The 57,671-nt window shown below is 62.2% G+C and carries 49 protein-coding genes and 2 pseudogenes (1 of these 51 cut by a window edge); 27 read left to right on the top strand and 24 right to left on the bottom strand.

The features are described 5' to 3' along the window. On the bottom strand, window positions 1-66 hold the beginning of the coding sequence (gene dgcA, locus GGI60_RS00545; RefSeq protein ID WP_183913491.1) for an N-acetyl-D-Glu racemase DgcA. 918 nt of this gene lie to the left of the window's left edge; 66 of the gene's 984 nt are visible here — the first part of the coding sequence; the start codon lies at window positions 64-66; the stop codon falls past the left edge of the window. Window positions 67-164: 98 nt separating this feature from the next. Between dgcA and GGI60_RS00540 the strand changes: the two genes are divergently transcribed. The 5 genes and pseudogenes from GGI60_RS00540 to GGI60_RS31785 all read left to right on the top strand — a co-directional run. Beyond that, window positions 165-1,334, top strand: a complete 1,170-nt coding sequence (locus tag GGI60_RS00540) for an ABC transporter permease (protein WP_183913492.1) — start codon at window positions 165-167, stop codon at window positions 1,332-1,334. Window position 1,335: 1 nt separating this feature from the next. Continuing rightward, window positions 1,336-2,175 (top strand): ABC transporter ATP-binding protein, encoded by an 840-nt coding sequence (locus GGI60_RS00535; RefSeq protein ID WP_183913494.1) that lies wholly within the window; start codon window positions 1,336-1,338, stop codon window positions 2,173-2,175. 9 nt (window positions 2,176-2,184) lie between these two features. Next, window positions 2,185-3,555: an MCE family protein gene (locus GGI60_RS00530; protein ID WP_183913496.1), complete on the top strand. Its 1,371-nt coding sequence runs from the start codon at window positions 2,185-2,187 to the stop codon at window positions 3,553-3,555. Between the two features lie 25 nt (window positions 3,556-3,580). Then, window positions 3,581-4,192 carry an ABC-type transport auxiliary lipoprotein family protein gene (locus tag GGI60_RS00525; protein WP_183913498.1) on the top strand — a complete coding sequence of 204 codons (612 nt, stop codon included), beginning with the start codon at window positions 3,581-3,583 and terminating at the stop codon, window positions 4,190-4,192. A gap of 75 nt (window positions 4,193-4,267) precedes the next feature. Then, window positions 4,268-4,455, top strand: a pseudogene (locus tag GGI60_RS31785) (sensor domain-containing diguanylate cyclase); the annotation flags it as partial. 9 nt (window positions 4,456-4,464) lie between these two features. On the opposite strand, the gene GGI60_RS00520 reads toward GGI60_RS31785, so the two are convergent. Next, window positions 4,465-5,334: a D-alanyl-D-alanine carboxypeptidase family protein gene (locus GGI60_RS00520; protein WP_183913500.1), complete on the bottom strand. Its 870-nt coding sequence runs from the start codon at window positions 5,332-5,334 to the stop codon at window positions 4,465-4,467. A 337-nt stretch (window positions 5,335-5,671) separates the two neighbouring features. Between GGI60_RS00520 and GGI60_RS00515 the strand changes: the two genes are divergently transcribed. Further along, on the top strand, window positions 5,672-6,190 hold the full coding sequence (locus tag GGI60_RS00515; protein WP_183913502.1) for an AAA family ATPase: 519 nt from the start codon (window positions 5,672-5,674) through the stop codon (window positions 6,188-6,190). 23 nt (window positions 6,191-6,213) lie between these two features. Here the strand turns inward: GGI60_RS00515 and GGI60_RS00510 are convergent, their stop codons facing one another. Together GGI60_RS00510 and GGI60_RS00505 are read right to left on the bottom strand one after the other, a co-directional pair. Further along, on the bottom strand, window positions 6,214-6,774 hold the full coding sequence (locus tag GGI60_RS00510) for a cysteine hydrolase family protein (protein WP_183913505.1): 561 nt from the start codon (window positions 6,772-6,774) through the stop codon (window positions 6,214-6,216). A 103-nt stretch (window positions 6,775-6,877) separates the two neighbouring features. Continuing rightward, the gene (locus GGI60_RS00505) at window positions 6,878-13,852 is read right to left on the bottom strand and encodes a hypothetical protein (RefSeq protein ID WP_183913507.1); all 6,975 of its coding nucleotides are present in this window, start codon (window positions 13,850-13,852) and stop codon (window positions 6,878-6,880) included. Window positions 13,853-14,316: 464 nt separating this feature from the next. On the opposite strand from GGI60_RS00505, the gene GGI60_RS00500 reads away from it, so the two are divergent. Both GGI60_RS00500 and GGI60_RS00495 read left to right on the top strand, forming a co-directional pair. Continuing rightward, on the top strand, window positions 14,317-14,700 hold the full coding sequence (locus GGI60_RS00500; protein ID WP_183913509.1) for an Hpt domain-containing protein: 384 nt from the start codon (window positions 14,317-14,319) through the stop codon (window positions 14,698-14,700). Between the two features lie 290 nt (window positions 14,701-14,990). Further along, a complete protein-coding gene (locus GGI60_RS00495; RefSeq protein WP_010029491.1) occupies window positions 14,991-15,311 on the top strand; it encodes a 2Fe-2S iron-sulfur cluster-binding protein in 321 nt (106 codons plus the stop codon). Between the two features lie 414 nt (window positions 15,312-15,725). Here the strand turns inward: GGI60_RS00495 and GGI60_RS00490 are convergent, their stop codons facing one another. Next, window positions 15,726-16,352 (bottom strand): DUF922 domain-containing Zn-dependent protease, encoded by a 627-nt coding sequence (locus tag GGI60_RS00490; RefSeq protein ID WP_183913511.1) that lies wholly within the window; start codon window positions 16,350-16,352, stop codon window positions 15,726-15,728. Between the two features lie 102 nt (window positions 16,353-16,454). On the opposite strand from GGI60_RS00490, the gene folP reads away from it, so the two are divergent. The 3 genes from folP to folK are packed head-to-tail and all read left to right on the top strand — an operon-like array spanning window position 16,455 to window position 18,197. Further along, complete coding sequence (gene folP / locus GGI60_RS00485) at window positions 16,455-17,324, top strand: dihydropteroate synthase (protein WP_183913513.1); 870 nt, start codon at window positions 16,455-16,457, stop codon at window positions 17,322-17,324. Further along, window positions 17,321-17,686 (top strand): dihydroneopterin aldolase, encoded by a 366-nt coding sequence (gene folB, locus GGI60_RS00480; RefSeq protein WP_183913515.1) that lies wholly within the window; start codon window positions 17,321-17,323, stop codon window positions 17,684-17,686. The genes folP and folB overlap by 4 nt, the downstream gene beginning before the upstream one ends. Then, on the top strand, window positions 17,679-18,197 hold the full coding sequence (gene folK / locus GGI60_RS00475) for a 2-amino-4-hydroxy-6-hydroxymethyldihydropteridine diphosphokinase (RefSeq protein WP_183913912.1): 519 nt from the start codon (window positions 17,679-17,681) through the stop codon (window positions 18,195-18,197). The genes folB and folK overlap by 8 nt, the downstream gene beginning before the upstream one ends. A gap of 68 nt (window positions 18,198-18,265) precedes the next feature. On the opposite strand, the gene GGI60_RS00470 is transcribed toward folK, so the two are convergent. From GGI60_RS00470 to GGI60_RS00455, 4 genes are all read right to left on the bottom strand, one after another. After that, window positions 18,266-18,817, bottom strand: a complete 552-nt coding sequence (locus tag GGI60_RS00470; RefSeq protein WP_183913517.1) for a hypothetical protein — start codon at window positions 18,815-18,817, stop codon at window positions 18,266-18,268. A 210-nt stretch (window positions 18,818-19,027) separates the two neighbouring features. Next, on the bottom strand, window positions 19,028-20,107 hold the full coding sequence (locus GGI60_RS00465; protein ID WP_183913519.1) for a YcjF family protein: 1,080 nt from the start codon (window positions 20,105-20,107) through the stop codon (window positions 19,028-19,030). Continuing rightward, complete coding sequence (locus tag GGI60_RS00460) at window positions 20,104-21,579, bottom strand: YcjX family protein (RefSeq protein WP_183913521.1); 1,476 nt, start codon at window positions 21,577-21,579, stop codon at window positions 20,104-20,106. Before GGI60_RS00460 ends, GGI60_RS00465 begins: the two co-directional genes overlap by 4 nt. A gap of 132 nt (window positions 21,580-21,711) precedes the next feature. Then, on the bottom strand, window positions 21,712-22,206 hold the full coding sequence (locus GGI60_RS00455) for a histidine phosphatase family protein (RefSeq protein ID WP_183913523.1): 495 nt from the start codon (window positions 22,204-22,206) through the stop codon (window positions 21,712-21,714). Between the two features lie 276 nt (window positions 22,207-22,482). On the opposite strand from GGI60_RS00455, the gene dksA reads away from it, so the two are divergent. Further along, a complete protein-coding gene (gene dksA / locus GGI60_RS00450) occupies window positions 22,483-22,902 on the top strand; it encodes an RNA polymerase-binding protein DksA (RefSeq protein ID WP_008525884.1) in 420 nt (139 codons plus the stop codon). 206 nt (window positions 22,903-23,108) lie between these two features. On the opposite strand, the gene GGI60_RS00445 is transcribed toward dksA, so the two are convergent. Both GGI60_RS00445 and GGI60_RS00440 read right to left on the bottom strand, forming a co-directional pair. Beyond that, window positions 23,109-23,744 carry a DUF1062 domain-containing protein gene (locus GGI60_RS00445; protein ID WP_183913914.1) on the bottom strand — a complete coding sequence of 212 codons (636 nt, stop codon included), beginning with the start codon at window positions 23,742-23,744 and terminating at the stop codon, window positions 23,109-23,111. A 403-nt stretch (window positions 23,745-24,147) separates the two neighbouring features. Continuing rightward, complete coding sequence (locus GGI60_RS00440) at window positions 24,148-25,176, bottom strand: flagellar biosynthetic protein FliO (protein WP_183913527.1); 1,029 nt, start codon at window positions 25,174-25,176, stop codon at window positions 24,148-24,150. 282 nt (window positions 25,177-25,458) lie between these two features. On the opposite strand from GGI60_RS00440, the gene cckA reads away from it, so the two are divergent. After that, window positions 25,459-28,062 (top strand): cell cycle histidine kinase CckA, encoded by a 2,604-nt coding sequence (gene cckA, locus GGI60_RS00435; RefSeq protein WP_183913529.1) that lies wholly within the window; start codon window positions 25,459-25,461, stop codon window positions 28,060-28,062. A 79-nt stretch (window positions 28,063-28,141) separates the two neighbouring features. Here the strand turns inward: cckA and GGI60_RS00430 are convergent, their stop codons facing one another. Both GGI60_RS00430 and GGI60_RS00425 read right to left on the bottom strand, forming a co-directional pair. Continuing rightward, window positions 28,142-29,068, bottom strand: a complete 927-nt coding sequence (locus GGI60_RS00430) for a pseudouridine-5'-phosphate glycosidase (protein ID WP_183913531.1) — start codon at window positions 29,066-29,068, stop codon at window positions 28,142-28,144. An 88-nt stretch (window positions 29,069-29,156) separates the two neighbouring features. Beyond that, window positions 29,157-30,101, bottom strand: coding sequence for a carbohydrate kinase family protein (locus tag GGI60_RS00425; protein ID WP_183913533.1), 945 nt, complete (start codon window positions 30,099-30,101; stop codon window positions 29,157-29,159). Window positions 30,102-30,330: 229 nt separating this feature from the next. On the opposite strand from GGI60_RS00425, the gene recA reads away from it, so the two are divergent. The 3 genes from recA (at window position 30,331) to GGI60_RS00410 (ending at window position 35,415) form a co-directional block, all read left to right on the top strand. Continuing rightward, window positions 30,331-31,419 carry a recombinase RecA gene (recA, locus tag GGI60_RS00420; protein WP_064685493.1) on the top strand — a complete coding sequence of 363 codons (1,089 nt, stop codon included), beginning with the start codon at window positions 30,331-30,333 and terminating at the stop codon, window positions 31,417-31,419. Between the two features lie 153 nt (window positions 31,420-31,572). Then, window positions 31,573-34,227, top strand: coding sequence for an alanine--tRNA ligase (gene alaS, locus GGI60_RS00415; protein ID WP_183913535.1), 2,655 nt, complete (start codon window positions 31,573-31,575; stop codon window positions 34,225-34,227). 336 nt (window positions 34,228-34,563) lie between these two features. Continuing rightward, the gene (locus tag GGI60_RS00410; protein WP_183913537.1) at window positions 34,564-35,415 is read left to right on the top strand and encodes a GyrI-like domain-containing protein; all 852 of its coding nucleotides are present in this window, start codon (window positions 34,564-34,566) and stop codon (window positions 35,413-35,415) included. Between the two features lie 73 nt (window positions 35,416-35,488). On the opposite strand, the gene GGI60_RS00405 is transcribed toward GGI60_RS00410, so the two are convergent. The 3 genes from GGI60_RS00405 to GGI60_RS00395 form a co-directional block, all read right to left on the bottom strand. Further along, complete coding sequence (locus GGI60_RS00405) at window positions 35,489-36,115, bottom strand: glutathione S-transferase family protein (protein ID WP_183913539.1); 627 nt, start codon at window positions 36,113-36,115, stop codon at window positions 35,489-35,491. Between the two features lie 86 nt (window positions 36,116-36,201). Next, window positions 36,202-36,648 carry a GNAT family N-acetyltransferase gene (locus GGI60_RS00400; RefSeq protein WP_183913541.1) on the bottom strand — a complete coding sequence of 149 codons (447 nt, stop codon included), beginning with the start codon at window positions 36,646-36,648 and terminating at the stop codon, window positions 36,202-36,204. Window positions 36,649-36,715: 67 nt separating this feature from the next. Continuing rightward, window positions 36,716-37,927, bottom strand: coding sequence for an NADP-dependent isocitrate dehydrogenase (locus GGI60_RS00395; RefSeq protein ID WP_183913543.1), 1,212 nt, complete (start codon window positions 37,925-37,927; stop codon window positions 36,716-36,718). Between the two features lie 297 nt (window positions 37,928-38,224). On the opposite strand from GGI60_RS00395, the gene GGI60_RS00390 reads away from it, so the two are divergent. The 10 genes from GGI60_RS00390 to GGI60_RS00345 all read left to right on the top strand — a co-directional run bounded on the left by GGI60_RS00390 (window position 38,225) and on the right by GGI60_RS00345 (window position 48,639). Further along, on the top strand, window positions 38,225-38,752 hold the full coding sequence (locus GGI60_RS00390; RefSeq protein ID WP_183913545.1) for a hypothetical protein: 528 nt from the start codon (window positions 38,225-38,227) through the stop codon (window positions 38,750-38,752). A 96-nt stretch (window positions 38,753-38,848) separates the two neighbouring features. Further along, entirely contained in the window at window positions 38,849-40,888 is a 2,040-nt protein-coding gene (locus tag GGI60_RS00385) for an FUSC family protein (protein ID WP_183913547.1), read from the top strand. Window positions 40,889-40,892: 4 nt separating this feature from the next. After that, window positions 40,893-41,723, top strand: coding sequence for an RNA methyltransferase (locus GGI60_RS00380; protein ID WP_183913549.1), 831 nt, complete (start codon window positions 40,893-40,895; stop codon window positions 41,721-41,723). Further along, complete coding sequence (gene murI, locus GGI60_RS00375) at window positions 41,704-42,504, top strand: glutamate racemase (RefSeq protein WP_183913550.1); 801 nt, start codon at window positions 41,704-41,706, stop codon at window positions 42,502-42,504. The genes GGI60_RS00380 and murI overlap by 20 nt, the downstream gene beginning before the upstream one ends. A gap of 128 nt (window positions 42,505-42,632) precedes the next feature. After that, the gene (locus GGI60_RS00370; protein ID WP_183913552.1) at window positions 42,633-44,144 is read left to right on the top strand and encodes an ATP-binding protein; all 1,512 of its coding nucleotides are present in this window, start codon (window positions 42,633-42,635) and stop codon (window positions 44,142-44,144) included. Window positions 44,145-44,369: 225 nt separating this feature from the next. Further along, window positions 44,370-44,987, top strand: coding sequence for a 30S ribosomal protein S4 (gene rpsD / locus GGI60_RS00365; protein ID WP_183913554.1), 618 nt, complete (start codon window positions 44,370-44,372; stop codon window positions 44,985-44,987). Window positions 44,988-45,059: 72 nt separating this feature from the next. Next, window positions 45,060-45,989, top strand: a complete 930-nt coding sequence (locus GGI60_RS00360) for a glutaminase (protein ID WP_183913556.1) — start codon at window positions 45,060-45,062, stop codon at window positions 45,987-45,989. A gap of 57 nt (window positions 45,990-46,046) precedes the next feature. After that, on the top strand, window positions 46,047-46,910 hold the full coding sequence (gene ttcA, locus GGI60_RS00355) for a tRNA 2-thiocytidine(32) synthetase TtcA (RefSeq protein ID WP_183913558.1): 864 nt from the start codon (window positions 46,047-46,049) through the stop codon (window positions 46,908-46,910). Between the two features lie 48 nt (window positions 46,911-46,958). Then, window positions 46,959-47,786, top strand: coding sequence for an inositol monophosphatase family protein (locus GGI60_RS00350; protein WP_183913560.1), 828 nt, complete (start codon window positions 46,959-46,961; stop codon window positions 47,784-47,786). Window positions 47,787-47,814: 28 nt separating this feature from the next. Further along, a complete protein-coding gene (locus GGI60_RS00345; RefSeq protein ID WP_183913562.1) occupies window positions 47,815-48,639 on the top strand; it encodes an inositol monophosphatase family protein in 825 nt (274 codons plus the stop codon). A 95-nt stretch (window positions 48,640-48,734) separates the two neighbouring features. Here GGI60_RS00345 and GGI60_RS00340 read toward each other — a convergent pair. The 5 genes and pseudogenes from GGI60_RS00340 to GGI60_RS00320 form a co-directional block, all read right to left on the bottom strand. Continuing rightward, window positions 48,735-49,198: pseudogene (locus GGI60_RS00340) on the bottom strand (GNAT family N-acetyltransferase). A gap of 41 nt (window positions 49,199-49,239) precedes the next feature. Beyond that, on the bottom strand, window positions 49,240-50,520 hold the full coding sequence (locus GGI60_RS00335; RefSeq protein ID WP_183913564.1) for a multidrug effflux MFS transporter: 1,281 nt from the start codon (window positions 50,518-50,520) through the stop codon (window positions 49,240-49,242). A 35-nt stretch (window positions 50,521-50,555) separates the two neighbouring features. Further along, window positions 50,556-51,761, bottom strand: a complete 1,206-nt coding sequence (locus GGI60_RS00330) for a multidrug effflux MFS transporter (RefSeq protein WP_183913916.1) — start codon at window positions 51,759-51,761, stop codon at window positions 50,556-50,558. 137 nt (window positions 51,762-51,898) lie between these two features. Then, window positions 51,899-52,234 carry a Grx4 family monothiol glutaredoxin gene (gene grxD / locus GGI60_RS00325; RefSeq protein ID WP_009994514.1) on the bottom strand — a complete coding sequence of 112 codons (336 nt, stop codon included), beginning with the start codon at window positions 52,232-52,234 and terminating at the stop codon, window positions 51,899-51,901. A gap of 237 nt (window positions 52,235-52,471) precedes the next feature. After that, window positions 52,472-52,702, bottom strand: a complete 231-nt coding sequence (locus tag GGI60_RS00320; protein ID WP_183913566.1) for a hypothetical protein — start codon at window positions 52,700-52,702, stop codon at window positions 52,472-52,474. Window positions 52,703-52,867: 165 nt separating this feature from the next. On the opposite strand from GGI60_RS00320, the gene GGI60_RS00315 reads away from it, so the two are divergent. Next, complete coding sequence (locus GGI60_RS00315; RefSeq protein WP_183913568.1) at window positions 52,868-54,061, top strand: hypothetical protein; 1,194 nt, start codon at window positions 52,868-52,870, stop codon at window positions 54,059-54,061. A gap of 366 nt (window positions 54,062-54,427) precedes the next feature. On the opposite strand, the gene GGI60_RS00310 is transcribed toward GGI60_RS00315, so the two are convergent. From GGI60_RS00310 to GGI60_RS00300, 3 genes are all read right to left on the bottom strand, one after another. Further along, window positions 54,428-54,661 (bottom strand): BolA/IbaG family iron-sulfur metabolism protein, encoded by a 234-nt coding sequence (locus GGI60_RS00310; protein WP_007826248.1) that lies wholly within the window; start codon window positions 54,659-54,661, stop codon window positions 54,428-54,430. A 19-nt stretch (window positions 54,662-54,680) separates the two neighbouring features. Further along, window positions 54,681-56,912 (bottom strand): phosphoribosylformylglycinamidine synthase subunit PurL, encoded by a 2,232-nt coding sequence (gene purL / locus GGI60_RS00305; RefSeq protein WP_183913570.1) that lies wholly within the window; start codon window positions 56,910-56,912, stop codon window positions 54,681-54,683. 121 nt (window positions 56,913-57,033) lie between these two features. Next, window positions 57,034-57,609, bottom strand: coding sequence for an acyloxyacyl hydrolase (locus GGI60_RS00300; protein WP_183913572.1), 576 nt, complete (start codon window positions 57,607-57,609; stop codon window positions 57,034-57,036). Between the last annotated feature and the right edge of the window lie 62 nt (window positions 57,610-57,671).

Genomic DNA, 57,671 nt, shown 5'->3' with positions numbered 1-57,671 from the left:
CCGCGCGATGATGAAGGTTCCGGCAATCGGAAAGGAATTCATCTGGATATCAAGGATGCGCGGCATTATTGCTGTCCTGCGAGCATGGAAATTGCACGTTGCTTCTGTATATTGACGCGCCGGGCGACGAACCGCTTCGCGAGTCGGCACTGTCGCTGTAAGCCTTGAAAGACACAAGTATCTTGAACGCCGAGAATCGCAACGCTGCCTCGCTTGCCGTGGACGACCAGTCCGATGGTTCGGGACAGCATGTGCGTCTGAGCGGCAACTGGCGCAGCGCCTATGTGCATCTTGTGCTGCGCGATTTCGAAAAACTCCTGCACCAGAAGTCCGGTAACCTGACGGTCGATCTGTCTGAGATCACCGATATCGATACGGCGGGCATCTGGCTGCTGTGCCGGCTGAAAAAGGAAGCGGAGGCGGCCGGGCGGACGGTCCGCTTCCAAGGCACCAATCCGCATATCGACGAAATGCTGGTGATGTTTTCCGAGGAGCGGGCCAAACCGGAGCCGGAGCCGAAGGAGAAGGTTTCCCTGGCCGCGCGTATTCTCGCGCCGATCGGCAAAATGACCTACGACGTCTGGGACAATCTCGCCGCCGCCATGTATATCCTCGGCTCGGCGGTGCGCGGCGCGCAGATGAAGTTCGGCCGCGGCAGCGGCGTTTCGCCGGCTTCGATCGTCAATCAGATCGACCATATGGGCGTTCGCGCCGTTCCGATCATCCTGCTGATGTCATTCCTGATCGGGGCGATCATCGCCCAGCAGGGCGCCTTCCAGCTGCGCTATTTCGGCGCGGAAGTCTTCGTCGTCGATCTCGTCGGCATCCTGCAATTGCGCGAAATCGGCGTGCTGCTGACCTCGATCATGATCGCCGGCCGTTCCGGCAGCGCGATCACCGCCGAAATTGGCTCGATGAAGATGCGCGAGGAGATCGACGCGCTGAAGGTGATGGGCCTGAACCCGATCGGCGTGCTGATCTTCCCGCGGCTGGTGGCGCTGACCATCGCGCTGCCGCTGCTGACGGTCTTGGCGAATTTCGCCTCGCTTGCCGGCGCGGCGGCCGTCGCCTGGGGCTATTCCGGCATCACCTTCGCCAACTTCCTGGCACGCCTGCACGAGGCGGTGACACTTTCGACCGTGCTGTCGGGCATGATCAAGGCGCCGTTCATGGCGCTCGTCATCGGTATCGTCGCCGCCGTCGAAGGGCTGAAGGTCGGCGGCAGCGCGGAATCACTCGGCCAGCACGTGACGGCCTCTGTCGTGAAGGCGATTTTCGTCGTTATCCTGATGGACGGGCTTTTTGCGATGTTTTATGCAGCGATCAACTTCTAGCATGGCGGACCGCGTGAACGAGCAAGCGATCGAAAGCGAAGGACAGGGCAGGGATGTCGTGCTTTCGGCGCGCGACGTCACCGTCGGGTTTGGCTCGAAAGTGGTGCTCGACAATCTCAACCTCGATATCTATCGCGGCGAAATCCTCGGCTTCGTCGGCGCGTCGGGTACCGGCAAATCGGTGCTGATGCGCACGGTGCTGAGGCTGCTGCCGCGCCGCTCCGGCACGATCAAGATCTTCGGTCAGGACTTCGACGAACTCGACGAACCGCAGCGCAACGCGCTCGACATGCGGCTCGGCGTGCTGTTCCAGCAGGGGGCGCTGTTCTCGTCGCTGACGGTCAAGGAAAACATCCAGGTGCCGATGCGCGAATATCTCGATCTGCCGCGCTCGCTGATGGATGAACTGGCGCATCTGAAGATCCGCATGGTGGGGCTCGCGGCCGATGCCGCCGACAAATATCCGTCCGAGCTTTCGGGCGGCATGATCAAGCGCGCCGCCCTTGCACGCGCCCTGGCGCTCGATCCTGAACTCGTCTTCCTGGACGAACCGACCTCAGGTCTCGATCCGATCGGGGCGGCCGAATTCGACGAACTGATCGCCAATCTGCGCGATAGTCTGGGACTGACCGTGTATATGGTGACGCACGATCTCGACAGCCTGTTTTCGGTCTGCGACCGTATTGCCGTGCTCGGAAAGAAGCGGGTAATGGTGGAAGGCACGATCGACGACATGCTGGCCTATGACGATCCGTGGGTACAGGCCTATTTTAGAGGTAAGCGGGCGCGGTCGATCGTGCCGCAGGACGAAGGCGCACGCCACGGCAGCAGCGGGAAGTGACCGGATAAGATGGAAACCAAAGCCAATTACACAATTGTCGGTTTTTTCACGGTGCTGGTGATCGCGGCGGCCTTCGGCTTCGTCTACTGGATGGCCGAATATGGCCGCGGCGGCCCGATGACCGAACTGATCGTGCGGATTCCCGGTTCGGCGAACGGCCTCAGCGTCGGCTCGCCGGTGCGATTCAACGGCATCCAGATCGGCTCGGTGCAGACATTGTCGATCGATGCCGACGATCCGCAATATTCGCTGGCTTTCACCCAGGTGCGCACCGATGCGCCGATCTATCCCTCGACCAAGGCCGCCCTTGAAATCCAGGGACTCACCGGGGCCGCCTATATCGAACTGTCGGGCGGCCGCAAGGGCGAGGAGAGCATCCTCAAACATGCGATCGAGAATAACAAGCGCGCCGTCATCGTCGCCGACCAGTCGAGCGTCACCAATCTTCTCGCCACTGCTGACAAGATCCTCGACCGTGCCAACGACGCCGTTGGCGAGCTCCAGGGTTTCATCGAGGATTCGCGCGCTCCTCTGACCCAGACCTTCAAGAATGCCGAGACCTTCTCGGATGCGCTTGCCAAGAATTCCGACAATATCGACGCCTTCCTGCAAAGCGTCGGCGAGCTCTCCGATACGGTGAAGGCGGTTTCGGGCCGGGTCGATTCGACGCTTCAAGCTGTGGAATCGCTGGTCAAGGCGGTCGACGCCCAGAAGATCGACCACATCGTCTCGAATGCCGAAAGGATCACGGCCAACGTTGCCGATGCCTCGGGCGATCTCAGCGGCGCGATCCAGAAGTTCGACGAGACGGCCACCACGTTCAACGATTTCGGCAAGCAGGCGCAGGACACACTCGACCGCGTCGATGTACTCGTCGCCCAGATCGATCCAGCCAAGCTCAAAGGGTCGGTCGACGACATCTCGCAGGCGACCAAGGATGCCCGCGCTGCCGTCGCCTCGATCCGTGATGTCGCCAACACGGTTTCGGGACGCCAGAAAGATATCGACCAGACGATCCAGGACGTATCGCAGCTGGCCAACAAGCTGAATTCAGCCTCGACCCGCATCGACGGCATTCTCATCAAGGTCGATGCGTTGCTCGGGACCGACAATACGCAATCGATGTTCGCGCAAGCGCGCGAAACGCTGGAATCTTTCAAGAAGGTCGCCGACAATCTGAATGCGCGAATCGGGCCGATCGCCGACAATCTGCAGAAATTCTCGAGCGGCGGCTTGCGCGACGTGCAGACTCTCGTCAACGACATGCGCGGGACAGTGAACAATCTGAACGAGACGATCACCAACTTCGACCGCAATCCGCAACGCCTGATCTTCGGTGGGGACACGGTCAAGCAGTATGACGGCCGGACGCGGCGCTAACAGGGGAAGTCAGGGGTAGCCTAATATGGTCGCATCGCATCTGTTGTCGCGCCGTTCATGGATCAGGGGAACGGTGATCGCGCTGCCGCTGACGGCGCTGATTCTTTCCGGGTGCGGCACCGCGGCCAAGAACGATACCTATGACCTGGCGGGTGCCGTCGACGGCGACGGACCCGCGGCCAAATCCCGCCAGATCCTGATTGCCGGCCCGACGGCGCTAAGGTCGCTCGACAGCGAGCAGATCGTCATCCGCGTCTCGCCTTCGGAGATCCAATATCTTTCACGAGCCCAGTGGGGCGACAAGCTGCCGCGCATCGTGCAGTCGAAACTGGTCGAGGCCTTCGAAAATTCGGGCAAGCTCGGCGGCGTCGGCTTGCCGGGGCAGGGGCTGGCGATCGACTACCAGGTCGTTACCGACATCCGCTCCTTCGAGATCGATGCGTCGAGCGGCAACCAGGCAGTGGTCGAAATCTCCGTCAAGCTCCTCAACGACCGCAACGGTTCGGTGCGCGCCCAGAAGGTGTTCCGCGCCACGGCGCCTGCCGGCGGGGACAATGTTGGCTTCGTCAAGGCTCTCGACCGCGCCTTTTCCACGGTCGTTTCCGAGATCGTCAGCTGGACGCTGCGCTTAATCTGAGATGGCGTTTGGCGGCCGCCGCGGGAGGCGCGGTTCTCAAGGCGGTGGCAATCTACGCTCGGCGAGGGCGCGGAGGGCCGGCTCCTGTTCAATGATCGGCGTTCGACCATCGACTGCACCGTTAAATCCGGCGCTGAGCGCCGGCACTTCGATATCCAATACGAAAGGCATTCCTTCGGAATTCGTCCTTGCCATCAAAGGAGAAGGCTTCGAAACGAAGGATGATTGCGTAAGACCGGCAACACCTCGAAATGGCGTTCAAATGGATTGGCCTATTTCGTCGGCTGCGCATCCGTCATCGTCGCTCCGGGTCGGCCGCCCGGTGTGGTGTACGCCGTGGCGGTTGACGACAGGGTGCTGTCCAGCAGGCCAGCCATCTTGTCGTCACGCAGGCCTGCAGTTTTTTCGCCCATGACGACGCCAACCACGCGGCGGCCACCCTTCAGCGCCGACGTCACGACATTATAGCCGGATGCGTCGGTATAGCCGGTCTTGATGCCGTCGACGCCGTCATAGCGATACATCAGGTTGTTGTGGCCGCGCAGTTTCATGCCTCGGAACTGGAAGCCGCGCATGGAAAAGAGTTTAAACTCGTCGGGGAAGTCCCGCATCAACGAGACGCCGAGGGTCGCCATATCACGTGCCGTGGTGACCTGCTCCGGGTCGGGAAGGCCCGAGGCATTCTTGAAGACCGTGTCCTTCATCCCAAGCTGGTGTGCCTTGTCGGTCATCGCTTTGGCGAAAGCCTGTTCCGAGCCGCCGAGCTGTTCGGCGATCGCAACGGCGGAGTCGTTGGCAGACAGTACGACGATGCTTTCGACTGCTTCACGCAGCGTCACCTGACGGCCGACGCCGACGGCAAGCTTGAAGGGCTCCTTGCTTTCGGCATTTTCCGACATGGTGAGCTTCTGTTCCCATGTGAGGCGTCCCTCATGCAAAGCCTCGAAAGCAAGATAGAGCGTCATCATTTTGGTCAATGACGCCGGATAGTTCAGATCGTCCTGATTGTAGGCTTCAAGGACCTGACCTGACTGCGCATCGACAACGAAACTTGCCTGGCCGGCCTCAGACTGGGCGAACGCTCCCATCAGCAAGGCGGACGAGAGCGCGGTGGCACGGAGGCGGGAGGTCGTCTTGGTCATCGGTTACTGTCTCTGTCTTTGGACGGTCGGGTGAGCTGCTGGCTGAACGCAAGCCGATCAAGAAAGTTTGTGACGAAATGAAGGACAGGCGGCAATAAAAAGGTCCTATCCACAGCGGATTGCTTTTCCTCTTCGCCATCGATCTCGATCGGTGCGTTTAAAATTGGGGATAGCAGCCGATCGGTAAGAGACGGAAACCGGGACCGTATGGCGCCGATTGCGCCGGACGGCTGCTTCTGCTTGTGTTGCCATACACCTCTTTTACACAGAAGGGGGTGGACGAACCGGACAAGTCGATCCGGTTTCGTTGCCGCATATTACAAATGGGTGAGAGAGCATGCTGATTATCTTGGCCGGACTGCCGGGTAGCGGGAAGACGACGATAGCGCGCGCTCTCGCGAGACGGCTCGGAGCCATACATGTGAGGGTCGATACGATCGAGCAGGCGATCAGAGCGTCGGCTGACTCTTCCAATGACATCGGCCCGGCGGGTTATGTTGTCGCCTACGGCATTGCGGAGGATAATCTGACGCTCGGTAGGATAGTGATTGCCGATTCGGTCAACCCGTTGACAATAACACGCGAGGCCTGGCTGGCGGTCGCTGCACGCTCCGGCGTGATCGCGGCCGAGGTCGAGGTGATCTGTTCCGACAAGACCGAACATCGCCGCCGGGTCGAGACGCGGAAAACGGATGTGGAAGGTCTGGTCAAACCGACGTGGCAGGAAGTCGTCGAGCGAATATACGACGACTGGGGGGAGACACCGATTATTGTCGATACGGCTGCGAGGGATGTGCCAGAGATTGTTGAGGCCCTGATCGTCAAGCTGAGGACCGAGCGCCTGCTTCCGATTTGATATCGGCTGTTGCTTCCGATGCTTTATGAAAAGGCGATGTCGGCCGCGGGGCGGATTTCTACCGCCGCCTTGCCCGCGTCGAACCCGTCAAGCGTTTCGTTGTGATGAGCGACAATTTCGGAGAAGGTGAGGGTCGGCGTATCGCCTGTGGTGTGGCCGTCCGCCACCAGCGTCACGTCATAGCCGAGGGAAACGGCGCGCCTGACGGTCGTGTCGACGCAGAATTGCGACATGCAGCCGCCGATCACGAGGTGCGTGACCTCCCGTTCGTTCAGGCGTTCGGCAAGATCGGTCTCGAAGAAGGAGTCGGCGCTTTGCTTGCGAACGACGACCTCGCCTTGTCTCGGCGCAATCTCCTGGCGTAGTTCCCATCCGGGCGTGCCGACGGCCAATCGATGGCCGTTGCAGCCGTCATGCTGCACCAGCACGACCGGCGCGCCGGCCTGTCGCGCCTTTTCCTGAAGCGATGCAAGCCGAGCGACGGTCTCATCCAGCGCAGAATCGACCTGAGACTGCCGCTCGGGCGTGGCCTTCCCGAAGAGAATTGCATTCTGCACGTCGATGATCAGCAGGGCCTTGGTCATTCGCTCGCGGTTCCGGGAATAGGGAGCAGATATTGGCGGCATCATAAGTGAAGGCCGCCTGACACAGGTTCAGGCGGCTCCAGATCCAAGGCGTCGGCCAGGCTTAGCGGAGCCTGCCCGCTGCGTGGGCGAGCATGGTGTAGACCTTGCCCGTATCCGAGGTGAGATAAGACTGGGTGATAGTCTGGTTCGGGTCGGTGCGGGCGACGTCGGCAAGCAGTTTTTCGAAATCGCCGATATAGCGATCGACGGCGGTGCGGAATTCCGGCTCGCGGTCGTATTTGCGCTTGATCTCGTCGAAGGTCTGCTGGCCCTTCAGCGTGTAGAGGCGGCGGGTGAAGACGTCGCGCTCGCCGCGCTGATAACGGCGCCAGAGGTCGACCGAGGCATCGTGGTCGATGGCGCGGGCGATATCGACGGAGAGCGAATTCAGCGATTCCACGACATGGCGCGGATTGCGGCTGTCGTTGCTGCGCGTGGCCGGTGCGGCGGTTTCCGCCGGGCGGGCCGGGGCCCGGGCAGGCGCCTCGTCGGCGGCTTCGTCGCGGGAGGCGCCGCGCAGAAGATCGCTGATCCAGCCGCCGCTTTCCCGCGCCGGTTCCTGGCGGCCTGAGTCCTGGCGGGTGGGGGCCGGCTGCGGGGCGGCGCGCTGAGCGGCCACAGCCGGAGCGGACGGGGCGATTGTTCCACGCAGACCAGTCGCTTCGATTGGCGGGGGTGCCGCCGGCTGCGGCGGCTGAGCCGTGACCGGCTGAACGGGGCGCGGCGCCGGCTGCACCTGGGCAAGCGAGCGGGCGACGGGCTCGGAGATTTCAAGCTGCTGGCTCGAGCGGCCGACGAGCTGGGAGATATCCTGAAGCGCCTTGATCTGCTCGGCGACGGCGCGGCGCATGGCCGAGGCGCTTTCCTTGGCTTCCTCGGGCAAGTCGAAGGCGCCGCGTTTCAGTTCGGCGCGGGTGGCGTCGAGCTCGCTGCGGATGTCGGCGGCGGAGCGGCGGATGTCCTCGGTGGCGCCGGAGAAGCGTCCGACGGCATCCTCGATCGCCTCGCGCAGCGATTCCCGCATGTGCTGAGCCGCACCGTCGGAGGCGCGGCCAGCCTCGCCGAGCATGCGCTCGACTTCCGACAACGAGGCGGTGAGGCCGCCGCGAATACGGTTGGAGAGGTCGCCGGAACGGCGCTCGACATTGGCGAAGGTGCCGTCGATCGTCGTGTTGGCTTCCTCGCCGGCGCGGGTGATCGCCTCGCGCATCGTCTCGGCCGCTTCCTGGGCGCGCTTCTCGGTTTCGGTGAGAATGCGGCCGATATCGGCGAAGGAGGACTGTACACCCTGGCGCAGATTGCCGGTGACCTGGTTGGAGCGCTGCTCGGCCCGCTCGAACACGGTCTCGATCATGCCGCCGAGGCCGCGCATGGTCTTTTCGATTTCGTCGGAGCGCTGGACCAGGCTGACGGAGAGCGCCTGCAGCGCTCCTTCACGCTCCTCGAGCGTCGAGGCAAGGTTGGACTGGGCCGCACTCAGAAGCTGCGAGGCCTGAGTCAGAACCTTGGAATGTTCGTCGAAACGGCCGATGATGCCGCCGACCTGGGCCAGTGTCTGGCCTGATATGTCGGAGAGGCGGTCGACCTTGCCTTCGAGAAGCCGGGTCGAGGCGTTGACCATTTCGGCGGCCTTGGTGGCGGAGTCGGCAAAGCGCGTCGTGGTTTCGCCGAGGCGCCCGTCCACGCTCGTCAACTGCTCGGCGGCGCGGTTCATCATCATGGCCATCGCCGCGCTGCTTTCCGACATGCGCTGGACCAGACCGTTGACGTTGCCGACGAGGCTGTTCTCAATGGCGCTGACGGCATTGGCGACATTCTCGGTGCGGGCAGCAACCGCGCTGGCGAGCGCTTCGTTTTCGGCGCGCAGACGGTCGGCGCTGAGGTTGGCGGCGGCGGTGATGCGGGCGGCGGCCTGCTCGCCGGCATCGGTATAGCGATCGACGAGCGGGCGGGCCGTTTCGTCGAGGATGCGAGTCAATTCGACCGAGCGGCCGGCAAGCATCGAGTTGAGGTCGCGGGTGCGTTCCTCGAGTGTCGCGCGGATCGAGTTGCCGCGCGCCTCGAGCGCCCGGTCGATGTCGGTGAGGGTGGTATCGATCTCGCGGGTGCGTTCCTCGAGATTTGTGCGGATGGCGCTGCTGCGGGCTTCGAGGGCCCGGTCGACATCCGCCATGGTGGCGGAAATCTCGCTGCCGGCCCCCGACAGCGTCGTGCGGATGGCATCGCCGCGCGCTTCGAGAGACTGGCCGGCATCCGACAGGGCCTTGGAAATGGCATTGACCTGCGTGCCGACGATCGTCTCGGCCTCGGCGACCTTGTTGACGATGGCATTGCCGGCTTCCGAGAAAGTCTGGGCGACGGCAGCGGCCTGGGTTGCCAGACGGTTCTGGGCTTCGGCGACGCGGTTGACGATCTGCGACGAACGTTCGTCCATAGTGCGGGTGAATTCGTCGCTTTTTGCATTGAGATCCTCGGCGAATTGCTGGCCGGTCTTGCCGAGCAGTTCGGTAGTTCTCGTCGCTTCGCCTTCCATTCCCTGGGCTGCTTCGGCCACGGCGCTGCGCAGCGTCGAAGCGAGGCCGGCGGCCTTGCCTTCGATGGTACGGTTGACGGCTTCGAGGCCGACGGTCAAAGCGCGATCCATGGTCGAGAGGCGTTCCTCGATGCGCTCGTTGCCGCGGTCGAGAGTTTCGCCGAGACTTGCCGTGCGGCCCTCGATGGCCCCTGTCAGCGTGGTCGTGCGGCTGTCCAGCGTCTCGGCCAGGTTGGCGGTCCGGCTGTCGATCGCCTGGGTGAGATTTGCGGCGCTGCCTTCGAGCGTCGCCGAGATGCGTCGGGTGGCGTCGTCCCCGAGTGCGCCGAGACGGGAAATGCCGTCGGCGAGCACGCCGGACAGCTGGCTGCTGGCCGCTTCGACCTTGTCGGCAACGCCGCCGACGCCGTCACGGATGCGGCTCTCGATGGCAGTCAGGCCCGCTTCCATACGGGAACCGGTTTCTTCAAGACGTCCCGCAAGGCTTGCGACGGACTGGTCGAGATGGGCGGAAAGGCCCTGGGCGGAGCTCGAAATCGTGTTGGCCGCCTCCTGGAAGCGGCCGGCGATCTGACCGGCGCCGGCATGCATGCGATCTTCCAATGTCTGAGCGCCGGAATCGATAGCTTGACGGATCGAAGCCTCGCGGTCCTCCAGCGACATTTCGAGCATGCTGATGCTCGTCGCCACCGATGTGCCGATGCTGGTCGCCTGTTCGGTCAGCGTATCGCTGATCAGCGCATGAGCCTGGTTCAGCGACAGATCGATGGCGTTGGCGCGATCCTCAAGCGTCGTGCGGATGCGCTCATGGGCAGAATCGAGTCCGCTTTCGATGCGCGCCGCGGCCTCCTCGGCAAGGCCTCCGAGCCGCGCATGGGCATCGCTCAGGCGGCCTTCGATGCGGCCGGTCAAGCCGCCGACGAGATCCTCGAAGCGGGCGCCGCCGGCATCGAGAACGCCCGAGAGGGCTGCGCTATGCTGGGAAAGCGCATTTTCGAGCCGCTGCTGATTGTCGGCATAGGCGTTATGGATCGCATCGGTCTTGTCGGCAAAGGCGCCGGCGACGCGCGCCTCGGCACTGGCGACGGCTTCCATTATGGAATTGCTGCGGGCTTCGAGCGCGCTGTCGAAGCGGCTCTGATTGTCGTCGAGCGAAATGGCGAGCGCCATGGTCTTTTCGTCGAGCGTATCGGTGAGCCGGTCGTGGCTTGCCGTCACAGCGCCGATGATCGCGGCGGTGCGGTGCCCCAAGGCTTCCTCGATGCGAACCTGGCCCTCGTTCAACGAGGCGGCCAGCGCGCTGGCCTTTTGATCGAGCACGCCGTTCAGGCGTTCATGCGTGCCGGAGACCGCATTGGTGATCGCATCGGCACCGGAGGTCAGCGTCTCCTCGAGACGGCTCTGGCTCTCGTTCAGCGAGATGGCCAGCGCCATCGCCCGATCGTCGAGTGTCTCAGACAGCAGGTCATGGGTGGCGGAAACCGCATTGAGGAAGGATTGCGACCGTGTCTCGAGCGTGTCCTGCAGTCGCCGCTGCCCTTCGTTCAAGGAAGCGGTGAGCGCCGATGTGTTCTGGTCGAGCGTTTCGGAGATACGCTCATGCGTGCCCGACACGGCCTTGAGGAAGGTCTCGGAGCGGGTCTCCAACGTGTCTTCGAGCCGTGCCTGGCTCTCGTTGAGCGAGATGGCAAGCGTCATCGCCTTCTCGTCGAGTGTTTCGGAGAAGCGGTCGTAGGTGCCGGAAACAGCATCCATCAGGGCGGCGGAGCGGGTTTCGAGTGTATTCTCGATACGGGCCTGGGTCTCGCTCAGCGAGGCGGCAATAGCCGAAGCCTTACCGTCCAGCGCCTCGGCGAAGCGGTCGTGGGTCCCGGAGACGGCATTCAGCAGGGCTGCAGAACGGGTTTCCAGCGTGTCCTCGATACGGGCCTGGCCTTCGTTCAAGGAAATGGCAAGCGCCATCGCCTTTTCATCGAGGGTTTCGGCAAGGCGGTCACGCGTGCCGGCTATCGTGCTGAGCAGCGCTTCGGCGCGTGTCCCGAGCGCATCCTCGATGCGGGCGTGCCTCTCGTCGAGGGACGTCGTCAGGGCAGCTGCCTTCGTATCAAGTGTTTCCGACAGCCGCTCATGCGTGCCCGACACGGCATTGAGGAAGGCTGCGGAGCGGGTTTCGAGCGTGTCCTCGATGCGGCTCTGGCTTTCGTTCAAGGAGATGGCGAGCGCCATTGCCTTCTCGTCGAGCGTCTCGGACAGTCGGTCATGCGTGCCGGAAACGGCGTTCAGCAGGGTGGCGGAGCGCGTTTCGAGCGTATCTTCGATCCGAGCCTGGCTCTCGTTTAGGGAAATGGCAAGCGCCATGGCCTTCTCGTCGAGCGTTTCGGCGAGACGGTCGTGAGTGCCCGTGACAGCGTTGATGATCGCGTCGGAGCGGGTGGTCAGCGCTTCCTCGAAGCGGCCGTGGTGGCTGGTCAGCGCCTCGACGAGCGCGCCGCCGCGCTCTGCCATGACGCTATCGATGCGTCCATGCGCGGCGCCGAGCGCCTCGCTGATTTCGGCTGTGCGTGCCGTAAGCACACCGCTCAACGCCTCGGCGCGGCCGCCGAAGGCGGTGGTCACCTCTTGCGTGCCGGCAGCAACGGCGGCGGTCAGCTCGGTGGTCGTGGTGCGGAGCGTGTCGCGGAACTCGGCTGAGCGAGCCTGGAGATTGTTCTGCAGCTCGGAAGTGCCCGACGCAAGCGCCAGCGCGATGTCCGACGTCGCGTTCTGCAGCGCCGAGGTCAGCTCGCCGGTACGGCTGGTCAGCGCAGTGGTGATTTCTTCGCTGCGGGTGCCGAGCGTGTTTTCCAGCACCTCGTGGCCGGTGGCGAGAGCGGTGGCGAGCGCCAGCGAATGATCCGTCATCGAGGAGCCGATGCGGTCGATGCCGGAATTGAGGATGCCGTCGATCGAATCCGAGCCGCCGGTCAGCGTCTCGTTGATGCGGGCAAGGCTTTCCATCAGCTTCGTGTCGAGCGAGCCGGTGCGCTTGTCGAAAGCGCTGGTGAATTCGGCGACGCGCTCATCGAAGGCGGTCGAAAGCTGGGCGACGGTCGTCTGCAGCCGCTCTTCGAAGAAGCCGGAGCGAAGGTCGAGATCCATGACGGCGTCGTCGGCGGTGCTCTGCAGGCTCTGGCGGAAGCTTGCGCCCTTTTCGTCAAGCGCGCTGTTCAGTTTCGACAGCACGTCGTCGAGTGTGCCGCCGATGGTGCGTTCGCCTGACGTCAGGCTTTCGTTGATTTCGCGGGTGCGGGAGATCAGGATTTCGTTGAGCTGATGCGTGCGCTCGTTCAGGGCTGCGTTCAGCTTCTCGGTGCTGCTGTCCATGGTCGAGGCGCGCGTCTCGAACTGGCTGAGAAGCTTTTCGCCGTGTTCGTTGAGGTTGACGGAGAGCGCTTCGAGGCGGTTGTCGAATTCGGTGGCCAGCGCGAAGCCGGATGCGTTGAGCGTCTGGAGCAGGCTGTCGGTCTTGGCGGCGAGCAGGCTGCCCATCGACTGCAGGGCACTGTCCGATTTTTCCAGGATTGTCGCGGCGCGCGTGTCGATCAGCGAGGCGAAGGCTTCGCCCGATGTGGCGAGACGCACGGCGATCTCTTCTGTGGCAAGCGACAGTTCTTCCTTCAGTTGGTCGTGGACGCTGCCGATCGAGGTGCGGATGCGGTCGGCATGGTTGACGATCGCCTCGCGTTCGGAGCCGAGTTCATGGACAAGGCCGCGCACGCGCAATTCGTTGTCCGCATAGGAACGCTCCAGCGCGTTGACTTCGGAATGGACCAGCGTTTCCAGCTCGGAAGCGCGCGCAATCGTGCGCTCGATGCCTTCGTTCATAGCCGAAACCTCGCGGCGCACCGCCTGGCCTACGGTCATGATGCGTTCGGAGGCGATGGTTTCCGGCTCTGCCAGCCGCAAGGCCACCTCTGCCATGGAGCGGGCGGCGTTGCGCATGTCCTGGGCGCGGGAGATCATGATGGCGAAAGCGTAGAACATCATCACGGGAATGACGATGCCGACCAGGCCGGCAATGACGCCGGGCAGGGCGACGAGGTCGGCCAGCGAACGGATCTGCCAGATCTGCGGCGCGTAAAGCAGCGACATCAGGCCGAGGCCCGCCATCACCCAGAGCACGGAAAACAGGGTGGCGGTGCGCACCGACGAGCGGCTGGAAGTGCCGTCGAAAGATTTCAGGATAGAGGCGGGCGTATTGCGGCTGGCATCATTGGCGGGCGCGAAGGCCGGAGCCCTGGAAGCCTGCTCGCCGTTGGCGCCGCGGCGGTTGCGGCGCTGCGCTTCTTCCTGGGCTTGCTGATTACGCGCATTCGATGGATCAGACACATTCCCCTCCGGCGCCTCAGGCGCGTCGCCGCGGCGAGACGGCACATTGTCCTTGCCGAAATCGATCTGGAGCGCTTCGTCCAATGCCTTGAACGCCTTGTCCTCTATCGACTCATTATATTTGTTATTCGCCATTCGGTTACGCCTCGTTACTGTCGGCCGGTCCGCCAGCGCTGCCCAGGCTTCCGCCTCACCCCGGAACAACTTTGCCGTTACGGCTCTCCATCCCAACCGCGGACGGATAAGCATGTCATTTCAGAGTAGATAGCCGCTTTTTCAAACGGAAGGTATCAAAACACTACCATTATCCACTCACTCGGCAAAGGCGCGTACCATAAACCCGCTCCACCAGTATCGTAGTGACACATCCGAGCTCTTCACACAATTAATGAAGGCTTGAGATTTGCGGCTCGTTAACCTGTTGTTAACAATTTTGAATCCTCGACCCCGCTTAAAAACCAATAATTTAGGGATATTTAACGGACGTTAACCATACGCCGAGATTTCCGCACCCGCTGTGCCGGAATTTAACGTCATGGCCACCCTCCTGACGCAGAACTGTTGCAAGTGCCGACGACGTGAGACGGGAGAATTGGCAAATGGCGGCCCAGATGGCAGCAGTGAATATCGTATTCGAGGCGCCGGACAATGCAAGTGGACCCTGTCCCTCGAAGGTCCGGCCGATCGACCTGGTTCATCTCGCAAAACAGACGATGGGCGACAAGACGCTGGAAATCGAAGTCCTTCAGATGTTTGCCCGTCAAGCCCGCGCGTGCCTTCAGGACATTGCGAGCGGCGAGACTGTGCGTGTCGGGGCTGCCGCGCATAGGCTGAAAGGCGCGGCAAGTTCGGTCGGCGCATTCCGCGTGTCGCAGACGGCGGAAGTCATCGAGGAGACCGGGGGCGATGCCGGCACGATGGCGGCGCTGGGCGCTGCCGTTCTCGACGCGGAGAATTTCATCCTGAAACTCTGCCGCGGCTGATCTCTCTGCCGCTCGTTCGAGCCGCGGCGCCGCGTCTCTATTCAGACGCGCAAGCGACGCTGTGGCAGATTGAATGGCGGCATGATCTTATTCTGAAGCAATCATGCGGGCAGGCCCCGTTGTTCCATTGCGGAACCACGGGTCTTTTTGCGACGTCCGATATGACGCATTGAAGACGGCGGGCGACGGCCTGATCTGCGAGGTTATGGCGAATTTCCGAATGTTGACTGACGCGTCGAATTGTCGGAAGTAAAGCCGCCCCACCCATTTCAAGACCGGAAATAGTGCAGATGCCCAAACTTACCATCGTCGCCTTCGACGGCACGCGCTTCGACCTCGACGTCGATCAAGGCTCCACCGTGATGGAAAATGCAGTGCGCAATGCGGTGCCCGGCATTGAGGCCGAATGCGGCGGCGCCTGTGCCTGCGCGACTTGTCACGTCTATGTCGACGAAGAATGGACGGAGAAGGTGGGCCAGCCGGAAGCGATGGAAGAGGACATGCTCGACTTCGCCTTCGATGTGCGCCCGACCTCGCGGCTCTCCTGTCAGATCCGGATGAAGGCCGCCTATGACGGGCTCGTCGTGCACGTGCCGGAACGCCAGGCCTGAGGCCGGCGCCTAAAATGCGTCGCATCAAATTTGATTCACGCGACGCGCTTTAGCCCGTTGTTTTGATGCATGTCGTTATCCCGGAACCGCTGCCACACTTCCGGGCGACATGGATAGCGGGGTTCGCTGCCATAGCCACAAAAAGACGCCTCGCGCGCTGGTGCGAGCGAGGCGAGGCGGGCGCATTACCTACGGATGAGGGAGGAACATCCGCGGCTTCCGAACGCGCCAGGAGAACCCAACGATGAAAGTCCAGATGCCGTAGCTGAACTTTCGAATGTGTTCATATTAACGCGTTCCGGTTGAGTCTGCCAGGATGAAAAATGACCATTGAAACGCTGGGGAGGGGGAAAGTTTCGCACAAGTTTCGTTGCGCAGCTAAGTTTTTCTGCTCGTAACCAGCTTTAAAAAGCCTTATTTTCCGCCGGCTCGCCCGTTGATTCGATTATTCAGCAATCTCAACATGCGCTTCTGAAAATTGACCGCTTCAACCCGGTCGAATCGCGCCTGCAGCCGATCGTGCTCCTCTATACCGCGAGCTGATTCGTAGGAGACGAGCTCCTGCATGGCCTCACAGCTGCGCTGCTGCGGCAAAGCGCGGATGGCGCGCTCCATGGCGCGGGCCTGATCTCTGGCGATCTCGGCATGGCGCTCCTCGTGGCGCTTGATGTCACTCGACAGCGCGTCCCAGATCATCGACAGCTCCTTGCTGGCATCGCGGCGGCTGTTCCAGCGCGGCAGGATGATCTGGGTGTGGACCGTGACCTTGACGTTGCCGACGCGGCAGCGGCCATCATCCTGAATATAGGTGGCTTCGCCGCCGAAGCGAATTTTGGTGGCGCCGGGATGGCGCGCCGAGGAGCCGCTTGCCGTCGGGCCGCGCCGGCTGAGTTCCTGGTCGAGCTCCTCGGCGGTTTTGCCGCGGATATCGAAATAGGAATAGCTTTTCGTTGCGATCACTTCGGCTGCCGCTGGGCCGCTGAGAGAAAGAGCAATGGAAAAGGCGACAGGAAGGACCATATAACGCACTGCAAGCGGCATTCTGAACGCAATCCATGTTGAAATCGACCGGAGCTTGGGGCATAGCCACCGCAAGCGCAATATCGGATGGCGGCTTTTTTCGTCATCAATAGGACAAGTCTGGTGACAGGGCTCGAAGGCAGTTTATGGCGTGTGGGCCATGGCCGAGAGATCGAACTCGGCCGTCGTTCGGCGATCATGGCGATCATCAATGTGACGCCGGACTCCTTTTCCGACGGCGGACGCTTCAAAACCGTCGATGCCGCCGTCGAACACGCGCTGCGGGCGGTGAGCGATGGTGCCGCGATTGTCGACATTGGCGGCGAATCGACCCGGCCGGGCGCAGCATCGGTCAGCCCTTCGGAGGAGCAGGCGCGGGTGCTGCCCGTCATCGAGGCGCTGCGTGGCCGCACCCAGGCGCTGATATCCATCGACACGTATCGCGCCGAGACGGCGCGGCTTGCGGTCAGCGCAGGCGCCCATATCGTCAACGACGTCTCCGGACTGCAGAAGGAGCGCGGTATCGCGGATCTGGCCGCGGCGACAGGGGCGGGGCTCTGCATCATGCATACCGGCCGCGACAGGGTCAAAATTGCCGATGTGATCGCCGACCAGGTGCATTTCCTAGAACGGTCGCTTGATATCGCCGCTGCAGCAGGCGTCAACAGAGATCGCATCGTGCTCGATCCGGGCTTCGGCTTCGCCAAGGAAACGGCGGAGGAGAATCTGGAACTGATGGCGCGGTTTTCCGAACTTTCGCGCTTCGGCCTGCCGCTGCTTGCCGGCACGTCACGCAAGCGTTTCCTCGGCACCGTGACCGGGCGGGATGCGTCGGACCGGGACGTGGCGACGGCTGCGACGAGCGTGTTGCTGCGCCTCCAAGGAGCTGGGGTTTTCCGGGTGCACAATGTCGCAATCAACAGGGATGCGCTTGATGTCGCCGATGCTATGCTCAATGCGCGCCAGGAATTCGAGAGGAAGCGGCCGACATGACCACCTACACAATCACGCTGCAGAACTGCGCCTTCTTCGCGCGCCACGGCGTGCATGATGAGGAAGAATTCCTCGGCCAGCGCTTCTTCGTCGATGCCGAGCTCGATGTCGTCGCCGGCGAGGCACTGAAGAGCGACTCGATCGACGATACCGTCAATTACGGCATCGCTTTCACCGTGATCGAGCAGATCGTCACCGGCAAGCGGCGCTACCTGATCGAAGCCCTGGCGCTCGATATCGCCAAGGGGCTCTGCGAGACATTTCCACAGGTGAGGCGGGCGAGGATCACGGTGCGCAAGCCGAACGCGCCGGTGCCTGGCGTGCTCGATTTCGTGCAGGTGAGTGTTGAGCACTTTGCCTGAGGCCGCATCGCGATCCGCCACCCTCGGCCTCGGCGGTAATATCGGCGAGCCGGTGAAGGCGATGGCGGCGGCGCTGAAAAGGCTGGACGGGCACGACGATTGTCGAGTCACCGCCGTGTCGCGGCTCTATCGCACGCCGCCCTGGGGCAAGACGGACCAATCGTTCTTCTTCAACGCCTGCGCCGCTATCGAAACCCGGCTTCCTCCGGAAGCTTTGCTCGATGTCTGCCTCTCGATCGAACACGAGATGAAACGCGAGCGCATCGAACGCTGGGGGCCGCGCACGCTCGATATCGACGTGCTGACCTATGAAGGCGTCGTCCAGGACGCGCCGCGGCTGGAACTGCCGCATCCGCGGATGACAGAGCGCGGGTTCGTGCTGATGCCGCTTGCCGACATCGCCCCAGGCCTTGTCGTCAGAGGGCGGCCGGTCAGCGATTGGCTGCTCGACGCCGACGTGACCGGCATCGAGGTCGCCGATGACAGCGGCGACTGGTGGAGGAGCGCCTAAAACGCGGCTCCTGAAACGCGAAACGGCGGGAAACCCGCCGCTTCAGGAAACCCCGTCATGCGATCTGTCTACTGGATGGAGCCGACGGCCATTTCGTCGACCTGACGGGTCAATGTCAGGCCGATAACAGGGATCATCTGGCTTTCGACCTTGACCGAAACGGTGACGTTCATCGTCTTGTCGTCGCGTATGCGGGCGATCATCGCTCCGTTCAGCTTGGAGCGGTTGATGCCGACCACGACCGTATCCTCGGTGACGGCGCCGGAGACGACGTCAAGACCTTTGCCGGCGGCGCCGTCGAGAAACTTGCCTTTATAGCTGGAGCCCGACTGCGAGATGACAGCGGTCATCGGCTGCTTGAAGACGCCGACGCGGCAGGTGCCATCGAGTTTGATGCCGGCGGTACTGTCGCCGGTCGGTTCACCGGTCAGGTTGCAGGTAAATTTCGTGCCCTTGTACTTGCCGGCGACGATCTCGCCGGGGCCTTTCCAGGAGCCGGCGACGGATTCGAAGAAGGCCTTGTCACGGGTTGCGGCGGTGGCTGGCGGAGCGACATCTGCGACCGGAGACAATGCCGCGGCGGCGAGGCCGCATACGAAGAGAAACTTGCGCGAATACATGGATTTTCCTTGGCAAACACCACTCACGAACTGGTGCCAAGTTTTGCCGAAAAATGGTTAATCCTTCCTTTCGGCTGTGCCGAAATGCAAGGGATTAGAGGCGTGCCATGCTGTACGAATTTCAATATCCCGCCGCTAATGGATTGAATCGGATACTATTTTCACAACTTCACGCTGGGGAAGGCGAAACCTGCGGAATTGCTTCGGCGATTAAGAATTGTTGTCGCGCGGTGACATGGAAGGCGTGAGATCGCCGATGAAATCACCGATTCCCGGCCGTTTCAGCGCGCGGAAAGCCAGCGGCCGGCAGAGATCCATCGCCGCGATTCCGATGCGGGCGGTCATCAGGCCGTTGATGACGCCCTCGCCGAGACGGGCCGAGAGCTTCGAGGCCAATCCATGGCCGAGCACCTGCTGGACGAGGCTGTCACCGACGGCGATCGAGCCGGTAACGGCAAGATGCGCCAGCACGTCGCGCAGCAGGCGGAACATGCCGAGCGTGCCGGGGCGGCCGCCATAGAGTTCCGCCATGGCGCGGATAAGGCGGACGGCCTCGTAAAGCACATACATCAGATCGACGATGGCTCGCGGGCTGACGGCGGTGACGATCGACACACGCTTGGAGGCATTGACGACGAGGGCGCGGGCCTTGCGGTCGATCGGGGCGAGCAGCTCTCGTTCGGCCAAGGCGATCAGATGCGGGGGGTCAATGACCTCGCCCTCGGTCGCCTTCAGCGTCGCGCGTCCCTTCGATGTCTCGGGATTGGCAGCAAGCAGTGTCGTGAGGCGCGCAACGACGGCGCGCGCCTTCGCCGGCCGGGTTTCGAGGATCGCGGCTTCCGCTTCGGCCTTGATCGTCTGGACGGCGGCTAGGCGCATCATGCCAGCGGTCTCGCGAATGACGAGGGCAAGCACGGCGAGGATTCCGATCGCCAGCGCGCCAAGGGCTGCGTAACCCAACCAGTCGGCGCGGGTGAAGAGGTCGCGGATCAGCCGGTCGGTCCAAAGGCCGATGCCGAGCGACAGCAGGATGCCGAAGGCACCGGCGGCGATTTTGCCGAAGGAGGTCCGCCGCTTGCGCGGCGTTGCCACCGGCGCAGCGCCGAGATCCCTGTCGGGATTGATGAAGGGATCCTCCTCATCGGGCGTCAAGACGATCTCTTCCGAAAAGCTTTCCGGTTTGCGCCGGCCTTGCTGCTGCCGGCCGTTGTCGCGCGGCTCAGATGCCTCATCTTCGTAAGCGAAGGCGGCGGGTGGGCGACGCGGCACATCGGACGGGGGTTTGCTCATGCGAGACGGTCTCCGAACAGGAACTGCATGGCGCGGTCGAGGCGGATATGCGGCACCGACAGCTTGATGCCGCTGCCGGTTTCCTCGAGATGCGGCGGGCGGAACCTGACGACATTGACTTCGGGCAAGGTCCCGCCGGCCTCGCTCGAGAGCATACGGTCAAACAGGCCTTCCGGATCCTCCGGCAGGTCGCCGGGGAAGATCGCGGTCTTTCTCTGGCCGTCGAAGCGCTCGCCGGCAATGGTTTCACCCGCCATCGGCGTGCCGACGATGACGGGCAGGTCATGGCCGTCACGTTTGACCGATGCCTCCCGGGTAGCGCGCACGGAGGCGAGCGCCATGACATCGATGCCGGCGCCGGCCATGCCGATGCGGGCGATGGCGCGATCGACGAGGCGGCGGGTCAATGCGTCGAGCCGGTCGTGGCTCTCGTGATGGAGATGATCAGCCTTGGTGGCGGCGACCAGCACGCGGTCGATACGGCGGCCAAGCAGCGAGGAGAGCAGCGAATTTGTGCCCGGGCGGAAACAGGCAAGCACATCGGTCAGCGCGCGTTCCAGGTCCTGGACGGCTTCGGGGCCGCGGTTCATTGCCTGCAGCGCGTCGACCAGCACGATCTGGCGGTCGAGCCGGGCGAAATGCTCGCGGAAGAAGGGTTTGACGACCACCGACTTATAGGCTTCATACCGTCGCTCCATCATCGCCCAGAGCGAGCCGCGATCGGAACGACCGTCGGGCGGCAAGGCGAGCGGGGCGAAGGTCAGCGCCGGCGAGCCGTCGAGATCGCCGGGCAGAAGCAGGCGCCCGGGCGGCAAGGTGGAGAGCGAGCGTTCGTCGGTCTTGCAGGCCTTGAGATAATCGGCAAAGGCGGTGGCAAGCTCGCGGGCGATCATCTCGTCGGCGCCGGCATTGATGTCGGCGGCACGTGTGAGCGCCAGCCATCCCTGCGACAACGAGGAGCGGACGCCGGTTTGCGCGAGCGCCATCGTCTCCTCGCTGAAGGTGCGATAATCCTTGCCGAGCAGCGGCAGGTCCAGCAGCCATTCACCGGGATAATCGACAATATCGATCGACAGCCGGCCGGGCGAGAACAGCCGGTTCCAGCCGCTGGCGCTCTGATAGTCGAGCGTGATGCGCAACTCGGAAATGGCGCGGGTCGAATCCGGCCAGATACGGTCCTTCACCAGCGCCCGGATATGATCTTCGTATTGGAAGCGGGGCACGGCATCATCCGGCTGCGGCTCGAGCCGTACGGCGGAAACGCGCCCCGATTGCACCGGCTCGAACAGCGGCAGTCGGCCGCCATGCAGGAGATTGTGAACAAGCGAGGAGATGAAAACCGTCTTGCCGGATCGCGAGAGGCCGGTGACGCCGAGCCGCACGGTCGGATTGACGAGGCTGCTCGCCCGGTCGGCGAGATTGTCGAAGGCGATGCGGGCGTCGTCGGCAAGGGATGTCAGGCGTGGCGGCAAGGCGCGATTCCGATTGATGACTGCCGGCAATATAGGAAGGCGGCGTTGTGCGAAAAAGAAGTGGCGCGAACGCATTTCTGTTTTCCGCGGATGCTGAAAATTTCTGCTGCTCTTCGAATTGCCCGGACGATATCAGACGACAACGAAATCGGTCAGGCGCCAGGCGATCACGGAAGCATCGAAATCGACGACGGCAAGGCCTGCCGTCGGAAAGCCGCGGGGAAGGGCGTCGACCATCGCCTCGTGGCCGATCAGTGTCTCCAGCACCTGCTCCATGGTCGGATTGTGGCCGACCAGCATGACGGCGGCCGCTTCCTGCGCATCGACGATTTCGAGATAGGTGCTGACGGTGGCGTCGTAGAGCGCATCGACATAGCGCACGTCGAGTCCGACGCCGACTGCCCGGTGGACGGCGTCGGCGGTGTCGCGGCAGCGAAGCGCCGTCGAACTGATCAGAAGATCCGGACGGTAGCCCTTGTCGGCTGCCTTGTCGGCGATGATCTCGGCATCGCCGTAGCCCTTTATGCTGAGCGGCCGGTCGAAATCGCGCTGTCCGGGCTCGGCCGCAGCGGCCTGGGCATGACGCAGGAGATAGATGCGGTTGGGCGGAGGCAGCGGTACGGTCACGGGCAAATCCAGGATCGGGCGGGTCTTTTCAGTAGCGGCTGCGGTCGGCCGCCGTCAATCGCCAGCCATGCCGCCACTGCCTAAAACGTGGCTGACAACACGGCGTTTTGAAGGCGAAGCCAAAAAGGGCAGCCGGAATAACCATGACAAAATAGACCGTTAGCCTAAAATTGTAACAGATTTAAAAATCCGTTTACCTGTCGTATTTGGCTTGAATCGCGGCTAGCGCTTGGGATATACACCCGCCCAGATGAGATGTTCTTCAGGAGAATCGCGTTGAGTGAGAAGATCGATCTTAGCAATTACGTTCCCTCGGAAGAGGAAGAGTTCATGAACGTAAACCAGCGTGCCTACTTCAGGGCGAAGCTGGTCGCCTGGAAAAACGATATCCTTAGAGAAGCGCGCGAAACGCTCGACCACTTGGCCGAGGAAAGCGCAAACCATCCCGATCTCGCCGACAGGGCGTCGTCGGAAACCGACAGGGCGATCGAACTTCGCGCCCGCGACCGGCAGAGAAAGCTGATCTCCAAGATCGACGCGGCCTTGCAGCGCATCGAAGACGGCACCTATGGCTATTGCGAGGAAACCGGCGAACCGATCGGTCTCAAGCGCCTCGACGCCCGCCCGATCGCGACGTTGTCGATCGAGGCGCAGGAGCGCCACGAACGTCGTGAAAAGGTCTACCGCGACGAATGACGTTTTCTATCTCGGCAGAGACACATTGGGCGCCGCGATCGGATCGCGGCGCCTTTTTGTCGGGCTACTTGCGGCTTGTCGATCGGTCTTCGTGCGCCGCCCATCAATGCGCGTCGCATCAAATTTGATTCAAGCGACGCGCATCAGCCTTTGTTTTATGCATATCGTTGTCTTGGAATCGTTGCACATTTCCGGACGACATGCATTTAGAGCGGGCCACCTGCCGCCAGAGGTTTCCACAGTCGATCCCGCTCTGCCTCCATGACGAGATCGATCGTGACGAGCGTGCCACTCCTCATCCGCCGCCGCATGATGTCAACCCCACCGGGGTCCGTTCGACATAGGCCCTGATCGTGCAGCGCCTGCAGGCGCGAGCGCGACATCTTCAACTCCCCGGCCAGCAGCCGATCCAGCCGTATATTTGTCGCGAACTGGGCTGTCAGTTCGATTTCCAGGCGTGTCCAGCCTGCGATCTCGTGCCGTATCTCCTTGGCGATGTCGAATTCGGCGAACTCGTCAACGCGCTGTGCTTTGCGCCGCAGCCCATCGAGATTGAAGGTTTCCGCGCGAACCCAATCGGGGTCGTTGGACTGCAGCGCGTCGAGCGTCAACGGATCGATGTCGCGGATAGTCCGGCGCTCGAAGATCGGCCGGTTCCATGTCCTTTCGCAGGTCAGGCATTTGTAGATCAGCCAGGCGTCGAGCTTGCGCCCGTTGGCATTCAACCGGATCTTGCCGCTGGATCGGAAAGCTCTGAGGCCTCCGCATCCGCCACATGCAATCCATGGCTGGGGCGCTGTCTTGGGGGTGATGGTCCATCGGACCCGAAGCGTCTTGCACATATCGTCTTGGTCTTCCGTTCGGAAGTCCACCAAGATGGTGCAGGAGAAACCCTTGCGGGCGCGGTGTGGCGATGTTGTGGGCGGCTGAAGAGCTGGGCAGCGAAGCTGCACATGGCACATTGTAACAATGCCAAACCGGTCTCTCGCCACCACCCGATGAACATGGTCGCATGCCGCCAGCGTCTCGCTTTGCGGCAGTACGGGTGAAACTGGGGTGAGACCGGTATTTACTTAGGCAAAGTGTGACCTCGATGCGCCAAAGCTCTTCGCGTCGATTGATAACAAATGATCGACGCGGTGGGGAGGCCCGAAGAGCTCCAGGACTGAAAAGCCGCGGCGTTGCGGCATTTCTGCAACTTCGTGATGAGGTCACGAATGCGCGCAACCGCGCCTGCGCCGGCAGTCACTTGTCGCGATTGACGCTCATTTCGCCGAAAATGCGGGCAACTTCCTTCTGCAGCTCCGTGTCGGCGCCGGTGATCGGGGCAAGCTCGGGATCGCGGCGCGGCAGGTTGGCGGGCTGCGGCGTGGTCTGGCGCGGGGTCTGGTTTGCCGGGGCCGGCATGATGCGCTCGGCCGTCAGATTGTTCGCCATTTCCTGTTCCAGCACCCGCTGGAAATCACGGCGAATCGCCGCTGCCGATTGAGCAGCCGCTTCGTCCGCAGGCGTCGCGGGTGCGGTGCGCGGCGCCGGCATGTCGGGGGCGGAGACCTCGGGATCGATGCGCTGCTGCGGCAGGACCCGCTGGCGGGCGGCGTCAAGGATTTCGGCGGCACTCGCCGTATCGTGATAGGGCGCGGGCTGCGCGACCGGCGGGGCAACCGGTTGTTCCGGCGGGCGCGGCTGGAGCGGAGCCGGGCGCGGAGAATGGTCGCGTTCGGCCGACAGCGGAGCCGTCGCCGGCTCCGCCGGAAGCGGGCTGGTGGCCACCGGCGGCGGCACGGCCGGCTGGGCCGGCGGTTCGGGGCGCGGGCGCGGCTCCGGCGCGGCTGAGGCCGCGAAGGCCGGTTCAGCGGGCGGCTCGGCACGGGCTGCAAGCGGCGGACGGCTTACGGAAACGGGCGGTGTTTCGGGGCGCGGGACTGTTGCCGGCCGCTCCGCAGCCGGCTCTGGCCGTTTGACGCTTTCGGGCTGTTCGGCCGCCTCGGCCAGGATGCGGCTTTCGATGACGATGTCGGTCGGACCGCCGATCATGATCAGATGTTCGACGTCGTCACGGCGCACCAGCACCAGCCGGCGGCGGGTATCGACGGCTGCCGCATCCAGCACCTGCAGGCGGGGCTGACGGTTGCGGCCGCCGCGCACGAAGGGCGAGGGGGCGCGGCTTCGAATCAGCCAGAGTGCCAGAATGAGCAGGAGAAGCGCCAGGCCGACGCCACCGGCCGCAAGCAGGAAACGGCTGCCGTAAGCTCCGACAAGATCATCGAACATAGTCACTCACTCCATTTCGCATTCGGCACATATTGACGACTTTTCCGTTCCTTAAACAAGGGCCGAAGGTCCTGTCCAGTGACGCACGGAGGCGATTTCGTATTGTGCCGGATGACGGCTGCCGGCTTGCGCGAGGCAGATGGCGCTCTAGCCTGTGAATTCAAGCAGTCTTGCCGGTGACCGGTGTTTTTGCCGGCGTGGCAAATTGCTAAGAAGGAAAGAGTGCCTGATTCCTGCTTCGTGTTCGTGCTATGAAATGGGAAGGGCTTATGCGAGGAATACATGACGAAACCGCGTCAGGCCGACGACTATAACGCACCGCTTGTGGATCGTGGGGGGCGTTCTGGCACGGTTTTGCGCATCCTTCTGTTGGCGCTCGTGCTGATCGCGGCAGCCGGCGCCTTCGTCGTCTTCAAAAGATCACTCGACAACGAGATGGTGCTCGGCGGCCTCGGCGTGCTTGCCATGGTCGGCATCTTCTTCCTGGTGTCCTCGGTTATCGGCTTCATCGAGGTGATGCCGCAGCACCAGTCCGACAGCCTGGCGCGCGCCTTTCTCAACAGTCATCCGGACGGGACGCTGATCACCGACGACAAGGGACGGATCATCTATGCCAACGCTGCCTACGGCGCGCTGACCGGCGCGCGCAAAGCGACCGAGGTGCAGACGCTCGAAACGCTGCTGTCGCGCCATCGCGAGTCCAACGAGGCGCTCTACCGGCTGGTCAATGGTCTGCGCGAGGGCAAGGAGGGCCGTGAGGAGTTCCGTCTGCTGCGCGCCGTCGGCCCCGGCTCCAACAGCTCGGGCGCGCATTGGTACCGGCTGAAGGCGCGGCTGCTGCATCAGGAGGATAATGGCGCCAAGCCGCTTCAGATCTGGCAGATCACCGACATCACCGCCGAACGCGACGATCAGGAGCGATTTTTCAAGGAACTGCAGAACGCGATCGACTATCTCGATCACGCACCCGCCGGCTTCTTCTCCGCCGGCCGCAAGGGCGAAATCTTCTACCTGAATGCAACGCTTGCCGAGTGGCTGGGCCTCGACCTGACCAAGTTCCTGCCGGGCTCGATGTCGATCGGCGACCTGGTGGCGGGCGAGGGGCTGGCGCTGATCCAGTCGGTGCAGGCCGAACCCGGCTTGAAGAAGACCGTTACGCTCGATCTCGATCTGCGCAAGACCAACGGCCAGAGCTTGCCGGTGCAGATCATCCACAGCGTCACCTCGATGCGCGACGGCGCGCCCGGCGAAAGCCGGACGATCGTGCTGGCGCGCGAAAAGAGCAGCGAGAGCGGCCAGTCCGCTTCGGCCGCCGCCATGCGCTTCACGCGCTTCTTCAACAACACGCCGATGGCGATCGCCTCGGTCGATGGCGACGGGCGCATTCTGCGCACCAATGCGCCGTTCCTGAAGCTGTTTTCCGGCGTCGTGTCGCGCGACGATCTCGAGAAATCACCTTCTCTCGAAACCATCGTGCAGCAGAGCGACCGGCCGCAGCTGGCCGCGGCGCTGGCGGCGGCCAAGGATCGGCAGGGCGACATAGCGCCGCTCGACACCCGCACGCCGACCGACGAGGCGCGCTATTTCCGCTTCTATGTCAATGCCGTCATCGACCAGAGCGACGAGGCGCCGGAGGAGGCGGCGATCGTCTATGCGGTCGAGGTGACCGAGCAGAAGGCGCTGGAAGCGCAAATGGCGCAGACGCAGAAGATGAACGCTGTCGGAACGCTCGCCGGCGGCATCGCGCACGATTTCAACAATGTGCTGACAGCGATCCTGCTGTCGTCCGACCATCTGCTGCTGCAGGCGCGGCCCTCCGATGCGAGCTTCGCCGACCTGATGGAGATCAAGCGCAATGCCAACCGCGCCGCCGTGCTGGTGCGCCAGCTGCTTGCCTTCTCGCGCAAGCAGACGATGCGGCCCTCGGTGCTCAATCTGACGGATGTCGTCGGCGACCTGCGCATGCTGGTCGACCGGCTGCTCTCCGGCACCAACGTCAAGCTCGACGTGCAATATGGCCGCGATCTCTGGCCTGTCAAAACCGACCTGTCGCAGTTCGAGCAGGTGCTGATCAATCTCTGCGTCAATGCGCGCGATGCGATGCCGGAAGGCGGCACGCTGACGCTGCGCACCCGCAATCTGACGGCTGCCGAGGTCTCCGCCTTCAACTATTCCTACATGCCCGCCGAGGACATGGTGCTGGTCGAGGTGACCGATACCGGCACCGGCATCGCGCCTGAGATCATGGACAAGATCTTCGAACCCTTCTTCACCACCAAGGATGTCGGCAAGGGCACCGGGCTTGGCCTTGCCATGGTCTATGGCATCGTCAAGCAGTCGGGCGGCTACATCCAGCCTGAATCCGAAGTGGGCAAAGGCACGACCTTCCGCGTCTTCCTGCCGCGCCATATCCCCGAGCCTGCGGTTGCCGCCGAAGCCGGCGCGATCGATAGCGCCATTGCCGCAGTCGGCACGCCTCCCGAGGCCCCCGCCGCGCAGCAGCCCGAGGACCTGACAGGCTCTGCCGTCGTCCTGCTCGTCGAAGACGAAGAGGCGGTGCGCCGGGGCGGCAAACGGATGCTGGAAACGCGCGGCTACACCGTCCATGAGGCGGGATCGGGCGTTGAGGCACTGAGCATCATGGAAGAGCTCGAGGGCAAAGTCGACATCGTCGTTTCCGACGTCGTCATGCCGGAAATGGACGGCCCGACGCTGCTGCGTGAGCTGCGCAAGAACTATCCCGACCTGAAATTCATCTTCGTCTCCGGCTATGCCGAAGACGCCTTTGCCCGCAACCTGCCGCCGGATGCGAAATTCGGCTTCCTGCCGAAGCCGTTTTCGCTGAAACAGCTTGCTGTGGTGGTGAAAGAGACGCTGGATAGCTAGGCGCTGAAAGGCTCGGAGAGGGGGGACCACACTGCAATCTGGTAAAAAAGACAGGGCGAAGCCAGCCCGCCCTCAAAAATTACTCATCCAACGCCACGGCAATCTCCGCAGCCAGCCGCGCATTGTTCTCCACCAATGCGATATTCGTCTTGAGACTCTGGCCGTCCGTCAGATCGAAAATGGTCGAGAGCAGATAGGGTGTCACCGCCTTGCCGGTCACTTCGTCGCGCTCGGCGCTGTCGAGGGCGCGCTCGATATAGATCTCCATCTCTTCGCGCGGAATCTCGTCGGCCTCGGGCACCGGATTGGCGATCAGCATGCCACCGTCGATGCCGAGCTGTTCGCGCGTCGCCTGGAAATTGGCGATTGCCGCCGGGCTGTTCAGTGACAGCGGGCTGCGAAGCCCCGAGGAACGCGACCAGAAAGCGGGGAATTCTTCGCTCTCATAGGTGACGACGGGCACGCCGCGGGTTTCCAGGACTTCCAACGTCTTCGGAATGTCGAGGATCGCCTTGGCGCCGGCGCAGACGACGATGACGCCGGTGCGGGCCAGTTCCTCGAGATCGGCCGAGATATCGAAGCTTTCCTCGGCGCCGCGGTGCACGCCGCCGATACCGCCTGTGGCAAAGACGCGGATGCCGGCGCGCGCTGCCGCGATCATCGTCGCCGCAACCGTGGTGGCGCCGGTGCGGCGCTCGGCAATCGCAAAGGCGAGATCGGCGCGCGACACCTTCATCACGTCGGTCGCCTTGGCGAGCTGCTCGAGTTCGCCGGTTTCAAGGCCGATATGCAGCGTGCCGTGAATGACGGCGATCGTTGCCGGCACGGCACCCTGTTCGCGAATGATCGCCTCGACGCTGCGGGCCATCTCGATATTGCCGGGATAGGGCATGCCGTGGGTGATGATGGTTGATTCCAGTGCCACCAGCGGCGCGCCGCGCTGCTTGGCGCTGGCGACCTCCTTCGAATAGGCGATCTTCAGAAGAGGGGAGATGGGTTGGGTCATGATCTTGTCCTGTCGTCGATAGAGCATGATGCCGAATGTGTCGGCGGTTTTGCGACGACATCATGCTCGACTATTTCATTTGGCCGCTTCAATGCAGAATTCTGATCTGGGGAACAAGGGCAAGCGCCTCATTCAGCAGATCCGGCGTCAGATTTTCGTTGACGGCATGCGGCGACTGCACAGTCAGCGCTGCTGCCGCGGTGCCGTGGCGGACGGCTTCCTCAAGCGGCAGGCCGCGCATCAAGGCGGCGAGCGTGCCGGCGGCAAGGGAATCGCCGGCGCCGGTGACATCGGCGAGGGTCTCGGCGATCGGCGGCTGCAGCGTCACGGCACGGCCGTCGCAAAACGCGACCAGCTCGCGCTGGCCGCGGGTGACGACGGCGCTCCGGATGCCGATCTCGTTCAGAAGCGGCGGCCAGCCGCCGGCGTCTTCCGGCCGTCCACCAATAAGAGCTACGGCTTCAGCCTCGTTCAGGAACAGGTAGTCGATATCCGCGATGCAGGATTTCAGCCTGACGACCTTGGCCGGCGAAATGGCGATCGCCGCGACGGGCTTGGCCAGTGACCGTGCCTTGGCGACGATTGCAACGATCGTCTCTTCCGGCAGATTGGCATCGAAAAGGATGAGATCATGCGCGGCGAAGGCTTCGCGCACCCAGCGGATGGAAAGCCGCCGCGGCACGAAGAAGCGGTAGAGATCCATGTCGGCAAGGGCAATCACCAGGTTCCCGTCCCTCTCGATGATCGCGGTGTAGCTCGGTGTCTTGCGGTCGAGAAAAACGAAGGGCCGGTCGTTGATGCCGGCGAAATCGGCGGCTTCGCCGACCATCTGGCCGATGTGATCGCCGCCGCGCGGCGAAATCATTGTCACTTGAAAACCGAGCCTTGCAAGGTTGCGCGCCGCATTGAAGCCGCCGCCGCCCGGCTCCTCGAACCAGGTGCCGGGATTGCTGGCGCCTGGTGCCGTTTCCCCGGAAATGCGGCCGCGCCGGTCGATATGGGCGCCGCCGAGAACAAGAACCTTTTTCTTCATTTCAATTGCTTTGCGATGCCCGAAGTGCGAATCGAGATCGGTGCCTTCTGGCGCGGCAGCGCCGGCGCATCTGGCCTAAGCCGTTGCTTTGCATCGATAAAACAAATATAGAACACGGGCTGTTTTACCTTTTTCTTTCAATCGTTTGATCGCCTATTGCGAGAGTGGAACAAATGGGGTACAAACTCGACATTGCTTGGGCGGCTTCAATAACCTAAAGGTGGATCAGATGTCTCAGAATTCATTGCGGCTGGTAGAGGACAAATCGGTGGACAAAAGCAAGGCGCTTGAAGCGGCACTCTCACAGATAGAGCGGTCGTTCGGCAAGGGCTCGATCATGAAACTCGGTTCCAACGAGAATGTCATCGAAATCGAGACGATTTCGACGGGTTCGCTTGGGCTCGATATCGCGCTTGGTGTCGGCGGTCTGCCGAAGGGCCGCATCATCGAAATCTACGGGCCGGAAAGCTCGGGCAAGACGACCCTTGCGCTGCAGACCATCGCGGAATCGCAGAAGAAGGGCGGCATCTGCGCCTTTGTCGACGCCGAACATGCGCTCGATCCAGTCTATGCCCGCAAGCTGGGCGTCGATCTCCAAAACCTTCTGATCTCGCAGCCGGATACCGGCGAGCAGGCGCTTGAGATCACCGATACGCTGGTGCGCTCCGGCGCCGTCGACGTTCTGGTCGTCGACTCGGTCGCCGCATTGACGCCACGCGCCGAAATCGAAGGCGAAATGGGCGACAGCCTTCCCGGTCTGCAGGCACGCCTAATGAGCCAGGCGCTGCGCAAGCTGACCGCCTCGATCTCCAAGTCGAATACCATGGTGATCTTCATCAACCAGATCCGCATGAAGATCGGTGTCATGTTCGGTTCGCCGGAAACGACGACGGGCGGCAATGCGCTGAAATTCTATGCCTCCGTGCGCCTCGACATCCGCCGCATCGGCTCGGTCAAGGAGCGCGAAGAGGTGGTCGGCAACCAGACCCGCGTCAAGGTCGTCAAGAACAAGATGGCACCTCCGTTCAAGCAGGTCGAATTCGACATCATGTATGGCGAAGGCGTATCGAAGACCGGCGAACTCGTCGATCTCGGCGTCAAGGCCGGAATCGTGGAAAAGTCGGGCGCCTGGTTCTCCTATAACAGCCAACGTCTCGGCCAAGGCCGCGAAAACGCCAAGACCTTCCTGCGCGACAACCCGGATCTCGCCCGCGAAATCGAACTGGCGCTGCGCCAGAATGCCGGTCTCATCGCCGACCGCTTCCTGCAGAACGGCGGACCGGATGCGGATGACGGCGATGCCGCCGCGGACATGTAAGTTTCGCGCCTGATCTTATCGGATATCTCCACCGGCCGCATTCCTGATGAGAATGCGGCCGGTTTCGTTTGTCGGCTGGACAGTGGCGGAGGCGAACGTTAAAAGCCGATGGATTTGTATTTATCTGCCTCCGGCAGCATTGAAGGGCATAGAATGAGCGGCGTGAACGATATCCGGTCGACCTTCCTCGACTATTTCAAGAAGAACGGCCACGAGATCGTTCCGTCGAGCCCGCTCGTGCCGCGCAACGACCCGACGCTGATGTTCACCAATGCCGGCATGGTGCAGTTCAAGAACGTCTTCACCGGCCTGGAAAAGCGTCCTTATTCGACGGCGACGACCTCGCAGAAATGCGTGCGCGCCGGCGGCAAGCATAACGACCTCGACAATGTCGGCTATACCGCCCGCCATCTGACCTTCTTCGAAATGCTCGGCAACTTTTCGTTCGGCGACTATTTCAAGGAGAATGCGATCGAGCTTGCCTGGAAGCTCGTGACGGAAGGCTTCGACCTGCCGAAACATCGCCTGCTGGTGACCGTCTATTCCGAGGACGAGGAGGCAGCGACGCTGTGGAAAAAGATCGCCGGTTTTTCCGACGACAGAATCATCCGCATCCCGACTTCCGACAATTTCTGGCAGATGGGCGATACCGGCCCCTGCGGCCCATGCTCTGAAATCTTCATCGACCAGGGCGAGAACGTCTGGGGCGGTCCTCCCGGTTCGCCGGAAGAAGACGGCGACCGGTTCCTGGAGTTCTGGAATCTCGTCTTCATGCAGTTCGAACAGATCGAGCCGGGTGTTCGCAACCCGCTGCCGCGTCCATCGATCGATACCGGCATGGGCTTGGAGCGCATAGCCTGTGTTCTCCAGGGCGTGCAGAGCGTTTTCGACACCGATCTCTTCCGGACACTGATCGGCGGCATCGAAGATACGATGGGCGTCAAGGCAGAAGGTAGCGCCAGCCATCGGGTCATCGCCGACCACCTGCGCTCCTCGGCGTTCCTGATCGCCGACGGCGTGCTCCCGTCGAACGAGGGCCGCGGTTATGTTCTTCGCCGCATCATGCGCCGCGCCATGCGCCATGCGCAGCTGCTCGGCGCCAAGGAGCCGCTGATGTACAAGTTGCTGCCGACGTTGGTGCAGCAGATGGGCCGCGCCTATCCGGAACTGGTACGCGCCGAGGCCCTGATTTCGGAGACGCTGAAGCTGGAGGAGAACCGCTTCCGCAAGACTCTGGAACGCGGCCTGTCGCTTCTGTCGGATGCGACGACGGATCTTTCCAAGGGCGATATGCTGGATGGTGAGACCGCCTTCAAGCTCTACGACACCTACGGTTTCCCGCTCGATCTGACACAGGATGCGCTGCGTGCCCGTGAGATCGGCGTCGACATCTCCGGCTTCACTGACGCGATGCAGCGCCAGAAGGCCGAAGCCCGCTCGCACTGGGCCGGTTCCGGCGAAAAGGCGACAGAAACCGTGTGGTTCGAGCTTAGGGAAAAGCATGGCGCGACCGAATTCCTGGGCTACGACACCGAAACGGCTGAGGGCGTCGTGCAGGCGATTGTCAAGGACGGCGCGGTTTCGACCGAGGCCAAGGCCGGCGACAAGGTGCAGATCGTGGTCAGCCAGACGCCGTTCTACGGCGAATCGGGCGGCCAGATGGGCGATACCGGCGTGATCTCGTCCGACCACGGCAAGATCGAGATATCGGACACTCAGAAGAGAGGCGAGGGCCTGTTCGTGCATCTGGGTACGGTCATCGAAGGGGTGGTCAAGGATGGCGATGCTGTCGCGTTGACGGTCGATCATGCCCGCCGTTCGCGCCTGCGCGCCAATCACTCGGCGACGCACCTGCTGCATGAGGCGCTGCGCGAGGTGCTCGGCACCCATGTCGCCCAGAAGGGCTCGCTGGTCGCGCCCGAGCGCCTGCGTTTCGACGTCTCGCATCCGAAGCCGATGTCGGCCGAAGAGCTGAAGATTGTCGAGGATATGGCAAACGAGATCGTGCTGCAGAATTCGCCGGTCACCACGCGATTGATGAGCGTCGACGATGCGATCGCCGAAGGCGCGATGGCGCTGTTCGGCGAGAAATACGGCGATGAAGTCCGCGTCGTGGCGATGGGCGAGGGTGTGCGCGGCGCCAAGGCCGGCAAGCCCTATTCGATCGAACTCTGCGGCGGCACGCATGTCGAAGCCACCGGCCAGATCGGCCTGATTCGCGTTCTCGGCGAAAGTGCTGTCGGCGCCGGCGTTCGCCGCATCGAGGCCGTCACTGGGGAATCGGCGCGCGAATATCTGGCCGAACAAGACGAGCGCGTGAAGACGCTTGCCGCCTCGCTGAAAGTTCAGCCTTCGGAAGTTCTGTCGCGCGTCGAAGCGCTGATTGACGAGCGCCGCAAGCTCGAAAAGGAACTGGCCGACGCCAAGCGTAAACTCGCCATGGGCGGCGGGCAGGGCGGCTCGGGCGATGCAGTGCGCGAAGTTGCCGGTGTCAAGTTCCTCGGCAAATCGATATCGGGCGTCGATCCCAAGGATCTGAAGGGGCTTGCCGATGATGGCAAGACCAGCATCGGCTCGGGCGTGATCACTCTTATCGGCGTATCCGATGACGGCAAGGCGAGCGCGGTCGTCGCGGTGACGTCAGATCTCGTCGAGCGCTACAGCGCCGTTGATCTCGTCCGCATCGCCTCGGCCGCCCTCGGTGGCAAGGGCGGCGGCGGTCGTCCCGACATGGCGCAGGCCGGCGGTCCGGATGGATCGAAGGCCGACGAGGCGATCGAGGCGGTGGCCTTGGCTCTCGCCGGCTGAACTGACGGTTGATTCCTAAGGCGGAAGCTCGGCTCCCGCCTTAGTTTGGCTGTGAACGTTCTTTACTCGGCATTTTCCCAGAGCTCCCTCATTGCTGTGCTTGTCACAGGAATCCTGTGCGCCCAAGTTCTTGGGCGCGAAAGATTCATTCACGGCGCCGACGCGCCGTGGCTGGATTCCTGTGACGAGCACAGGAATGAGGCAGGTGAGGCGGCGTAGTAGGTAGCGACTCTTCTTCTGCCGCGTAGCGTTGGCATCCGGAGCCGGCAAGTCAGCAGGATTTGTCAAATCGGGATATGGTTCTCTGCAGCCGATCGATTTGCAATGAGGTTTGACATGAATGGCGAAACGGCATGGGCGCTGTATGAAAACCGTCTGAGACGGGTTTCGGCCTATATTCACGACCACCTCGACGAGGAGCTGGATATGGAGCGCCTGGCCGAGATTGCCTGCCTGTCGAGCTATCACTGGCACAGGATCTACCGGGCGATCTATGGCGAGACGCTGGCGGCCACCGTCAAGCGGCTGAGGCTGCATCGCGCGGCGGGCGAGATCGTCCGCACGGAGCTTGCCATCAGCGAGATTGCGAAGCGATCCGGCTATCCCAATCTCCAATCCTTCAATCGCATCTTCAAGTCGGTCTACGGCATGCCGCCGGCCCGCTACAGGAAAGAGGGAAGCCATACAGCCTTTGAACCCTCACCTAACGGAAAGACCCAAAACATGTTCGACGTTACTATACGTGTGATCGCACCGACCGAGCTGATCGGTGTCGCCCATACCGGCTCTTACATGCAGATCGGCAAAGCCTTCGAGACATTGTTCGGCACGCTTTACGCCCGCGGCCTGGCAAAGCCAGGCATGCGGATGATCGGTGTCTATCTCGACGATCCCGATATTGTGCCGGCTGCACAACTGCGGTCGATCGCCTGTGTCACCGGAACGCCCGACCTGCCGGCCGAAGCGCCGTTCGAGCGGCGCACCATCGATGCCGGCAACTATGCGGTGTTGCGCCACAAGGGACCCTATGCCGACATGCACAGGGCCTATCAGTGGCTTTATGCGGAATGGCTGCCCAAATCAGGGCGGCAGCTGAAGGACAGCGTCATGTTCGAGGAATATCTCAACAATCCGCGCGACGTGCCTCCCACCGAGCTTCTAACCGAAATCCACATGCCGCTTGCCTGACCTCGTCCCGGGGACGCGGCTGAGATACCGCGTTCTCCGTAGCTCCTTGGTTATGCATGTCGTTATCAAACGTTCAGGCCGCCTGCACGGTCTTGCCGGCCTCGTCGTCCAGGGCTTTGGCGCGCTTGCCGGCCGGACGCTCGCTGATGCGGCCGAAATAATCGATGAAGGCCTGGCGTTTTTCGATGCTGCCGAAGCTGAGGCCCCAGCCGATATGAGAGCCGACATAAACGTCGGCGGCGGTGAAGCGCTCACCGGCAATGTAGGTCGAACGGGAGACAGCGATTTCCAGCGTGTTTATGACATCGCCGAAACCACCGCAGCCAGCCATGCGCAGGCGCTCCGTCGGAATTTCGAAGCCGAGCGCCTTCATCGTCACCGCCGATTCCAGCGGGCCGGCGGCAAAGAACATCCAGCGGTAATAGGCCGCGCGCTCTTCCGGTCTTGGGGCCAGCCCCTTTTCCGGGAAGGTGTCGGCGAGGTAGGCGCAGATTGCTGCGCATTCGGTGACCACGGTGTTGCCGTGGCGGATTGCCGGAACCTTGCCCATTGGATTAAGCGAAAGATATTCAGGCGCCTTCATGGTTTCGCCGAAGGTCAGGAGTTCGGTGCGATAGGGCTGACCGATTTCCTCGAGCATCCAGCGGGCAATGCGCCCGCGTGACATCGGATTCGTGTAAAATACCAATTCTTCGGTCATGACATGCTCCTCCTGTTGCCCCTACGGCCGGCTTTGCCGTCGCCCGCAATCAATAGCGCGGCGAGGTGTTTGTGCAAGTCCGATCGTCAGAGAGCTTTGCGATACTGGATGAAGCCTGAGCGTTCGGCGGTCCGGTCGTACAGCCGCCGCGCCGTGGCATTCGTTTCGTGCGTCATCCAGTAGAGCCTGCCCGCACCGTTTGCGCGCGCAAGATCGGCGACCGCATCGATTAGTGCGGCTCCCGTGCCGAGGCCGCGCTGGCTATTTTCGACATAGAGATCCTGCAAATAGCAGGTCCATTGCGGAAGCCAGCAGGAGCGGTGAAAGATGGCATGGACGATGCCGACGAGACTGCCGTCTTCGCCGAAGGCGCCGAGTGCATGCATCGGTTCATCGGGATCGTGGAAGCGCGCCCAGGTCAGATCCGTAGTTTCGGGCGGAATGACCACCTCGTAGAAGCGCTGATATGCTTCCCATAAAGGCTCCCAAGCGGCGCGGTCGGAGGGTTCAAGCGGTCGCAGGATGGCCGTCATCGGTTCGTTCCTAAATAAGAACGGCGGGGAAATCCCCGCCGTTTCAATGCTATCCGAAAGGGCTGGCTTACGCCATTGCCTTCTGAAGGTTCTGGTCGATCTTGTCGAGGAAGGCGGTGGTCGAAAGCCACGGCTGATCGGGACCGATCAACAGCGCCAGATCCTTGGTCATGAAGCCGGATTCGACGGTGTCGACGCAGACCTTTTCCAGTGTCGAGGCGAACTTGGAGAGTTCGGCATTGTTGTCGAGCTTGGCGCGATGAGCGAGGCCGCGGGTCCAGGCGAAGATCGAGGCGATCGAGTTCGTCGAGGTTTCCTGACCCTTCTGGTGCTGGCGGTAGTGGCGGGTGACGGTGCCGTGGGCGGCTTCAGCTTCGACCGTCTTGCCGTCCGGCGTCAGCAGAACCGAGGTCATCAGGCCGAGCGAGCCGAAGCCCTGGGCAACGGTGTCGGACTGGACGTCGCCGTCATAGTTTTTGCAGGCCCAAACGTAGCCGCCCGACCACTTGAGCGCCGAGGCGACCATGTCGTCGATCAGACGGTGTTCATAGGTAATGCCGGCTTCCTTGAACTGATCCTTGAATTCGGTCTCGTAGACTTCCTCGAAGATGTCCTTGAAGCGACCGTCATAGGCCTTCAGGATGGTGTTCTTGGTGGACAGGTATACCGGCCACTTGCGCATCAGGCCGTACATCATCGAGGCGCGGGCGAATTCGCGGATCGACTCGTCCAGGTTGTACATGGCCATGGCAACGCCGGCGCCCGGCGCGTTGAAGACTTCCTTCTCGATGACGGTGCCATCTTCGCCGACGAACTTGATCGTCAGCTTGCCCTTGCCGGGGAATTTGAAATCGGTGGCGCGGTACTGGTCGCCGAAGGCATGGCGGCCGACGACGATCGGCTGCGTCCAGCCGGGAACGAGGCGCGGCACGTTGCGGCAAATGATCGGCTCGCGGAAGATGACGCCGCCGAGGATGTTGCGGATCGTGCCGTTCGGGCTCTTCCACATTTCCTTGAGGTTGAATTCCTTGACGCGGGCTTCATCCGGGGTGATCGTCGCGCACTTGATGCCGACGCCGTACTTCTTGATGGCGTTGGCGGCGTCGACGGTGACCTGGTCGTTGGTGGCGTCGCGGTTTTCGACCGAGAGGTCGTAATAGTCGATGTCGAGGTCGAGATACGGATGGATCAGCTTATCCTTGATGAGCTGCCAGATGATGCGCGTCATTTCATCGCCGTCGAGATCGGCGACGGGATTGGCGACCTTGATCTTGTTCATGTATCTGCCTCGTTCGAGCTTGAAGGGGACAAGCGTCCCAGGTGGGTGACGTGATGAGGAGCGCTATAGCATTGTGAACCAGGAACGCAAAGCTGCAACGGCTTTTACAATGCGTTTTTGCCGCCATTGCCAAGCGCTGAAATCTGGCTAGAACAGGATGATTTTAGGCCGGATCGGCCTAAAATCATCCTGTTCTAAATTAAAGAGTTAGAGCATGATGTTGTCCGAAAACCGCTCACACTTTTCGGCATCATGCTCTGTGTCCGCCTTGATTTGCCCGCCCCGGAACATTCGACCATGAAGACAATCGCCGTTGTTATCGCAAGCCTTATCGGCTTTTCAGGCGCTGCCCATGCGGCCGATGCCACCGCTCCCGTGCAGGAGATCATGGACGCGACCAAGAGAAACTGGGCCGACAACAACAGCGACTGGACCGACATTTTCGATGCGAGCCGGCTCGATCGTCTCTACAGCAAGGACTTCGCCGCCAGATACCAGGCGGCTGCGCAATTTCCCGCCGTTGACGACGACGGCATATCGCCCTTCGACTACGACGTCATCGTCAACGGCCAGGATGCATGCCCGCTGGAGGATCTGACGATGGCGGCGGCGCCCCCGGTCAACGGGATGACCGAGGTCACGGTGCGCTTCAGGAAATCCGCCTGTTCGGAAGCGCCTGATGCCAAGGACTTTACGACCGTTCGCTTCGAGGTGGTCGAGGAGGCCGGCCAGCCGGTGATCGACGATATCGTCAGCGAGAATATCGAAACGCAGGCCCACGATTCCCTGAAGGCGACGATGGCGCTGATTGCCAAAGGCCAATAGGCGCGCGACATTCGGAAACGTCGGGATCCGATCCAGGACGGCTCGCTTTCGCCAGGCATGGGCCTATTTGTCGATCCTTCCGCGGCATGAGGGGTTTTGCATTTGTTTTCCGGCTTTCAGGCTCGCGACTGGTTGCTTGCCAACGATCCGGCACTTTCGCGCTTGCGCATGGCGCTGCGGGTGACGCTGACGATCACTTTCTGCTTTTTGGTCCTCCTTGCCATCGACATGTTCATCCTGCCGTTGCCGACCGCGGCCTTCGGCCTCGGCATCGTGCTGTCGATCGAAGGCGGCGTGGCGGTGCGCGACAAGGGCAGTTCCCGCCAGCTGGTAACGCGGCTTTTCGGATGTGCCGCCAGCCTTGCTGTCGTCGGCATTGCGGCGGGGCTCGAAGATCGCCGCTTTCTCTCCGATCTCGTCTTCCTCGTGGTGATCGCGCTCGCATCGGCCGGACGGGTGTTCGGGCCGCGCGGCTTTGCCATCGGCATGTTCGCGTTCACCTCTTATTTCATGGGCGCCTATTTCCGGCCGCAGCTCGCTGAACTGCCGGCGGTGGCGATCGGCCCCGTCGTCGCGGTGCTTGTCGGCCATCTGGTGAGGGCAGTGCTGCTGCCCGACGATTGGCGGCGCGACCTGCTGCGTTCGCTCGAAAGTGTCAGGGGCCGGATCAACCAGATCCTCTTCAAGCTGGCCGCCATCGCCGGCGGCGCCGAGATTGGTGAAGCCGACCGGCAGGAACTGCGCCAGCTGGAAGACCGGCTGAAGGAAGTGGTGCTGATGGCGGAGACCTTCATCCCGCGCCCGCCGGCCGGCGTCTTTGACGCCACCGCCGACCCCGCCGCCGAACTGGCGATCCGGCTCTTCGACGCGCATCTAGCGGCCGAGAGTGCGATCGTGCTGAGTTTTCAGAGCCCGCCGCCTTTCGCGCTCATTCACGCGGTGATCGAAGCCGACAAGGCCGCGCTCGCCACCTATGAAGGGATGGCGGAAGCCGCCAGGGACGCGCCGCAGGGCGAGACGGTGCGGGCGCTGCTCTGGCTCGGCGAGGCGCAGCAGCAACTGACGCAGGCGATCGACACGGGGCGGGCCTCCGGCTTTTCCGGCATCGATACAGTCAAGGACACGGCGCAACCCCAGGCGATTGACTTTTCATTTGCCAATCCGCTGCTGCGGTCGGTGCTGCAGATCACGATCGCGTCGGCGATCGCCATGAGCTTCGGACTGCTCTTGTCGCGCGAGCGCTGGTTCTGGGCGGTGCTTGCTTCCTTCCTCGTCTTCACCAACACCACTTCGCGCGGCGACACCGCGATGAGGGCGCTGTCGCGCTCGCTCGGGACCGTGTTCGGGATTGCGATCGGGCTTGTGCTGGCAACGCTGATTTCAGGCGAGCCTGATATCGCCATCCCGGTTGCCGCCGTCTGTATTTTCCTCGCTTTCTATTTTCTGCAGGTTTCCTATGCGACCATGACCTTCTTCATCTCGATCGTGCTCTGCCTGGTCTACGGCATGACGGGCGTGCTGACGCTCGATCTCTTGAAGCTGCGCATCGGCGAGACCCTTATCGGTGCGGTGGTGGGAACGGCGGTCGCCTTCATCGTCTTTCCCACGCGCACGCGCAGCACGCTCGATTCCGCGATTGCCCGCTGGTTCCAGGCGCTGCGCGATCTGCTTGGCGCCCTCAGTGAGGGCAAGAGCGGTTTCGAGCTGATGGCGCTGTCGCAGAAGATCGATGGCTGCTACCGTGATGTAACGGTGGCGGCGCGGCCACTCGGCTCTTCCTGGTCGGTGGTGACGCGGCCCGGCCGGATCCGCCAGACTCTGGCGATCTTCCTGTCCTGCACCTACTGGGCGCGTATCCTGGCGAAAAATTATGAAGCGCCGGCCGCCGACGACAATCTGAACAGGCTGATCGCGGCGGACCTGGCGCTGATCGACAAGGCCGCCGCGCGCAGATCGAGCTGCTTCCTGATCAAGCGCAAGGCATCGCGGACGACAGGACGACATCTGCCGTTGTCGCGCGAAGGCGCCAGGCTGGGGCTCGAAATGATCGGTTCGGCGCTGGAAAGGCTCTATCCGCAGGCCGACGTCTTGCCGTTTGCTGCGGACGAGGCTATTGCGCGCTCAAAACAAGGATGAGACCATGGCGGGCACGAACAGCGAGCGTCAACTTCTGGCCGAGGGGCCGGCCATCATTCTGGTCGAGCCGCAGATGGGCGAGAATATCGGCATGGTGGCGCGCGCCATGGCAAATTTCGGGCTTGCCGAACTGCGCCTCGTCAATCCGCGTGACGGCTGGCCGAACGAGAAGGCGCAGGCGACGGCCTCCAAGGCCGATCATGTGATCGCGGCGACGAAGGTCTACGATACGCTGGAGCAGGCGATTGCCGATCTCAATTTCGTCTATGCGACGACGGCGCGCGAGCGCGACGGTTTCAAGCCGGTGCGTTCGCCGGTCGTCGCCGCCGAGACGCTGCGATCGAGGTTTCGTGCGGGCGAGGGGACCGGCATCCTCTTCGGGCGCGAGCGCTGGGGGCTGACCAATGAGGAAGTGGCGCTTGCCGACGAGATCGTCACCTTTCCCGTCAACCCGGCCTTCGCCTCGCTGAACATAGCCCAGGCCGTGCTGCTGATGTCCTATGAATGGATGAAATCCGGCATGGAGGATATCGGCGCCGTGCCGTTCCAGGCGATGGAACAGAAGCCCTCGACCAAGGAACAGCTCTTCGGGCTGTTCGATCAGCTGGAAGAGGCGCTCGATGCCCGCGGATATTTCCATCCTGCCGGGAAAAAGCCAAAAATGGTCGACAACCTGCGTGCCGTTCTATCCCGCCGGGCTTTCACGGAGCAGGAAATCAGCGTGCTGCGCGGCGTCATCTCTTCCCTCGACCGCTTCTCGCGCAAGAGCCCGCGCGGCGGCAGGTTCCCGACATCGGCCAAGGAAACACCGCCAGATGACAGCGACGACGCGTGAGCTGAAACCCATCCTTCTCTTCGACTCCGGCATCGGCGGGCTGACCGTGCTGCGCGAGGCGCGCGTGCTGATGCCGGAGCGCGGCTTCATCTACGTCGCCGACGATGCCGGCTTTCCCTATGGTGGCTGGGAGGAACAGGCGCTGAAGGAGCGTGTGATCGGGCTCTTCGGCCGGCTGCTCGCGGAGCACGACCCCGAAGTCTGCATCGTTGCCTGCAACACCGCCTTTACCCTCGTCGGCGCCGATCTGCGCGCCGCCTTTCCGCAGATGACCTTCGTCGGCACCGTGCCGGCTATCAAGCCGGCGGCGGAGCGGACGCGCTCTGGCCTCGTCTCGGTGCTCGCAACGCCGGGAACGGTGAAGCGGGCCTATACACGCGATCTCATCCAGTCCTTCGCGCAGCAATGCCATGTCCGTCTCGTCGGCTCGCAGAACCTGGCGCGCATGGCCGAAGCCTATATTCGCGGCGACGCCGTCTCCGACGACGCGGTGCTGGCCGAAATCGACCAGTGTTTCGTCGAGAAGGATGGTCAGAAGACAGATATCGTCGTGCTTGCCTGCACGCATTATCCTTTCATGGCCAATCTTTTCCGGCGGATTGCGCCGTGGCCGGTCGACTGGCTTGATCCGGCCGAAGCGATCGCGCGCCGCGCCCGCACGCTGGTTCCGCTGGTTGCCGATGCCGTGCATCCCGACAATTTCGACTTCGCCGTGTTTACCTCAGGCCAGCAGGATTTCGCCACGCGGCGGCTGATGCAGGGATTCGGCTTGAGGGCATGAGGGGAATTGTCCTGTGGGTTGGCGAAATCCGGCCCTGAAAATCAGCAGATTCTTTGATAGACGGGGCGTTGCCGTTTCGGAAGAATGGTGCTTCGTTCATGTGAGTCTTTTCGTCGCGAGGATCGGCATTGCAGGTTGGTATCGATATGGGATTGGCGTCCGGCAACCCGGCGACGCTCGATATCGAGGAGCTGCTGGCGACCCGCCTGCTCGTGCAGGGCAATTCCGGATCGGGAAAGTCACATCTCCTGCGCCGTTTGCTCGAGCAATCCGCGCAATGGGTGCAGCAGGTCATCATCGATCCCGAAGGTGATTTCGTCACCCTCAGCGACAAGTTCGGCCATATCGTCGTCGATGGCGAGCGCACCGAGGCGGAGCTGGCAGGTATCGCCAACCGTATCCGCCAGCATCGGGTGTCCTGCGTGTTGACGTTGGAAGGACTCGACATCGAGCAGCAGATGCGTGCCGCTGCCGCCTTCCTCAACGGCATGTTCGATGCCGATCGGGAATACTGGTATCCCGTTCTCGTCGTCGTCGACGAGGCGCAGATGTTCGCGCCTTCGGTCGGCGGCGATGTCTCGGAAGATGCACGCAAGATGTCGCTCGGGGCGATGACCAACCTGATGTGCCGCGGCCGCAAGCGCGGGCTTGCCGGGGTGATCGCCACGCAGCGGCTTGCCAAACTCGCCAAGAACGTCGCGGCCGAGGCCTCGAACTTCCTGATGGGCCGCACCTTTCTCGATATCGACATGGCGCGCGCCGCCGACCTGCTCGGTATGGACCGGCGTCAGGCCGAGATGTTTCGCGATCTAAAACGCGGCAATTTCGTTGCTCTCGGACCGGCGCTGTCGCGCCGGCCGCTGCCGATCCAGATCGGCGCGGTGGAAACATCGGCGCGCTCCTCCAGCCCGAAGCTGATGCCGCTGCCGGATGCGCCGCAGGATGTCGAGGACCTGATCTTCACGCCCGATCCGGAGGAGTTCCAGCGTGCGCCCGTGCGCCGCGCGCCGCCGGCGCCGCGGCCGACCACCGATATACTGGCGGAGCTCTCACGCTCGACGCCGGCGGCGTCGCCTGCGCCCGTCGAGGCGAGGGCGAGCCAGGTGGAAATCTCCGCCGAGGAGCGGGAGGAACGCCTCGCCGGCGTGCTTGCCGAAATACTCGACGATCCCACCTCCGCTTTCCGCACCGATGCCGTGCTCTATCAGGATTTTCTCGTGCGGCTGCGCATGCGCCGCGTGCCGGGACCGCCGATCGCATTGCCGGATTTCCGCCGGCGCGTGGCGATCTCCCGCTCCGGTGTCGACGCGGCGACAGCGGCGAGCGATGAATGGGCGACGGCCTTGTCGCTGTCCGCAAGCGTCACCGACGATCTGCAGGGCGTCTTTCTGATGCTCGCCAAGGCGGCCGTCTGCGGCGAACCGTGCCCGTCCGACGCGCGCATCGCCCGTGCCTATGGCACCCACTCGGCGCGGCGCGCCCGCCGCCTGCTCGGTTATTTCGAGGAGCAGGGGATCGTCGTCGTGCACACGGATTTCTCCGGCAAACGTATCGTGGCTTTCCCCGACATGAATTGCCAGACCGCACCCGGTGATGCGAACGCACCTGATACCGGCGATCAGCCGTTGGCTGCGGAATAGTCGCGCTTTCGGGCTTTGGCGCAGTTGACATTTTCATGACGGGCCTCTAAAGACCGCGCCAAGCACCGGGCAGCAATGTCCGGTGTTTCATTTGACATGTCCCGTGGATCGTTTCTGTTCGCGTAACCGAAACATCCTGTCAGGTCTCGGAAGAGATCAGAGGAGGGCGTGTTTCCTTCGCGCGGTTTGGCAACAAACCGCCATAAACCTTTGAAAGGAAATACGATGAGCAAGCGCGAATCGTCCAAGTACAAAATTGACCGCCGTATGGGCGAAAACATCTGGGGCCGTCCGAAGTCCCCGGTGAACCGCCGCGAATACGGCCCGGGCCAGCACGGCCAGCGTCGCAAGGGCAAGCTTTCGGACTTCGGTGTGCAGCTGCGCGCCAAGCAGAAGCTCAAGGGCTATTATGGCGACCTGCGCGAAAAGCAGTTCCGCGCGATCTTCGCCGAAGCCGCCCGCCGCAAGGGTGACACTTCCGAAAACCTGATCGGCCTTCTGGAATCCCGCCTCGACGCGATCGTCTATCGCGCCAAGTTCGTTCCGACGGTCTTTGCTGCCCGTCAGTTCGTCAACCATGGCCACGTCACCGTCAACGGTATTCGCGTCAACATCGGTTCCTATCGCTGCAAGGCCGGCGATGTCATCGAAGTTCGCGAGAAGTCGAAGCAGCTGGTGACCGTTCTGGAAGCCGTCAGCCTCGCCGAGCGCGACGTTCCCGACTATATCGAAGTCGATCACAACAAGATGGTCGCCACGTATGGTCGCGTTCCGACGCTCAGCGACGTTCCGTTCCCCGTTGTCATGGAACCGCATCTGGTCGTCGAATTCTATTCGCGCTAAGAAGAACCAGGCGTTTTCGCTTATGGAAAAGCCGCTCTTTCGGGCGGCTTTTTTGTTATCCGGAGAGAAGCGATGGCGGATTTGCAGGCGACCCTCGACAGCATCTACACCGATATTCTGCCGCGGGTCGGCGAGGGTAAGGTCGCTGACTATATACCCGAGCTCGCCAAGGTCGATCCACGACAGTTCGGGATGGCGATCGTCACTGTCGACGGCAAGGTCTATCGTATCGGCGACGCCGATATCGCCTTCTCGATCCAGAGCATCTCCAAGGTCTTCATGCTGACCTTGGCGCTCGGCAAGGTCGGCGAAGGTCTATGGAAGCGCGTCGGACGCGAGCCGTCAGGATCGGCTTTCAACTCGATCGTCCAGCTCGAGCACGAGAGCGGCATTCCGCGCAATCCCTTCATCAATGCCGGCGCGATCGCGGTCACCGACGTCGTCATGGCCGGTCATGCGCCACGCGAGGCGATCGGCGAATTGCTGCGCTTCGTGCGTTATCTCGCCGACGACGAGTCGATCACCATCGATGACAAGGTGGCGCGCTCGGAAACGCAGACGGGGTACCGCAATGTCGCGCTCGCGAACTTCATGCGCGCCTACCGCAATCTCGACCACCCCGTCGACCACGTGCTCGGCGTCTATTTCCATCAATGCGCCCTGTCGATGAGCTGCGAGCAGCTCGCCCGCGCCGGGCTGTTCCTGGCAGCGCGCGGCAGCAATCCGATGACCGGTCATTCGGTGGTCTCGCCGAAGCGGGCGCGGCGCATCAATGCGCTGATGCTGACCTGCGGCCATTACGACGGCTCGGGTGACTTCGCCTATCATGTCGGCCTGCCCGGCAAGAGCGGCGTCGGCGGCGGCATTTTTGCGGTAGCGCCCGGCATTGCTTCGATCGCGGTCTGGTCGCCGGGGCTGAACAAGGTCGGCAATTCGCAGCTTGGCGCCGTGGCGCTGGAGATGCTTGCGGCCCGCACCGGCTGGTCGGTTTTCGGCGATTGAGGCTGTGTTGTCAGGCCGCTTTCTGCTATGGCAAGTTCACCTTCGATAGGACAAGCAATGAATATCGCAGCTAATATCGCGGATGAGCTCGAAGCGGACGATGGCGTTGGTCTTGCACTCTTTGCCGATGCGCCACGTTCGGTGTCCTTCAACAAGCTGCGCAAGCGCCTGCTCAGGCAAGTACGTCAGGCTTTCGACGATTTCGACATGCTGAAGGGGCAGAAGCGCTGGCTCGTCGGCCTCTCCGGTGGCAAGGATTCCTACGGTCTACTGGCGCTGCTGCTCGATCTGAAATGGCGCGGGCTGCTGCCTGTCGAACTTATCGCCTGCAATCTCGACCAGGGACAGCCGAACTTTCCAAAGCATGTGCTGCCGGACTATCTGACAAAGATCGGCGTCCGGCATCGGATCGAATATCGCGACACCTATTCGATCGTGAAGGAAAAAGTGCCCGAAGGCGCCACCTATTGCTCGCTCTGTTCGCGGCTGCGGCGCGGCAATCTCTACCGCATTGCGCGGGAGGAGGGCTGCGACGCACTGGTGCTCGGCCATCACCGTGAGGACATTCTCGAAACCTTCTTCATGAATTTCTTTCACGGCGGGCGGCTTGCCTCGATGCCGGCAAAGCTTCTGAACGACGAGGGCGACCTGATGGTGCTTCGGCCGCTCGCCTATGCCGCCGAGGACGATCTTGCCAGGTTCGCCGTCGCCATGCAGTTTCCGATCATCCCGTGCGATCTCTGCGGCTCCCAGGACGGGCTGCAGCGCAATGCGATGAAGGACATGCTCGCCGATATCGAACGGCGCATGCCCGGACGCAAGGACACGATGCTGCGGGCGCTTTCGCATGTGAACCCGTCGCATCTGCTCGATCCGAAGCTCTTCGAGTTTTCCGGCTTGACAGTCACCGACCCTTCGTGAAAGGCCGGCTGCGGGAGGCTGGTCGCTGCATGAAGGACATGATTTCGCATGAGCATTTCAGATAAGGATATTCTCTTTCTTGGCGCTAGCGTCAGGGAGGCGGCACGCGCCGAAATCATGCCGCGTTTTCGCAATCTGGGCACTGCCGACGTTTCCGAAAAGACGTCCGCAATCGACCTGGTGACGGAGGCGGACGTGCTCGCCGAACACAAGATCACCGCGGCGCTGAAAGAGCGTTTTCCCGCAGCACTCGTTGTCGGCGAGGAAGCCTATGACGTCGATCGGTCCGTCGTTCCGGCCCTTGCCGACGCCGAGCTCGCCTTCGTCATCGATCCTGTCGATGGCACCTTCAATTTCGCCGCCGGGCTTCCGGTCTTCGGGACGATGCTGGCGGTGACCGTCAGGGGCGAGACGGTCGCCGGCATCATTCATGATCCCGTCCTCGGCGATACGGTGATGGCGATCAAGGGAGCGGGCTCCTTTCTGACGCGACAGGACGGCCAATCGAGCAGGCTCAAGGTGGCGGAACCCGCCGCCCTGGACCAGATGGTCGGCGGCATCTCATGGGGCCATATGGACGACCCGGATCGCTCGCGCATCTGCTCCAACCTGGCGAAGATCAGAATGACCTTTGCTTTCAACTGCTCGGCCTACGAATATTGGATGGTTGCCTCCGGCAAGCTGCATTTCATCGGCCATGCGAAGCTGATGCCCTGGGATCACCTGGCCGGCGTGCTCGCGCATCAGGAGGCCGGCGGCCACACGGCGAAATTCGACGGCACCCCCTATCGCCCCGGCGAGACGACGGGCGGCATTATCTCAGCACCCGACAGGGACAGCTGGCAGCTGATCCGCCGCGAGGTCATCGGCATCTGATTTGACACGCTTCCTGAAAGGATTTGACATGACTGCGACTGTCGACGTGACCGCCCTTGCCGATCTCTTGCGCCGGGCGGCGAAAGCGGAAATTCTGCCGCGCTTCCGCCGGCTTGGCCGGGACGATGTGCGCGCCAAGAGCGAGGCGACCGATCTCGTTACCGAGGCCGATGAGCAGGCCGAGCGGATGATCAAGGCGGAAGCCGAACAGCTCTGGCCGGGCGCCCTGTTCGTCGGCGAAGAATCGGTCTCGGCCGTGCCGGCACTGCTCGGCAGGCTCGCCGATGCCGATCTCGCCATCGTCGTCGATCCGGTCGACGGCACGTTCAATTTCGCCGCCGGCATCCCGGCCTTCGGCGTCATGGCGTCGGTCGTTTCCGGCGGCGAGACGATTGCAGGCATCATTTACGATCCGATGGGCGACGACTGGGTGATGGCGGAAAGGGGAAGCGGCGCCTGGCTGCGGCGGCCGGATGGCGAAGCGCGGCGGCTGCGCGCGGCCGAGCCTGTCGCGCTCGACCAGATGGTCGGCATGGCCTCCACCGGCTACCTGCCGCAGGAGAAGCGGGCCGAGATCCTCGGCAATCTCGCCAAGGTGCGCTTCCTCACCAACTACCGCTGCGCGGCTCACGAATACCGCACCCTTGCGGGCGGCCATGTGCATTACCTCATGTACAACAAGCTGATGCCCTGGGATCATCTCGCCGGCACGCTCATTTCCCAGGAGGCCGGCGCCCATGCCGCCCGTTTCGACGGTTCTTCCTACCTACCACACCATCTCGACGGCGGGCTGCTGATTGCCCCAGACAAGGCCTCATGGGAAGTGCTGCGCCGTGAGGTGGTTACCGTTTGAACGCATGAAAACCGGCCGCAGAGCACTGATTTTGCGGCCGTATCTGCGACGGGACGGCCGAGTTCATTCGGATAGGTGTATCGGTGGCTCGCGCCCTATTCCGTGTAGAGCTTTTCCATGCGGAAATTTTCCAGGCTTTGCCCGCGTTTCTCGACGGTTTGCCTCGTTATCACACGGAAACCCCTGCGCTCGAAAAACGGTCGGGCGGTTCGGCTCGCTTCCGTATAAATTCGCGTGAATCCGAGGTTCAACGCTTCCTTCTCGACCCTGCTCAACAGGTGGCTTGCGATACCGAGCCCCTGAAATTCAGGGTGCACGAACATCATGTCTAGGCATCCGTCTTCGGTCAGGTCGGAAAATCCCACCGGCACTCCATCGATTTCCGCGATCCAGCCAGGCCTGCTTATCCGGCGCTTCGCCCATAGGCTGCGATCTTCCACCTTCGCCCAAGCCTCGATCTGAGCGGGCAAATAGTCTTTCGATGAAACCTCCCGGACAGCGCGATCGTTGCGACTGCGTCGCTTGGCGCGTAAGGCCTGATCAGAATTCGGTCGTCCATCGGAAATGCCTTTCCCCCACTGCAGCCAATCGTTTTCGGCGTCAGAAGTGGGCGGCACCCGGATCGAGCTGCGGGCTGTCTCCGGGATGGGTGAAGAGCTTGCCGTTCTCGGCCCAGAGGGTGGCTGCGATCGTCACCAGGCCGAAGAGGGCGAAGCCGCCGAAGAGAGGCTGCACCGTGCCGTTGAACATCTGGCCGACCAGTCCGCCGAGGATGGCGCCTGCCGTGGTCGAGACGAAGCCGGTGATGGCGGTCGCCGTCCCGGCGAGATTGCCCATCGGCTCAAGGCTGATGGCGGTGAAATTGGTGGCGATCACGGCAAACATCATCAGGACGATTGTGAAGATGCCGTAGGCTGTTGCGAAATCCGCCTTGCCGGCCAGTGCAATGAGAAAGCCGGTTGCCGACAGTGCCGTGAAGATCAGCAGCGCGGCATGCGAAATGCGGCGCATGCCGAATTTGCGAACGAAGAAGCCGTTGGCGAAATTGGCCACCGCAATACCGCCGGCGGTCGCCGCAAAGGCGATCGGCAGCCAATCGCCGAGGCCGTAAACTTCGCCGAAGACCTGCTGCACCGAGATCACATAGGCGCTGATGACGCCGGTAAACATGGTGAGGCCGATCATATAGCCTGAGGTAATCCGGTTCGTGAGCACGGTCTTGAAGCCGTCCGTGACCGAGTTGACCGACAGCGGCAGGCGTTCTTCCGGCGGCAGTGATTCCTTCAGCCGCAGAAGTGCCCAGACGAAGAGGATGGTGGCGACGGCGCCGAGCAGGATGAAGATCCAATGCCAGTTGGCATAAAGGATGATGAGCTGGCCCACCGATGGTGCGACGATTGGCACGATCATGAAGACGATCATGACATAGGACATGACGCGGGCCATTTCGCGGCCGCCGAAGCAGTCGCGGACGATCGCCATGGTGGTGATGCGCACAGCCGCGCCGCCGACGCCCTGGACGAAGCGCATGAGGAGCAGCATTTCGAAGCTGCTGGTGGCGGCAGCGGCAAACATGCCGACCACATAGCAGGCGAGGCCGCCGAGCAGGATTTTGCGGCGGCCGAACGTATCGGAAAGGCTGCCGAAGAATATCTGCGAAACGCCGAAGCCAAGAAAGAAAACGCCGATGATGAGCTGGGCGTCGTTGGTGCTGGTGACGCCGAGGGAGCGGCCGATATTGGGCAATGCCGGCAGCATGCTGTCGATCGCCATGGCAATGCTGGCCGTCATGATCGCAATGGTGACGACGAATTCACCGAAGCCCATGCCGATGCGGCGGGAGCCTTGGTTTTCCTGGTGCGGTTTATGTGGCGGCGTCATGTGGTGAAATCCTGAATGCGGAGGAGGTCGGCCTTTCAAACGGCCGGATTGTGCTGCTGGAACAGGCGGCCCTTCTCGGCAATAAGCACGAAGACCAACCCGGCGATCGAGACAGCGAAATAACCGGCGACCATCGGCAGCGCCGTGCCATCGAAGGCCTGGCCGATACCGGCGCCGATGATGGCGCCGCCAACCGTGCTCATGAAGCCGAGCACGGAGGAGGCGGTGCCGGCCACATGGCCGAGAGGCTCCATGGCAAGCGAGTTGAAGTTCGAGCCGATCCAGCCGAACTGAAACATGGCCAGACCGAAGAAGGTGATGAACAAGGCGAAAGGCATCGGCTCGGAACTCGCCATTTGGACGATCAGCCAGATGGAGTTGATGGTGATGAAGCCGATCAGCGAGCCGTGCGACAGGCGACGCATGCCGAGCTTGCCGACGAAGCGCGAGTTGAAGAAGGACGACAGCGACATGAAGATCGCCACGCCAGCGAAGGCGACGGGGAAATAGACGCCGAGACCATAAATGCCGACATAGACCTGCTGAGCGGAATTGATGAAGCCGAACAGCGCGCCGAAAATGAATGTGCTGGCGATCGTGTAGCAGAGCGCCAGGCGATTGGTCAGCACCAGCTTGAAGGCGCCGAAGATCGAGCGGGCGGTGAAGGGGCGGACATTCTGCGGATGCAGGGTTTCCGGCAGGCGGATGTAAGCCCAGACGGCGATACCAGTTGCCATGGCGGCAATGAAGAGGAAGATCAAGTGCCAGTTGCCGAAGAACATCACGACCTGGCCGGTGCCGGGTGCGATCACCGGCACGATCATGAAGACCATCATAATCAGCGACATGACCTCCGCCATCTGCCGGCCGCCATAGATATCGCGGACAATGGAGACGGTGATGACGCGGGTTGCGGCCGAACCAACGCCCTGCAGGAAGCGCAGTGCGAGCAACCCCGCAAAAGAGGGGACGAAAACGATACTGATGGCGGAGAGAATGTAGATGACGAGACCGATCAGCAGCGGCGTGCGGCGGCCGAAACGGTCGGAGAGCGGCCCGTAGAACAACTGAGCGCAGCCGAAACCGAGCAGATAGGTGGAGACGATGAATTGCCGATGATTTTCGCTCTCGACGCCGAGGCTCGCTCCAATCTGCTGCAGCGCCGGCAGCATGACGTCGATCGCCAGAGAGTTAACGGCCATCAGCAAGGCGGCGAGCGCGATGAATTCACGCTTGCCCATGGACAGGCGGCCCGCGGACACGGCTGGTGATGAATCTGTCACAATGAAATTCCCATAAACAGGTCAAGGCGCTGCTGGCTGCAGCGCCTTGAACTCGAGAAACAGATTTGGAAACCGGGCGGACGTCCGGTGACCGGTCAGGCGGCGCCGCGAACGGTGACGCCGTTTTCCTGGAGATGCTGTTGCAGCTCACCGGCCTGGAACATTTCCCGGACGATGTCGCAGCCGCCGATGAACTCGCCCTTTACGTAAAGCTGCGGGATCGTCGGCCAGTTGGAATAATCCTTGATGCCTTGGCGGATCTCCGAATCGGCGAGCACGTTGATGCCTTTGTAGTCGACGCCGATGTAATCGAGAATCTGCACGACCTGGCCGGAGAAACCGCACTGCGGAAACTGCGGCGTGCCCTTCATGAAGAGGACGACGTCGTTGCTCTTGATTTCGTTGTCGATGAATTCGTGAATGCCGCTCATGAGACCTGATCCTTTCAACGGGTGGGTTAAAGGCCCACCGTTTCAATCGTTGTCCTTAGATAGCATGTGACAGCAGGAATTCCAGACGCCTAAACCAAAAAAAGACCACTGTGGTCAGACCACTTCGCTAGTGTTGCTATCACGTTACGGTTGTCGGGCCAGATGAGCCGGTATCCGATCAACTTCAACGTCGCCGAGGGACCGAGCTCGGCGGTCGGATAAAAATTGCGTCTTGTCTCAGCTGCGGCGCTGGCGGCTGCGACCGGCAGCTGTGCGTCGCTTGCTGACCTGTTTGCGGGCGGTTTTGCGCTTGGCGGAGGTTGTCTTTCTGGTAGCAGCCGTTGTCGCAGTGGGGCGCGTCTTACGCCTCCTGCGCTTCGTCGTGATGCGGCCGGTGGTTTTCTTCAGGATTTCCTTCAATACGGTGTCGACGACGCCTGATATCAGTTCTTTGACAAGATCGGCCACAAAACCCCTCCGTTCACGGTGGAAACGACATGGCTGCTATTGAATTCCTGATGACTTCGGTTAGCAAGACGCCTTCGAGACCATACCTGCTTTTTCGCCGAGATCGGCGGCGCAGCAGCCGGATCGCACGAACATGCCGGCCATTCGCCCGGCCGAAAGAGCGGAATGAGATTGATAAAAAAGCGGGTCGTCCTGCATTTTCCGGGCTTCGAGCCGCTTGACGGCGTTGCCCACCGGGCGCGCTACGAGCGCTCAGCCAGACAGAGTTCCGCCGTTTGGGGCTACTCGCTCGAGATCGGGACGCCGGACGGCAGCGATCTCCTCAGTTTCGAGGTTTCGACCAGCGGCGCGGCGCCCGGGGCAGCCGAGGCGGCGCCCGGGGCAGAGCCTGCTCCTGCCACCTGGCAGACGAAGAGCCGGATCTACATGGTCGATCACGATATGTTCGTGCGCAGGCTGCGCAGCAGCAATACGCTGAGCCAGATTGTTGCGGGTTTTCGCAGCTGCGCCCAGATCATGCTCGAAGGCGGCATGCGGGGCTATTTCCGTCATGCCTGGCGCTTCGGCCTGTTCTTCCTCTTTCCGTTCCTGCTGACGGCGCTGGCAATCGCGCTGACGGCGCAGATCGCCGTCGCGCCCTATAGTCTCGGCTTTTCGCCCTGGCACATGCTCTGGAGCGGGCCGCTGGCCCTCTGCTTTTTCATCTTTGCCTTCCTGCCGTTTTCCGAACGCTTCCACACGCTGCATCTGTTTGCCGATTGGCAAATGGCGGTGGCGCTCGGCCGCATGCACCGGGCCGATTTCAACGATTGGCTGGAAGACCGGGCCACCGCCGTAAGCAAGGTGCTCGCCGAAGAAGCGGAGGAGTATGTGATCTCCTCACACAGCATGGGATCGAATGTGGCCGCCCACGTCATCGGCATATTGCTGGAAAGGGAGCCGGAGATCTTCAAGGGCAAACGCGTGGTGTTTGCAACGCTCGGCAGTGCCATTCTGCAATGCGCGCTGCTGTCATCGGCGAACCTGCTGCGCGCCCGCGTCGGCTTGATTGCCCGCTGCCCGGAGATTTCGTGGCTCGATGTGCAATGCCTGACGGATTCGATCAATTTCTACAAGGTGCCGGTTGTCGCCGCCTGCGGCCACCCGGACGCGCCCCCGGCAAAGATGCTCCTGATCCGCGTCAAGCAGATGCTGACGCGCGAACATTACCGCAAGATCCGCAAGGATCAGCTGCGCGTCCATCGGCAATATGTGCTGGGGCCGGATCTGCAGGCGCCCTTCGACTTCACGCTGATGACTTCAGGGCCGATGCCGGCTTCAGTGTTTGCTTATCCGGAGCAGGAAAGGTTTCCGGCTTGAAGGGCCGAGTACCATCGGTAGCGATGGACGTATAGGATTTGCGCCGAGTTGGTGGGTTCTTTTTTGGGACTCGACTTAATTCCAGGGCGTCGGGATCAATGGGCGTTCACCACCACAGCCCGACCCCACCCTTGCTCCGCCCGGAGCCGAATCCACACCGCATCATCAGCAGCAGTCGCATGGATCCCAGGCTCAAGGCCTGGGATGACGGAGAGTGTGGTTGGCGTTCTCGCCAAACTCGCTGCCAGTGTACAAAGACGCAGTTACAACAGCTGTTTCATAGCCCGGCACTTACTACGCCCTCCCTTACCACCAGTACATGTGATAGGAATGAGAAGCGGAGAGGGTGGCGGGCTACCTCAACTGTCAATCCGGCGCCGAGGTCTGCAATGCAAGCGCGTGCAATATGCCACCCATATTGCCCTTCAGCGCCTCGTAGACCATCTGGTGCTGCTGCACGCGGCTCTTGCCGCGGAAGGCTTCGGCGACGACTTCGGCGGCGTAATGATCACCGTCGCCCGCCAGATCGCGGATCGTCACCTTGGCACCGGGAATCCCAGCCTTGATCATGTCTTCGATATCGCCGGGTTTCATGGCCATGATCGTTACTCCTTGCGCATTATTCCGCGGCGAGTTCGCCGCGGCCTTCCATGAAATCAGGGAACCACGATTCATGGGTATCGCGCAATTGCTGAATCGGCAGCGTAATGAGATCGCCGACGACGAGTGCATCTCCACCGACCGTGCCGAGGCGGCGGAATGGAACGCCGGCGCCTTCTGCATTGACGCAGACGAAATCGGCCACATCGGCCGGCACCGTCAGTACATAACGCGCCTGATCCTCGCCGAAGAGCAGCGCGTGCGGCGCACCCTTGCATTCGTCGAGATCGATCGTAAGCCCCTTGCCGGATGCCATGGCGATTTCAGCCAGCGCGACGGCAAGGCCGCCCGAGGAAATATCATGGCAGGCAGTTGCCTGATCGTTGCGGATGACGGAGCGGACAAAATCGCCGTTGCGGCGCTCGGCGAAGAGATCCACTTCGGGGGCGGGACCTTCGCGGCTATCGAGCACATCCCTGAGATAGACGGATTGGCCGAGATGGCTGCCGTCGAGGCCGATCATGATCACCTTGTCGCCGTCATTGGCGCTGCCGATGCGAGCCATCTTGCGCCAGTCCGGCAGCAGGCCAACGCCTGCGATCGTCGGGGTCGGCAGGATGGCGACGCCGTTGGTCTCATTGTAGAGCGAGACGTTGCCCGACACGATCGGGAAGTCGAGCGCGCGGCAGGCCTCGCCGATGCCCTTCACCGCCTGTACGAACTGGCCCATGATCTCCGGCTTTTCGGGATTGCCGAAGTTGAGGTTGTCGGTCGCGGCGAGCGGTTCGGCGCCCGTCGCGGTGATGTTGCGCCAGCATTCGGCGACCGCCTGTTTGCCGCCTTCGAAGGGATCGGCCTCGACATAACGCGGTGTGACGTCGGAGGAGAAGGCAAGCGCCTTGCTCTTGTGGCCATCGACGCGCACGACGCCGGCGTCCCCGCCCGGAAGCTGCAGCGAATTGCCCTGGATCAGCGTGTCATATTGCTCATAGACCCAGCGGCGGCTCGACTGGTTGGCCGAGCCGACGAGCTGCAGCAGCGCCTGGCCGTAATTCTTGGGTGCGGCGACGAGATTGGCGGGCAGGGGGGCAGGCTTGGCGGATTCGCGCCAGGGACGATCATATTCCGGCGCCTGGTCGCCGAGATCCTTGATCGGCAGATTGGCGACTTCTTCTCCCTGATGGACGACGCGAAAGCGCAGGTCGTCGGTCGTCTTGCCGACGATGGCGAAATCGAGACCCCATTTGACGAAGATCGCCTTGGCCTGCTCTTCCTTCTCCGGCTGCAGCACCATGAGCATGCGCTCCTGGCTTTCCGACAGCATCATCTCATAGGCGGTCATCCGCTCTTCGCGCACCGGCACCTTGTCGAGTTCCAGCACAATGCCGAGATCGCCCTTGGCGCCCATTTCGACGGCCGAGCAGGTGAGGCCGGCAGCCCCCATGTCCTGAATGGCGATGACGGCGCCGGTCTGCATCAGCTCGAGGCAGGCTTCGAGCAGGCACTTTTCGGTGAAGGGATCGCCGACCTGAACGGTCGGGCGCTTTTCCTCGATCGATTCGTCGAATTCTGCCGAGGCCATGGTCGCGCCGCCGACACCGTCGCGGCCGGTTTTGGCGCCGAGATAGACGACCGGAAGGCCGACGCCCTTGGCCTCGGACAGGAAGATGGCGTTGGATTTGGCAATGCCAGCGGCAAAGGCGTTGACCAGGATGTTGCCGTTGTAGCGGGCATCGAACTCGACTTCGCCGCCGACCGTCGGCACGCCGAAGGAATTGCCGTAGCCGCCGACGCCGGAAACGACGCCGGAAACGAGATGGCGGGTCTTGGGATGATCCGGTTCGCCGAAGCGCAGCGCGTTCATCGCCGCAATCGGGCGCGCACCCATGGTGAAGACGTCGCGCAGAATGCCGCCGACACCGGTCGCGGCACCCTGGTAAGGCTCGATATAGGAGGGGTGGTTGTGGCTCTCCATCTTGAAGACGACGCAATCGCCGTCATCGATATCGACGACGCCGGCATTTTCCCCGGGGCCCTGGATGACGCGCGGCCCCTTGGTCGGCAGCGTGCGCAGCCATTTCTTGGAGGATTTGTAGGAGCAATGCTCGTTCCACATGGCCGAGAAGATGCCGAGTTCGGTGAAAGTCGGTTCGCGGCCGATCAGATCCAGGATCCGCTGGTACTCGTCCGGCTTCAGGCCATGGCCCGCGATGAGTTCCGGCGTGATCGGCATGGTGTTTGAAATGGTCATGAGCGGAAAGTCCCTGGCGCGTTTTGCGCTGTCTTTAGCTTATGTAGCGGCGGCGCGCGACAGAAAAAAGCCCGCCGTCAACAGAGGGCGGGCAGGCTTTTTTCGTAAAGGCAGCAATTGCTCAGAACTTGTAGCCGATCTGGATGCCGGCGCGCGTCATGCCATCGTTCGGGCCGTCGCAGAGATTGGCATGCGAGGAGTGGGCAATCTGGGCCATTACGTTCCAATGCGGGGTGAAACGGTAGCCGGCACCGGCATATTCGTGGAAGAGGACGCGGCAGCCGAGTTCCGGGCCGTCATCATTGTCGTCCAGGTCGCCGGTATGGATGACGCCGCCAAAGCCGGCTTCGGCAAAGAGCTTCTCGTTGAAATCGACCGTCCAGGTGAAGCCGGTGAAGAATTGGGTGGCTTCACCCGCGGTGCCGATCGAGGTGCCGAGATGGACACGTGGACGCAGCAACTGTTGCCAGCCAACGGCCTCCTCGTATCCGAAAGGGTCGAAGAGAGCGGTAATCTCCGGGAAGACGCCGTCTTCCCCGGAACGGCCCGATTGTACCGAGGCAGAAACCCCGAAACGCAACTCATCAAATATTTGCTCGCCGGCATTTGCCGAACCTGCCATCGAGGCACCGGCTATTACAGCCACTGATGCCAGCGCCAGGAATCGCTGCGCGATCCGTCCGAACTCGACCCTCATCTGCTGTCCTTTGATTCGCACCAAGCATGGATAACAAAGAGGTAGCATGGGGGCGGGCGGGG

Source organism: Rhizobium lentis (assembly GCF_014200175.1).
Lineage (GTDB): Bacteria > Pseudomonadota > Alphaproteobacteria > Rhizobiales > Rhizobiaceae > Rhizobium > Rhizobium mulingense.
The sequence above is the reverse complement of the archived record's forward strand: the minus strand, read 5'-3'. Positions and strand labels throughout refer to the sequence as shown.

Excerpts from the sequence above, each read along its gene's own strand:
- alaS (WP_183913535.1), top strand. The coding sequence starts at position 31,573 with ATGAGCGGCGTGAACGATATCCGGTCGACCTTCCTCGACTATTTCAAG.
- purL (WP_183913570.1), bottom strand. The coding sequence starts at position 56,912 with ATGACCATTTCAAACACCATGCCGATCACGCCGGAACTCATCGCGGGC.
- GGI60_RS00430 (WP_183913531.1), bottom strand. The coding sequence starts at position 29,068 with ATGACCCAACCCATCTCCCCTCTTCTGAAGATCGCCTATTCGAAGGAG.
- GGI60_RS00445 (WP_183913914.1), bottom strand. The coding sequence starts at position 23,744 with ATGTGCAAGACGCTTCGGGTCCGATGGACCATCACCCCCAAGACAGCG.
- GGI60_RS00510 (WP_183913505.1), bottom strand. The coding sequence starts at position 6,774 with ATGACCAAGGCCCTGCTGATCATCGACGTGCAGAATGCAATTCTCTTC.
- GGI60_RS00410 (WP_183913537.1), top strand. The coding sequence starts at position 34,564 with ATGAATGGCGAAACGGCATGGGCGCTGTATGAAAACCGTCTGAGACGG.
- GGI60_RS00390 (WP_183913545.1), top strand. The coding sequence starts at position 38,225 with ATGAAGACAATCGCCGTTGTTATCGCAAGCCTTATCGGCTTTTCAGGC.
- GGI60_RS00465 (WP_183913519.1), bottom strand. The coding sequence starts at position 20,107 with ATGAGCAAACCCCCGTCCGATGTGCCGCGTCGCCCACCCGCCGCCTTC.
- GGI60_RS00345 (WP_183913562.1), top strand. The coding sequence starts at position 47,815 with ATGACTGCGACTGTCGACGTGACCGCCCTTGCCGATCTCTTGCGCCGG.
- GGI60_RS00300 (WP_183913572.1), bottom strand. The coding sequence starts at position 57,609 with ATGAGGGTCGAGTTCGGACGGATCGCGCAGCGATTCCTGGCGCTGGCA.
- GGI60_RS00335 (WP_183913564.1), bottom strand. The coding sequence starts at position 50,520 with ATGACGCCGCCACATAAACCGCACCAGGAAAACCAAGGCTCCCGCCGC.
- GGI60_RS00490 (WP_183913511.1), bottom strand. The coding sequence starts at position 16,352 with ATGCCGCTTGCAGTGCGTTATATGGTCCTTCCTGTCGCCTTTTCCATT.
- GGI60_RS00520 (WP_183913500.1), bottom strand. The coding sequence starts at position 5,334 with ATGACCAAGACGACCTCCCGCCTCCGTGCCACCGCGCTCTCGTCCGCC.
- cckA (WP_183913529.1), top strand. The coding sequence starts at position 25,459 with ATGACGAAACCGCGTCAGGCCGACGACTATAACGCACCGCTTGTGGAT.
- murI (WP_183913550.1), top strand. The coding sequence starts at position 41,704 with ATGACAGCGACGACGCGTGAGCTGAAACCCATCCTTCTCTTCGACTCC.
- grxD (WP_009994514.1), bottom strand. The coding sequence starts at position 52,234 with ATGAGCGGCATTCACGAATTCATCGACAACGAAATCAAGAGCAACGAC.
- GGI60_RS00440 (WP_183913527.1), bottom strand. The coding sequence starts at position 25,176 with ATGTTCGATGATCTTGTCGGAGCTTACGGCAGCCGTTTCCTGCTTGCG.
- GGI60_RS00315 (WP_183913568.1), top strand. The coding sequence starts at position 52,868 with ATGAGATTGATAAAAAAGCGGGTCGTCCTGCATTTTCCGGGCTTCGAG.
- GGI60_RS00495 (WP_010029491.1), top strand. The coding sequence starts at position 14,991 with ATGCCCAAACTTACCATCGTCGCCTTCGACGGCACGCGCTTCGACCTC.
- GGI60_RS00500 (WP_183913509.1), top strand. The coding sequence starts at position 14,317 with ATGGCGGCCCAGATGGCAGCAGTGAATATCGTATTCGAGGCGCCGGAC.
- GGI60_RS00310 (WP_007826248.1), bottom strand. The coding sequence starts at position 54,661 with ATGGCCATGAAACCCGGCGATATCGAAGACATGATCAAGGCTGGGATT.
- GGI60_RS00395 (WP_183913543.1), bottom strand. The coding sequence starts at position 37,927 with ATGAACAAGATCAAGGTCGCCAATCCCGTCGCCGATCTCGACGGCGAT.
- folB (WP_183913515.1), top strand. The coding sequence starts at position 17,321 with ATGACCACCTACACAATCACGCTGCAGAACTGCGCCTTCTTCGCGCGC.
- GGI60_RS00330 (WP_183913916.1), bottom strand. The coding sequence starts at position 51,761 with ATGGGCAAGCGTGAATTCATCGCGCTCGCCGCCTTGCTGATGGCCGTT.
- ttcA (WP_183913558.1), top strand. The coding sequence starts at position 46,047 with ATGAATATCGCAGCTAATATCGCGGATGAGCTCGAAGCGGACGATGGC.
- recA (WP_064685493.1), top strand. The coding sequence starts at position 30,331 with ATGTCTCAGAATTCATTGCGGCTGGTAGAGGACAAATCGGTGGACAAA.
- GGI60_RS00380 (WP_183913549.1), top strand. The coding sequence starts at position 40,893 with ATGGCGGGCACGAACAGCGAGCGTCAACTTCTGGCCGAGGGGCCGGCC.
- GGI60_RS00360 (WP_183913556.1), top strand. The coding sequence starts at position 45,060 with ATGGCGGATTTGCAGGCGACCCTCGACAGCATCTACACCGATATTCTG.
- GGI60_RS00515 (WP_183913502.1), top strand. The coding sequence starts at position 5,672 with ATGCTGATTATCTTGGCCGGACTGCCGGGTAGCGGGAAGACGACGATA.
- GGI60_RS00400 (WP_183913541.1), bottom strand. The coding sequence starts at position 36,648 with ATGACGGCCATCCTGCGACCGCTTGAACCCTCCGACCGCGCCGCTTGG.
- GGI60_RS00350 (WP_183913560.1), top strand. The coding sequence starts at position 46,959 with ATGAGCATTTCAGATAAGGATATTCTCTTTCTTGGCGCTAGCGTCAGG.
- GGI60_RS00470 (WP_183913517.1), bottom strand. The coding sequence starts at position 18,817 with ATGTATTCGCGCAAGTTTCTCTTCGTATGCGGCCTCGCCGCCGCGGCA.
- GGI60_RS00405 (WP_183913539.1), bottom strand. The coding sequence starts at position 36,115 with ATGACCGAAGAATTGGTATTTTACACGAATCCGATGTCACGCGGGCGC.
- GGI60_RS00535 (WP_183913494.1), top strand. The coding sequence starts at position 1,336 with ATGGCGGACCGCGTGAACGAGCAAGCGATCGAAAGCGAAGGACAGGGC.
- GGI60_RS00505 (WP_183913507.1), bottom strand. The coding sequence starts at position 13,852 with ATGGCGAATAACAAATATAATGAGTCGATAGAGGACAAGGCGTTCAAG.
- GGI60_RS00425 (WP_183913533.1), bottom strand. The coding sequence starts at position 30,101 with ATGAAGAAAAAGGTTCTTGTTCTCGGCGGCGCCCATATCGACCGGCGC.
- GGI60_RS00530 (WP_183913496.1), top strand. The coding sequence starts at position 2,185 with ATGGAAACCAAAGCCAATTACACAATTGTCGGTTTTTTCACGGTGCTG.
- GGI60_RS00525 (WP_183913498.1), top strand. The coding sequence starts at position 3,581 with ATGGTCGCATCGCATCTGTTGTCGCGCCGTTCATGGATCAGGGGAACG.
- rpsD (WP_183913554.1), top strand. The coding sequence starts at position 44,370 with ATGAGCAAGCGCGAATCGTCCAAGTACAAAATTGACCGCCGTATGGGC.